Raw genomic sequence first — 55188 nt, 5'->3', positions numbered from 1 at the left:
ACCGCCGCCGCTCGACGGTGATCGCCAGTCAGCTGCTCATGGCTCAGTGGTACGAGGCCATCGGCTCCGCCACACATGCGCGAGCGAGATCGCTGCGCAACCGCAGCCGGACCTGCGCGGGTTGCAACAGCTCTTAGGGCATAGCAGCCTGATGACGACGATGCAGTACTTGGAACCCGATCTGGGCCAGTTGCATCGGTTGGTCGACAGTCTGCCGGACCCGCGCAGTCCGCATCGAGGTCCGGGTCGCGACCGTTCACAGGATGTCGATACTTGACTAGAGTGCCGGGAAGCGCTTAGTCATGTGTTGAGGTAACGCTGAGGGAGCTGCGGTGCATTGGGGTGCGCCGTAGTCGGTACAACGGGGGAGGTGCATCTTACCGAGACCGGGTGAAGCCAGGATGAACGCCGAGGCGTCTTAGCCCCAGGGGTCTACAAGGAAGTGGGAGAAGGGCCGGTGGATCCAGCACCGGCCCCTTCGGAGCCCGCCAACGGGGAAGGAAAGCGGGCTCGCCCCTGGCTCGGACCTACCTTCGCATACCGATGATGGCTGCGGGTAGTTGTCTGGTGGGCCGCGAAGGACTCGAACCTTCAACCTACTGATTAAGAGTCGGCGTCGAAATGTTGACAAAATGACGGCATTGCGCACGAAGTACCGCGTTCTGCTCTGATCGTCTTAGCTCTTTTAGGCTGGTGATGCATTCCCTCCGTTTGGGTCCAAGCGGAGGGGAAGCACCATGGCAATCAAACTCTGCGTCTGCTCCACCAAAGGGGGCGTCGGCAAGACGACCGTCACCGCCAATCTGGGCGCCTATCTGGCCGATCTGGGGCAGCGCGTGCTGCTCGTCGATGCAGACGTTCAACCAACACTTTCCAGCTATTTCCCCATTCACGACCCGCCATCCCCCAGGGGGCTAACGGCACTCATCACCGAAGGCGAGACCGGGAGCACCGTCAGCACCACCAAGATCGATGGCGACGAGGGCGGGCTGCTCGACCTGGTTCTCAGTGATGATCCGGACGGTGCCCTGCAGAATTGGATCCTGCACACCCCGGACGGCCGGGTTCGGCTTCGGCACATCCTGAGCGAGTACGACGACATCTACGACGTCGTGCTGATCGACACGCAGGGTGCCGTCGGCCCACTGCAGGACGCTGCAGTCCTCTCGGCGGACATGCTCCTGTCCCCGATTCCACCCGAGATCCTTTCAGCGCGTGAGTTCGCCCGCGGCACGCTCGGCATGATCGATCGCCTCAAGCCCATGGCGGCACTTGGCGCACCGATTGCCCCGCTGCGGGGACTGCTCTACCGCATGGATCGTACGGCCGACGCCCGGGCCATTGCGCACGAGCTGCGTCGAGAGACTTACGAGCCGAGTAAGGGGCAGATCACGATCCTGGAAACCGCAGTGCCGGCGACCGTGGCCTACCGGGAGGCGGCGACCCGACAGATCCCGGCGCATCGCTGGGAGCCAAGGCGGGAAGGGCCGACCCCTTCAGCGCTCGAGACCATGCGAGCTCTTACGCAAGAGCTGTTCCCGCATCTCGACTCGGCCTAACCAGCAAGAGCGCAGCTCAGAGCGCCGGAGACGCATATGGCAAAACGCGGCCTGACCGAGAAGGTCCGTCAGGGTCTGTGGCAGGGGCACTACGGCAACCGGGAGCAGTCCCTGGACCGACCGGGTGACCCGGTCACGGTGACCCAGATGGTGCTTTCCATCGACCAGGTGGTTGAGTACGAGGACAACCCGCGCCGCCTGGAGAATCCCCGTTACGAGGAGATTAAGCAGTCGATTGCTGCGCAGCGCGGGCTCAACAACAGCCTGGATGTGACCCGCCGGCCAGGGGATGAGCATTACATCACCTGTGCCGGCGGCAATACCCGTTTACGCATTCTGCGTGAGCTCTACGCCGAAACGGGGGATGAGGCTTTCGCGCGGATCTACTGCCTCTACCACCCCTGGCAGGGTGAGACCACCGTTCTAACCAGCCACCTGGTCGAGAACGAGCTTCGAGGCGAGCTCGCGCTGATCGATAAGGCCCTTGCGCTGGAGCACCTCCGGAGGCATCTGGAATCCGAAGTGGGGGAGCGTCTCAGCCGGAATGCCTTCATTACCCGGCTCCATGCCCTTGGTTACACGATCAGTAAGCGTCAACTGCTCCGGTACGAGTTTGCGGCGCAACACCTGCTGGCCGCGATTCCAGAGGCGCTGAACAGTCTCGGGGCCAGAACGCTCGACTACCTGAGGAGGATCCACGACGCGGCCTGCCAGGTCTGGCACCACTATCAGCGGGACGCTGAGGATTTCGACATCCTCTGGGAGCAGGCTCTGGCCAATACGGATGCCGCCGAGTGGGACCCCGAGGAGGGTCGGGAGGAGCTTGCGGCCCGGATGGCGGAAGCGCTCGGCATCGACCGCCGTGCCGTGCGTTACGAAATGGACACAGTCCTGAGTGGCCACCCGCTCCCAAAACGCGCCGACCACATGGCGGATCAGCCCGCTTCAGTACTGGGAATGGAGGGCGCTACCCCGGAGGAGAGCACCTCGGCAGACGCTGGGGGGGGTAGAGAGATCGTCCCCCAAGGATAGCGCCGACGCGCACGCGCCATCCTGGGGCGAGGAGGGGGGCGGGAGCCTGGAAGAGTCCACTCCGTTTGAGCCCGAAGCGGTGCTCAACCGGCCCAAGGCTAAGGCGCCCCCTCCGCAACCCCCGGAAGATGAGGTTGAGTACGACTCCGTCCCGGATCTGCGCGAACACATCTATCGTCTCGCCCACCGGATCGCACAACGCCATGAGCTCGATCGGTACCTGCACTCGTGGGATCACGGGGTCGGGTATCTCATCGAGTTGCCGGCAATGCGTGACGTGGAATCCGGCCGCCCGGCCCGCCAGTGGATCTGGTGGACCTTGCTCGCTGTTTCCGAAGCCCTGGCTCGCGACGCCCACCGGCAACACCTACCGGGCAATTACGAGCTGCCCCATCTGGCGAAGGAAAGCCCCGACACCGTGCGCAGCCGCATGGGGTCGCCCGTCTACCCCCGGATCGCGATGGAGTTCTGGTCGGACCCCTCCGTTCCGGACGCCGACATCCACGATTTCGTGCAGCTGATTCAGCTTTGTCGCCAACTCCGCAAGACCGCCACCGAGCGCAATATGGACCTATGGGAGGGCTAGCCATGAGCACGATGAGCCCCAACAAGCTCGCACACGAGGCCATTCTGCACGCCCTCGAGTGCAAGCAGGAGCCGGGCAGCGTCGAGCAGATCGAGAAGCTCACATTCCGGGAGTACCTGTACCTGCTGTCCCAAGCCCGCTACTTCCTCGATATCCACGTCCACCCCGAACGCCTGGCGGCCGCTATCGAGCGGGCTCGCCGCCGTGCGCAGGAAGACGACCTGGCCGATGAGCTCATCCGCCACCACGCCCATGGGGCGATGATGGAAGCGCTGTTCGGTATGACGCCCGCCGAGGTCGCCCGTCGCCGGCGGACGCTGGGGGTGGCCCGGGATCCCGGCCGGCCGCGGCGCTTGCAGCCGGAGCAGGCCGACGCCGTCTGGAGATCCTGGAAACAACACCATGGTCTGCCCGGCCCTGAGCGCTACTTGCGTGTCGCGCAACGCTGCCGCGTGCCTGCTCAGGCCGTATGGCAGCTCGTCCAGGAGGCCGATTCCATCCAGCGAGAGTACGCCGCGCGACGCCAGGGTGTGCCGGCGGTGGAGGAGGGGCGGTGATGAGTGCCATCAAGCTCAGCCAGGAAGAACTGGAGGCCCTGGCCGGCCTCCCCAGCCTGGCGCTGCGTGTCTATATCCTGGGCATCCGTCCGCACATGGACTACAGCACGGGCCTGGTTGGCGCGCAGCGTCGCATCAGCTGGCAGTCGTTGCGGGAAGCGAGCTATGTCGAGCCGCACCAAGGGCTCACAGACACCGGCACCCCGAGCAAGTCGTCCGTGCGGCGTGCCGTCGACTGGCTCATCCGGTCGGGATTGGCCATCGATTGTACGCAGGGCAAGCGCCTGATCTTCTACTGTCCGCTGGCGCAGACGGATTCTTCTTCCCAGGAAAAACCCGGCACAAACCCGACACAATCCCGGCACGATCATCCCGGCACGCATGCCGACACGACTGAATCCGCTCATGGCGGGATGTGGACGGGGGATCTCGGCACGGAAACCGGCATAAAGCCGGCACGCCCTGACGAGCCTCATCCCGGCACACCTCCGGTCTCCGGTGTCCGGAAGAGAGCCCCATCACACACCGCGGACGGTTCCAGGTTAGAGGGCGCACCGGTGTGTGACGCGGAGTGTGCGGACGCCGGCAAGGCCCCCGTGCAGCAGAGCGGGCAGGGGCCGTCGTCGGCCACGACCGATAGCCGCGCCATCTTCGAGCGCTTCTGGGCGGCCTACCCGAGGAAGGTCAAGCAGAGCGAGGCCTACCAGATTTTCCGCAAGCGGGGACTGTGGTGGCGCATCGACACCATCCTCAGCGATATCGAACGTCGACAGCGTGAGGACCGGCGCTGGCGCGCGGGGTATATCCCCAACCCGGGGAATTACCTGAAAGACGAGCGCTGGCTCGAGTCCATCGAGCGCGGCCGGCAAGTCGGCGGGGCCGGCCCGGCCGCTCCCAACACGCAGTCATTGGAGAAGAGCTACCAAGCCGAGGCCGAGAAGTTCGCAGCCGCCGGTTTCGAAACGGACCCCGACTGGTAGGAGGCAGTATGCAAAGCATCGGGCACGCCCTCAACAGTGGGTATTGCGAGCAGCAGGAGCACTGCCCGGAGCACGGGCACTATTCGGCCATCTACACCCGGTTAGGCGATCGTTGGGTTGGAGGGCAGTGTCCGCACTGCCTCGAGGCCCAGCGCGAGCGTCAGCGACGAGAGGATCTGGAGCGGCGTCGGGAGTGGCGGACCCGGGCCATGCTGAGATTGGCCGGCATCCCGGCGCGGTATCAAACCGCCACGTTCGACACCTTTGAGGCGGTGACAGAGCAGGCGGGTCGGGTTCGTGAATGCTGTCGCCGCTATACCGAGACTTTCCCCGAGCGTCTCCAGGCGGGCACCAACCTCATCCTCTCGGGTGGGGTCGGTACCGGTAAGACGCATCTGGCGTGTGCCATGGCGCGGCGGGTCATTAACGACCACCAGCGCCAGGCGCACTACACCAGCGTCTCGGATGCGGTCCGCCAGGTGCGTCGAACCTACGACCGCGCAAGCGAGCAAAGCGAGCAAAAGGTCTTCGATTGGCTCGCGGGCGTGCCGCTGCTGGTCCTGGACGAGGTGGGTGTGCAGACCGGCTCTGAGCACGAGCGCATGGTGCTTTTCGAGGTCTTCAACCGGCGTTACTCCGACATGCGGCCGACGGTGGTCATCTCCAACCTCGGCTACGAGGAACTCACCGGAACCCTGGGCGAGCGCGTCATGGACCGCCTGCTGGAGGATGGGACCGCCTTGCAATTCACCTGGGACAGCTATCGCAGACAAGCCGGATGACGCGGGCCCTCATGGCCCCCATAGGGTTTCTGGAGCCGGCGTGATCGGCAAAGGCGCCGTGACCCATCCGGTTGGTGGAGACCGTGCCGATGCGGTACCTGAAGATCTTGGCCCTAACCGTGTTGGTGCCCCTTGGCTGCTCCAAGGGGGTCGAGGGCTTTCCGCAAGTATCGGTCCTCATTGACGGAGATCCCGTCGAGGTCCGGCTCGCGGCCACCCCCGAGACCCGGGCCAGGGGGTTTCAGCACGCCAGCCCGGGGCAGATCCGGTCGGAGCGGATCCTGTTTACATGGCCGGAGGAGAGCGAGCCCGTCTTCCACATGGACAATTTGGCGGCTCCGCTGAAGATAGCCTGGATCGCCGACGGTGAGGTTATCGCCCTCGAGCGCATGACGCCCGGGCGCGGTCAGTATCGGCCGCCCGAGCCGGTGGATGCCGCATTGGAGCTGGCGCCTGAGGAAGCAGAGCAGCTCGGTATCGAGTCGGGATCCATGGTCCGCGTTCGGAGGGTGGGGTGTGTTCCGCAAGATTGCCGCTACCGCTGTCCTGTCGCCCTCTGTGCCAATCTGCTGCCAAGCCTGCAGCAGGGGAGCAAAGGAGTGGGGACGCTCTATATCGACCGGCGTGGGACGAGGTTGGAAGTCGCGAATAAAGCGCTTTTCAGCCGCTGGGAGGTACATGCCGGTTTGCACCGGCGCTGGCAGCGCCGTGCTGCTCAAGCCTTGGCAGCCGAGTGCGTCTATCTCGGTACGCCAGCGATTGCGGAGAACGGCGATGTCCACGGCGCTTGAGTTGCTCATCCGCAAGCAGGCCCGCGCCCGTGGGCTCTCGCTCTCCGAAGTGGCCCGCCGGGCAGGGATCAGTCGCCAGAGTCTCTACGACCTTTGTCGCTGTCGGGCCAACCCAACGATCTACACGATCGCGGATCTGGCTAAAGCGCTTGAGTTGCGGCCGCTCCTCCTGATCAGGGTGTATTTCGCCTGCGTCGAGCGAGGCGAGCGCGATGACTGAGCTTCGTGCCCGCGGCCTTGCGCCGTGGGCGAGCAGTTGAGCCGCCATGGGCGTACACCCCTGGCTGACGGCTGCCCATTTGCTTTAGAATCTCAGTGAGGTAGGCAGATCACGATCATTTTACAAATGAGAATAATGTGCGGATGAGAGGCAATCATAACTCGCAGGATTCCGCGATTCTCGCTAACACCCTTTGTAACGCGCTGATAATAAAGGGCGTACAGAGTCGAGGAGTCCGAACCTAGCCCTGTTGGAAAAGGGATTAAGACCTCCCAACGGGGCCACTCTTTCCGGAGTGTCCCTTGTCCGAACCTAGCCCTGTTGGAAAAGGGATTAAGACGGGACTCCTCCTCCTTGATCTCCTTGCCAAGCTCGTCCGAACCTAGCCCTGTTGGAAAAGGGATTAAGACTCGCCGAGGACCTCGATGATGGCCTTAGCCTCTTCTTGTCCGAACCTAGCCCTGTTGGAAAGGGGTTAGGTTCCTAAATTCTCCCGCGGAGTCCTTGGAGGGAGGCTTTTCGATCTGAGTTCCGAAGCCATCCTCTGGTGCATGGGCAAGAACGGAAGGGTGGGGATCCAGTAGCGGTGCCAAGGGATTTAGCTGGATGCGGTCGGAAGGCGGTCTCGGAGTTGCTGCTACGAGCGCCTTCGACGGGGTAAAAAAAAGCCCCGAAAGCACTGGGGTCCCGGGTCCTTTGTGCTGGTCCATGGAGAAATCTTTTTGGTAAATCGGGTGGGGTGCTAGGACAGCGGGACGGGAAAGTGAAAAATCATGCGGACGGGTCATCCAGGGAGGGCCTTCCATGGCCCTGAAAAAATTATTCCTTGCTCTTAGTCATCGAAGGGGCTGGAGGATCCGCCAACGCCCCAGTCGTCGTCCAGGCCGGAAAACCCGCCAGACAGCCGGCTATGATCGATATCATCATTGAATGGAGATGGGGTGCCATCGTCAGCTAGTCCCGTATGCCCATGCTCGGGCCCAGTGCTTGTATCAGTGCCGTAAGGATTGCCTGCGGTATCGAGCGATCCAGTCATGGGAAGCCCAGTGGCCGGGTTGATTCGCGGCGTGTGGGGATCGTCAACCGGACCCGAGTCGCCCATTGACTCCTCAAAGCCCATCTCGCAGGGTGTTCCCCCGCCTGCGTGGCTCGACGGGTACTCGTTCGTAGGTATGTCCTCTTGTCCGCTCGACGGGGGGGCTGTTCCGTAGGGGTTCCCTTCCGTGTCCACGGAGCCAACCATGGGCAAGCCCGTAGCCGGGTTGATCATCCTTTCATTCGTGTCGGTGCCACCGTCCGTGTCTTCCCTGGCGTGGCCCGCGCCCACTTGGAGAAACCATTCACGTAGCCAGTTCCACATTGGATTATCCCCCCTCCCGGCTCGATGGGCGTGAGTTAGAGTTGACCTGCTTCCTTCTCCTGTTGCCGGCGTTGTTGCTGTTGCTGGTAAGCGGCAAACGCATCGCTGAACGCCTCCGTCTTGTAGACGAGTGAGGTGGTTCGGCTCATGTGGGGCTCTTCAACAAGGATATGGACTTCATCAGCCTGGAACCGTGCATTCTGATCCCCGACATGCGCGTCGTTCATCTCGACAAGCCGATACTCATCTCGCAACATGTCGACAAGCCGATTAAAGGTCGCCCCCCCGAAGCGCTTTTGAAAATCGGCAACCACGGCGGCTACGTTCGTTTGCTCATCGCAGATCACCGTCACGGACTGCAGCCCTTCGAAGTCAATCTGGTTGCCGCCGATCTCGTAGACAGGTCCGTCGGTGATAGCAGATACGCCCTGCGACTGCGCGTTGTACTGCGTCGCGGAATCGCAGGAAGCACCGATCTCGAGACCGAACGGGGCCGGCGCCGCATTGGCTGCACCAGAGCTAAGCACGACACCGGTTAGCAGAACACTCGGCAGGTAACGCTTCATGGCTCATTCCCTCCAATCGTGACGTGACGTTGGAGGTATCGTAACGAAGCAGCGCACCGGCAAGCGTTCCTGCAAGCTTGCTAGTCGCCATCGAGTGCACGATCCACTCGACCCTGGCGCTCGGCGAGGCTATCGTGATGCGCGGCGCGGGCCGATGGCGTAGGCGGCTGATGCACAGAGACCGGGAACCCCCGGGCGGAGCAAGCCCCGGGTCACTCCTTTGCAGGAAATGACATGACAGTATGGTTCGTATCCCGTCATCCCGGGGCTACAGAGTGGGCTAAGCGGCAGGGATTCGATGTCGATCGGCAGGTCGAGCACCTGGATGTCGAGCAGGTCGCAGCCGGCGATACAGTGATCGGTACACTCCCCGTGCACCTTGCCGAAGGGGTCTGTTGCCGTGGCGCGTGGTATTGCCACTTGATTCTGGATATCCCTCCGGAGCGCCGGGGCCGAGAGCTCAGTGCCGATGAGATGGACGGCATGGATGCCCGACTCGCGTATTATCACGTGCAGCAGGTCAAGGCTGACAGATGAAAAGGGTACCCGGAGATCTTGGGCGTGAGCTGATTCGCACCTGCCGCCGACTGGGATTTCGAACCGGCAAGGCGCTGGTCGTTGTTCTGCTTGTGCTGCTATCCATCGACACCCTGTCGAGTGGGCTCTTGCGGCTCCTGGAAGATGGGGGGGGCTTTCTCGCCGACCAGTGGGGATACACGGCGGCCCTTATCGCTGCGGTACTGGTATTAATCGGGGTTTGGATCTATCTGATTTACCATGAAATCCCGCCGTCTATGCACGCGACCGACGAGGAGAACCCGCAACCGCGCCGGGTACTGATCCTTCTGTTGAGCGCTCACCCGAACCCTAACAACTTGGTCAACGACCTCGCGAAGGGGGGAGTGCGTCCGTTGAATAGCTCTACGGACCTCGGGCTGGTGAACGATGCGCTGAGCAACTGGAGGATGCCTCTGGAGGCCATCCGCGCCCACTTGCCCAAGCTCGAGCGCGTCGTGGTCATCTACTCCTCCGGGACCCATGGATCGTGCAAGCAGTTTCCGGTATTTCGGCAGCTCGTCGAAAGCCTCCTTGACGGGGCGGATCGGCAGGTGACGGTCGAGGGTCTGGATACGCACTCAACCGAAATGGCACACGGCTGCGATTTTGAGGACGTCAGCGCGGTCTGGCGGGCGATCGAATCGGTCTGGAACGGTCTGATCAAAACACGGGGGCTCCGGCTACGGGAGAGAGATGTTCTTGTGGACATCACCGGGGGGACCAAGAAGGCCTCGGTGGCTGCTGCCTTATTCACGCAGGCTCAAGGGCGGCGCTGCCAGTATGTGCGCGTCGACAAGGCCGTTGGTGCTCGCATCAGCGTGATCGATATCGAATACGATCACGAAGACCGTTAACACTCGTCTCGGCGGGCCTATCGAGCCAACCGGGCGGATGCCAAAGGGCTTTGATGGCCTGTTCTACGGCCATCCGCCGCTTCGTGATCAGGTTCTTGGTGGTGCGGAAACCTCGAGCGTGGCCCTTGGTGACCTGGATCTGACCGTTGGACATGCGCGAGTCGAAGGCGTTGAGGATGCCCTGCCAGTCCGCCTTGAGCGTCAGAGCCAGGCCCTTGAACGGCTCCAGCCGGCAGCCCGGGCCCAGCTGTGCCAGGCCTGGATAATACGGCTGCTCCGCTGACGATAGCCCGGATCGCCGACGGTGAGGTTATCGCCCTCGAGCGCATGACGCCCGGGCGTGGTCAGTATCGTCCGCCCGAGCCGGTGGATGCCGCATTGGAGCTGGCGCCTGAGGAAGCAGAGCAGCTCGGTATCGAGTCGGGATCCATGGTCCGGTTCGGGGTGGCCGTCCAGGAGCGGTCTTAATCCCTTTTCAAGCAGGGCTCGTCTCAGACAGGATGTGGCCACCATGGGTCACATCAAGACCTTGTCTTAATCCCTTTTCAAGCAGGGCTCGTCTCAGACTCCTCGACCCCAAAAGTACTTTGTAATCAGCAGGTTGCAAAGGGGGTTAGCGAGTTTTCCCGCGCCTGAGTAGTTAATATGCAGTTGCATCTGCATCCAAATCCTATTGTGAAAGAGCATATAGGCCCATAGAGGCGATGGTACTGCAGGGTTAGCGGGCTGGCTAGCCCTGAAACCGCCCCCAACTGTGCCCCGGGGGCAGGTGTCCCGGGCAAACGGGGTGCGCAGGACTAGATCCCAAGTACACCGCCTCGCTCCTCACTTTCGACCAAGCGAAACCGCCCAAGGCCCATGACGGCGCTTTTCCCGGCATGAACCCACTGCCCTGTCCAAAGCCACGGCCAGATGGGGGCGAGCGCGCCTTCAAGACGGAAGTGCCCGACCAACCCGCCGAGCGGTACGCGCCGGCCCTGGCGGCTCGAGGATCGATCGGCGTCGTACCAGCGCAACACCGGATCACGCAGGGCCACGGCCTCTTGCGCATGACGGGTTAGCGCACCATGGTCGACCTCGGGCGCCGTTTCATCGAGGCTCGTGATCCGGCGCAATAGCGCGGCGATCAGCGGTTCGGGGGAAAATGCCTCGGCTGTGAGCGGGCGGCCGTTGCGCTGCAACCGAAGGGGGCTGTCGAGGGTGATCTGGACTGAGCCCTCCGGCGGCGGCGCGGGCGGCTCGGGCCGATAGCCCGGCAGCGGCTTGGCTGGCGCCGGGGCCGGCTCGCCCTGGGGCGGGTGGCTGACGGCACGAACCAGCCTCAGCGGGGCAGGCCCGAGCCGCAGCCGCTGAAGGGCTCGATAGAGGGAGGGCCAGTACGCCAGGCCATCGGCCATGAGGGTGAGACCGAGCTCGAGGTGCTCGCCGGGGGCCACCCGCTGCCCGCCGGGGCCAGGGGCGATCACCCAGGGGCGAGGTGGATCGCGAAAGCGCGGGGCGAGGCCGGCATGCCGGCGCGGCGGCTCGAAGAGCTGCGCGTAGGCGCAGCGCTCGGCGACCCGGCACCCGCGGCACTGCGAGGCGCCGGTGATGCAGGCGTCGGCTCGCAGCCGCGCCCCGATGGCGCTACGCCACAAGGTCCCCGGCTGCGCCGGCAGCACCAGCGCATCCTGCGCCTCGAAGGTCAGCTGCAGCGGATGGAGTCGAATCACCCTGTGCCTTCCTCGTCGACGAAGCGCTGAAGTTGCACCTCTTCCTCGTCCAGTTTCGGCAGCTTCTGCTTGGCTTTCTTCGTCTTACGAACCTTTTCACGGTCTTGCGCGAGGTAGTCGAGCGCAACCTGCGCCAGGGCCGCTTGCTCCTCGGCGGCTACTGCACCGGCTTCGAGCTGTTCGAGCAAGAAGCGGTGCGCCGGATAGCTGGGGTCTTGGCGCTGCTCAAGCAGCTCTTCCGCGCGACGCTGCCCGGGCGGCAAGCTCGCAAGCTGTTCCTTGCGTGCCTGTTCGGCCCGGATCTTTTCGCGCGCCTCGGCCTCGTGCCGCCGGGTCTTCTCGTCGATGGACAGCGCGCCGTAGCCGACCGCCGTCTTGGCGCCGAAGCCGAGCCACTCGAAGGCGTGCGCGAAGAGGGTTTCGAGCAGAACCTGCCAGCGTGCTCGATCGCCGTCCTCGCCCGCTGGCTCAAGCAGTGTCGGTCCCGTCTGCCGTAACAGGGCCCGATTGCACTGGATATGAAAGCGGAAACCGCTGCCGGCCGGGATACCGAGGAAGTAGATCGGCACGGGCGCGCCGTTATCGTGCGGTGCGGTTTGGCCGGTAGCGTCCTGGTAGTAGCTGCCCTGATGGGGTGTCATGACCTCCCAGGCCAGGTCTTGCCCTCGCCCTGGTTCGGGGAAGACGTCCCAGAAGTTTAGGGCGCCTCGGCGCCGGCCTGTCACGCCGCCTTCGTCCTCGCCGGGGCTCCCGAAAAGTGCCTCGATCTCGGGCCAGTCCCAATCGCGCCCGGGATCCTCGAACTCACCCCCCTCGGCGAGCTCCCGCGCCGCCTGGCGCAGGACACCCTTGACGCCGCTTCCCGCGAGGTAAGGCAGGCCGTAGGGGGTGAGAAAAGCGAAGCCGTTCTCCAGCGGGTGGGCCATGCCGAGCCCTGTTGTGAAGGGGCTCGTGCTCGTGGCCGGCAGGTTCAGGGTGCTCCCTGGTTGTGCGCTCTCCTCATGCTGGAGTAGCCGGCGTTGGCGCTCGATCAAAGCGCCCAGCCGCTTCCGATCGTCGTCGTTCAGCTTCAGCAGCTCCTCGATCGCACCGCCCCGCTGCTTCTTCCATTGCTGATCCCAGACGCTGAGATAGAGCGCAAAGCGGTGGCCCGGAGCGGCCTCCCGGAAGTCCTCACCGAGGTAGGCGGGAACGGCGGCGCGGCTCATGACGAACGCTCCTCGACGCGAGTGGGCGCGATCTGGCGGACCCAGCGCAGCCAGGCGAGGGCCTCCGCGGTCACGGCCTGGAAGGTGCGCGGCTCGGCGTGGAGCAGCGCCTCCATGATTGCCTCATAGCCCGGGTCCGCGCTATCGCCGCGGGTGCTTAGCAGCTCCGGGTGCTGCCGCACAATCCACCGCCGCAGCTGTCGAGCGAGGGCTCGGTGGTGGTCCTCGCCCTTGTCTTCAAGGAAAGCCAGGGTCTGCATCAGACCGCTGTTCATAATTAGCGCCGGCGCCCCCTTGGCGAGCTTGGCGTAGGGGTCCGTGCAGGCCGCCGCAGCCTGCCAGGCATCGGCGGCGCGCTGCTGCTCGAGGGTCATGGGCGTTGTCATGATACCTTCTCCACGAGTCGGGCCGTGACCAGCCCCCGGCCGGTGGTGGCGTCGCCGCCGATCTGCAGCGTGTTGCCGTCGAGGGCGGTATGGAGCTGCGCCATGACAGCGGCACTGTCGAGCTCCCGCTCACCGCTGCGGTCGCCGCTGGCCATCACCGGCGCGGCGAGCAGGCTCTCCGGCGGCAGGTTCTCGGTATAAAACAGCCCACTGCCATCGGCGGTGCCGGTTTTCGGATCGATGCGCACGTGGGGCTCGACCACCATGGCGTTGCGGCTGAAGTAGTTGAGCTCGGTCTCCGGGAGGATCACTAGGTCCCGCGCGAGCTTGTTCCGGAAGTACTCGCCGTGGTCCTTGCTGAGGGCGTGCTCGGCGAGCCACTGCCCGATGGCGGCTACGCCGGGTTCGGCCTGTGCGGCGAGCTCGAAGACCTCCAAGTGGAGCCGGCCGCCGTCGGCGGTGAGGGCCTCGAGCCCCTCGGGCGTGACGGCCGCCGGCGCGCGAGCCGCCTCGCCCTGGGGCAGCGTGGGCACTGTCCACTCGGGCTGGAGGCCGGCCTGGTGGAGCAGCCGCTGCAGCCGGGCGAGGGCCAATGGCGAGGTGGCGTAGGCGTAGCCTTCCCGGCGGGTGCGCACCGGCAGGGCGACGAGCTGTGCGTCCCCGAGGCTCACGGCGCCGGCGTGGAGATCGCCCTGGCGGGGGCCGAAGAGCTGATCGGCCTGGTCGGGGTTGCCGCCAAGGGCCTTGAAGCCGTGGCGGATGGCGCCCTTGAGCCCGGAGCCGGCGAAGCTCGGGTGTTGCGTGTGCACCTCGCGCTGGATGGGGTTGTCGATCACCCCGGTCGCGGTGCCAGCCCCCATGTGGACGGGGCTGACGCTGTAGAGGAATAGGGCGGCGTTCTTCTCGAACATGGTCTGCGATCCCTTCAGGCGTTGGCGATGGCGAAGCGGTTGAAGCCCTCGGCTCGCCGTGCTGGGTCTTCATTCTCCGGGGTCATGCCCCAGAGACCGGATTCGGCAAGCTTGCGAAGCGGCTTGAGCCCGCCCTCAAGCGCCTCGAGCCAGTAGACGGTCCCGGCTGGGGCCGCACGTTGGGCGGGTTTGGGCCGGTGGTGAGCCAGATCCCAGCCGCTGATGACCTGGCCGCGGGGCACAGCAGCGGCGACCAGCCGCGCCCGGCCGCCGGGATAGTGCCAGAGGCCATTGGCGTCGAGCCCGGGGAGTTGCCACCCCCCCGGGAAGATGCCGGGCGTGGTGAGTACGATCCGTAGGCGGCCCTCTGCCTCGATGGCGGCCGGCTCCGGCGAGGTTTCGACCGGGGCTGCGACGGCGCTCATGAACGCGCCGCGGCCGTCGCCGCCGAGGCGCAGGGTTGCCTGCTTAGGCAGGCTGGTCGGGTCGGAGCCGGCGATGGCGGCGAGAAAGCCGTATCCCTCGCACAGCCGGATGCCCTCGGTGGTGTAGAGCTGGCTCTCGGCCGCCGTGCGCTGCTCGGGCTTCAGGGCAATGCCCAGGCGCGGGTCGCTGCTCCAGATCGCCGAGCGGTGAACGAGGGCCTCAGCCGGTGGGGGCTCGCCCTGGCAGTAGCGCTGCCAGCCGCTATGGGTGAGCCAGTAGCCGGCGGCCGGCTTACCGCGGTCGCTGCGCCGGAGCACCGGCAGGCGCTCCAGGGGTTGGCTGCTGGCGACGCCGGCGGGCAGTGGCTGCGGCGTCAGGCGATGGACCGCGCACTCGCCTGTGGCCTCATCACGCTCGACGCTCAGGTCCGCCGGCAGGGGGTGGAGGGGCTCGGCGGTGCCGGACGACTGCCGGCGAGCCAGCGTCACGCCGGTGAGGGTGAAGGTCCCCGGCTCCTCGGGGGTGCCGAGCACCGTGTCGAGCGGGGCAGGCAGCTCGCCGCTGCGCAGCTGCGCCGGGTCCGCGCCGGCGGCGCTGAGCATGGCGCTGCGCAGGGCCCCGGCGAAGACCGAGGGCCAGGGCGGCATGAGGGCGGCGCCGGCGTTGCCGGGCTCGCCAAAGAGGCGGTTGCCGCGGAAGAAGAGGACGTCCTGGGGCTCGATGTAGCGGTACTCGGCCATGGGCTACCTCCGGGTCTCGCGGGCGAGGAACTCGGCCACGCCGACGAGGTGGCTGAGACGGTCGCGGATCTTGGCGGCGCTGCTCAGCTCGTCGCCGGTTGGCGAGACGCTGGCGAGCGATCCGAGCCGCCGCGCGTGGATGGGCTGCCCCTGCTGCTCGAGGCCCTGGCGGCAGAATTGGTAGTGCAGCACCGCCTCGAGGTAGCCGGCGACGCCGTCCTCCGGGGGGAGGGTGTCGGGCTCGGGGAGATCGGCGAGCCAGCCCGCGACGTTGTAGGCGGCGCGCCGGGAGGCCTCGGGGTTGGCATGGAGCGCCTCGGCGAAGTCGCGCAGGGCGCTCATCTCGTCGATACCCGCTGCTGGTGCCCAGCGGCCGACGTGGCGCAGGGCGCCGCCGCTGCGCTTGAGAACGGACAGGGCGAAGGCGTCGCGCCCGCCCTCGTTCTTGGCCCGCTGCTCGGCCTGGCGCAGTTCAGCGAGGGCCGCGGTCAGAGGGGTCTTATGGTGGGCGATCACCGCCCCCATCGAGGCGGTGGCCTGCGACCCCATGGTCAGGTACAGCCGGTCCTGCCGATAGATGAAGCCGTTGCGGCACCAGGCGTCCTCTTCCTCGGCCTCACCGCTGGTAGCCGTGCCCGAGTAAGCGTCGCGCAGCTCGCGCATGGCGCTGAGCAGATCGCCAGTGGGCAGCATGGCCATGAGGTCGTCGCCGCCGGCATAGAGGACGCGGCCGTGGTGACACTCCTCGACCACCCTGCGGGCGAGGGTGGTGGAGAAGTCGTTCAGCGCCCCGGAGATGGCCAGGTGCCGGGCCGGTGAGACCGCCCGCGGCGTGTCGAGGTACGCCTGCAGGACCGTATGGTCGCCGAAGCGTGTGTCCACTGCGTCCGCCAGGTCGGGGTGGAAGGCCGCCCGGTAGGGGATGGTCGTCCCGTCGCCGCCGGAGAGCCAGGCCCCCATGCGGTCGCCGTCCATGAGCAGCAGGGCGTAGTAGGCCTCGGCCTCGGTGCCGGTGACCTTGCGGATCGCCTGCCGGGCGGCGGTCTCATCGCCGTCGTCGGATTCGCGCTGCTGCTCGACCCAGCCGGGCAACCGGGCGAGGAGCTCACCGTGCTCGAGGTGGTGTAGCCGCTGCGCCAGCCGCCGCGGTAGCGCAACCCGATCGGCGTTGCGGATCGCCTCGGCCTGCTCGGCGCTGAGCCCGCCGGCGGGATTCGGCTCCTCGGCAGCGCGGGCCAGGGAGGTGGCCAGCGCCATGGTGTGCGTGGAGACGACGAAGCGCGGCGTCTGCTCCTGCCCGAGGGTCCCGGCGAGTTCGCGGCAGAAGCGCTGCGGCCAGAGCCGCTTGAGGGCGGCCAGCGCCCCGAGGTGCTCACCCTTGCGCGCCCAGCTCGGGTGGCGCTTGGCAACGAGGCTCCAGAGGGTGTCGTGCCCTTCCCGCTGGCCCGGCGGCAGGTCGAGGTGGCTGCGATCGTGGGTCAGCCACTCCACCTCGCCGGTCAGCGAGCAGCGATAGCCGCCCTCGTGCTGCGCGGCGAAGGGGCGGGTCGCCTTGACGCCGCCCATCACTCGCTCGCTGAGCTCGTAGAGCGCGGGGTAGAGCACGCCGGGATTGGGCCGGTAGAAGGTCGCCGGCGTCCCCGCTTCCGGATCGATGACCTCGATGGGCCGCTGTAGTACGCGCCAGGCCTCGGAGCTGAGGAAGCCGGGGGCCTCGGCCTGCGGCTCATAGAAGGGGCGCAGGGCCTCGGCGAGGCGGTCCGCCTCGGGCTCGCCGTTGGCGTCCGTGGCGATCTCGTCCCAGCCCACGGCCGACCAGTAGACCTCAGGGAATCCGGCCAGCTGCTCCCGTGCCTGCTGATAGGCGGGTGTTGTCGGATCGGTGTGCAGGTTGACGGCCCTGAGCAGATCGCTGACCACGCCCTCGGCGGTCTCGGCGACCCACTCGTGCAGGTGCGCCTCGATGGCGCGGCCGATCGCCTCCGCCTGATCCGCCGGGACCACGGCGAGGAAGCGGTTGGGCAGGGCGGCGCTGAACAGCGGGTTGGCGTCGGTGACGGTGCGCTCGTTCCAGGGCTCCTTCGCGAAGAGCTCCGGCGCCAGCCCCTGCTCGAGGAGCCAGAGGTCGACCTGCGGGACGCCGCGCAGCTGCGGGAAGAGCACGGCGTCGGGGCCGAGGCGCTCGCAGACGACGCGCATCGCCTCCCAGGCGAGCCGGGCGAGCAGGTGCGAGCCGGCCCATAGGTCCGAGGTCGTCCGGGCGGCGGCGATCAGCTCCTGCACCGGGCCGAGGGTGACGTTGAGCAGGGCGCAGCGGCCCTGGCCATCGCCCGCGAAGGCGCCGGTGAGCGCGGAGCTCAGGTCCAGGTGCTGCCAGATGGTGTGGTCCGGGATGCGGGTATCCGCCGGCAGATAGCGCCACAGCTCGCCGAGCCCGGTCGCATCGCCGCTCGTTGCCGGCTCGGGGCCGAAGCGCCACAGCGCGAGCAGGGTCCGCCAGGAATCGACGCTCCCCGCCTCGTCACGATGGATCAGGTGCCGGAAATGCTCGAGGCTGCCGGCCTTGAGCGTGTCGAGCTCGATCTCCCGCAGCTTGCCGTGCTCGCCGAGATCGATCTTCTCGCCGGTGAGCGGATGGCGCAGCACCGGCTGCTCGGCGAAGCGCACCTGGCTCCAGCGCGCGAAGCGATCGCCGTCGCGCTCACGGGGGAATTGCGGCCGGTCCGCCGCCGAGGCCCAGCGGTCGGCCTTGCGCACGGGCGCCCAGGCCGCCTGCGGCACCTCGCCGAGGATCTCCTCGATGAGGGTGCGCACGGTGCCCCCCTCGTGGCCGGCGGGATCGCGCAGCAGGACCAGCGCCTTCTCCGCCGGGTCGTGCAGTCGGGCGAGCAGCTTGTTCCGGGCCAGATCAATGTCCATGAGGGTTGCCTCCGTCATGCGTGCACCCGCTCGAGATCGCTGTGCCGGTCGAGGAAGGCGTGGGCGTTGCGCCAGAGCGCAGGATGGTCGTCGCGCACCTCCTTGGGTAGCGCATCCCAGATCTTCGGCTCGGGTCGGCAGGGGAGGTGCGCGAGTTGTCCCCGCAGCTGCCCCTGCTCGTCCCGGACAACCTTAAGCTGCAGGGTGTTGGGGATCCGGTTCTGGTTGTCGAGACCCTGCTGCTGCTGGCCTGTGACCGGCCAGGAGAGCAGCGGCCGCAGCGCCCCCGCCTCGCCGCACAGGCCCTTGCGCAGGTCGCCGAGCCGTCGCATGGCGGCCTCCCAGCTCTTGCACGGCGGGGTCCACCACAGCAGCAGGCCGTTTCCATCCCTGCCGAGGGCGTGGATCCAGGCCTCTTCCAAGGCCTCTTCCCAGGGACGGCTGTAGGCGTCCAGGCCAATGGCCTCGGCGCCGTGCAGGTGGCAGGCGCCCCAGCCGTTGCGGCTGCGTCCTCCGAGGCTGCCGAGCCGATGGAAGAGCCCGAGGGCCTCGTCGAGGGCCTCGGCGCCCTCGGCTTCCGCCGGCCAGGCCAGGCGCAGCTCGGCCTTCTCCTCGGGTGGCAGGGCGGTCTCGTTAGCACCTTTGGTCTTGACCCGGCCGAAACCGAGGTAGCCATCGGCCGGCAAGCCGTTATTCATCCGTAACGGCTGTTGATTGGCTTGCTGGCGCCACGCGTTGTTGTGCTGCGTGCCCGGCCGTCCCTTATGCGGCTGTAGGCGCAGCCGAACCTGGCTCTTGCGGCCCTGCTGCCCGGCGGCGTCGCCGAAAAGCCGTCCTTCCAGGGCGCGTAGCTCGGGTAGGCGCATCCCCTGCGCGAACGCGGCGACCCGCCACCAGCGGCGCAGCTGCGCCTTGATTGGCGGCGTCCGCCAGGCGGCGGTCTGCTGAGCATCCCCGAGAAAGGTCGGGGTCAGCAGCTCCAGGGTCAGGTGTCGTTGCTCCATGGTGCTCTTCGCTCTCTTGCGTGGCCGCAGTATCGCCCGGCGATCAACGTGGTCAGCATGCCTGCAAGCTTGCCGGCTCACGGCTCCCCCTCGATACGAATCTGCTCCGGCTCGAGCTTCAGGCCGTAGGTGGTCTGGGGCCGGCTGCTGTGGGTGTGGATCTGGTAGCGCGCTGCCGCCCGGGTGGGCAGGCCGCTGCGCTCGGCGATGGCCTTGTTGAGTCGCGAGCGGGTGCGCTCGAAGTAGTTCGAGCGGCCTTCTCGCTCGATCTCCTTGCGCGCCGAGGCCAGGCTCTCATGCAGCTGTGAGAGGCGACCTTCAAGCCAGTCGGCGTAGCCCGTCAGTTCATCAACCGCGGCCTCGTCGAAGGCGATCGCTGGGGCCTCTTGCCGAGCGCGGTCGGCCAGCCAGGTCAGCCAGAGGAAGTGGGTTGCCGAGAGGGTGATCGGCTGCCCCTGGAGCGTGACGGTGCGCTCAGTAAGATCGATGGTCAATTGGGGCGGGATCAGTACCTGCTGGGCGCGCTCGACCGCCTCGCTGAAGGATAGCCCCTGATGCGGCAGCTCCTCGCCGAGCTCCTCGCGCAGCCGGACGAAAGGCAGTTCGGCGAGACGCACCTCGGCCTCGGCGGTGCTGATGATGTCGTTGCGCCCGGGTAGCTGGAGGGTTGCCGGCGTCGGTGGTGGGTAGAAGAAGTCCGGGTGCGACTCGAAGGGCGGATTGACCAGCACGTGGCTGAGCCGGTCGTGCCCCCGGCCGTAGAGCGAGAGCGAGTAACCGGCGTAGAAGCCCATGGTCTTGCGTCCCCCGGCGAGGGAGACGTGCAGCCGCCCGGGCTGCTCGGTCAGGGTGCGGATGCGCTCGTGGATCCGGTCGGCGGCCGCGGCGTTGTCCGCCTCAGTGACGATATCGGCGAGGGGCTCGTCGTCGGCGCCGCCGACAACGTGGATACTGTCCACGTCGAAGGCGAGGGCGCCGCGGTCGATACCGTAGTCGGCGCAAAGTCGGTCCAGGTAGCCGTGGCCGCCGTGCTCGGCGAGCAGGGTCAACGCCAGGCGGCGCCGGCCCTCGGTCGTGGTGATGACCTCGATGCGATCCGGAAGGGCGTGTGCCCCCTCCTGCGCGAGGGCGTAGAGCGTCTCGGTGACCACCTGTGGCGTCAGCCCGGTGACGCAGAGGAGGGTATGAGGCGCGTCGGTGTCGGCGGTCATGAGCAGCACTCCGTGTGCGTTTCGAGCGATCCTCCGCAAGGCTAGCTTAGTGTCATGGTTGACCTTACAAACCGCAAGTTTGCAGGGCCAGAGGAGCTGGTGGTCGTAAGCTTGCAAGCCGCTCTCTGGCGCCGAAAAGGGTCTACCGTGACGGGCACCCTGAGGCGGCTGCCAACGAGGTAAAGAGGCCGGCTGACCCAAAGGAAGGTAAGGAAAAGGAGACAGCACCACCATGACGACTTGGTTCGTGACCCGTCACTCGGGGGCTGTGGAATGGGCCCAGCGCCGGGGCCTGGCGGTTGATCGGCAGGTGGATCATCTAAATCCGGCCGAGCTGGAGGTTGGGGATAGGGTGATCGGAACGCTCCCCGTGCATCTTGCGGCCGCTGTATGCGAGCGTGGTGGGCGGTATCTCCATCTGTCGCTGGATCTCCCACCGCAGTTGCGCGGCCAAGAACTAACCGCCGACGACATGGAGGCCGCTGGCGCCCGTCTCGAGGCCTACCGTGTAGAGAGCCTGGGCGAAGTGGAACCGGGCAACTGATGCCCTATCACTCGAAGGAGACCAATCCCATGACCCGACTCCACATCCAGCTGGTGTCTGCCCAGCTTGCCGGCAATCTGATACCCGCGCTCATGGAGCGCCCGGAGCATGCGGCTCTCATTGTTACGCCGGCCATGGCCGGGCAGGCTCAGTTGCTCCGCAAGCTGGAAGAAGAGGCCGGTATTGCGGTTCAGACCTTCGAGAATGCCCCGGATGCCGACCTGCCCCAGTTGCACGAATTCGCCCTGGGGATCTTGGAAGAGTTGCCGGCGGCGGACGAGGTGGTCCTCAATCTGACGGGCGGCAACAAGCTCATGGCTCTGGGGTTTCTCGAGATGCTGCGGGATAGTGTACACCGCCGGATCTACACCGATACCGCCCATGGCCGGTTGGAGCACTTGCCGGAGGGGAATGAACGGGCCGAGGCGCCGACGCCACAGACCTCGGTGCTTGACGTGCCAATCAGCCTGCGCGCCCAGGGGTTTCGCTACCACCGTGCTGCCTCCGCGGACGAGGACTGGCAGCGTGAGGCTGGCGAGCGCAAGCAGGTGGCCAAGAGGCTAGCGGAGGTCGCCAGGGACCATGGCGATTTCCTGGGTGCGCTGAATGCGGTCGCTTCCCGGTCTCTGGACAGGGAGGGGCGGCTGGTCGCGCGTGACCAGGCCTTCGATGACCCACCGTACGGCCGCTGGGCCAATAATCTGGGCTGGCTCCGCGACCAGGGCTTGCTGGACTGGGAGGGTGGTGCCGAGGTGACCTTCCTCGACGAGGAGCGGACTCGCTTTCTCAACGGCGGCTGGCTGGAGGAGTATGTCTACCACCGGCTCCGGGATGAGGGGCTCGACGATGTGGCCATGGGGGTGGAAGGCACCTGGGAAGGTACCGACAAGGCCCGCAACGAACTAGATGTGGTTGCCATCCATGTCAATCGTCTGTTGGTGGTGGAGTGCAAGACCCTGCGCCACGGCAACGAAGCCGCCGATGACCAGCAACTCTACAAGCTGGACAGCATCGGCGATAACCTGCGCGGCTTCTTCGGTACCAGTTGGATGGTCAGCGCCCGGCAGCCGACGGATATTATGCGAGAGCGCGCCCGGCAGCATCGGATCCGACTCATTGGCCCGGATGAGCTGCCCCGGCTGCGGGATATCGTCCGGGAGTGGAAGGCGCACGTGGAGCCCTGCTGATTGCGCTTGGCGCTGAGCAGAGCCCTTAAGTGCTCCATGAGCCGCTGAGCAGTGTCTTCAACCAATTTCTGCCACCCTCCGCGGAGTAGTGGTCGCCAGGCGGCTGCCTTGGGGGGTCCTGGCGACGTTCGAGAGAGCCATCCCGGCGGCAAGCTTCCCATCTCCCGCCCTGCGCGACGCTGGATGCCAGCCTAGGCACCAGCAATCACGCGGAGGGCGGTCCGATGCGCCGCAAACTCTACCTCGCCGCCTACGATGTTCGCTGCCCACGCCGGCTATCCCGCGCCGTAAGGGTCATCAAGGGATACGCCAGCGGCGGCCAGAAGTCGGCCTATGAGTGCTGGCTGACCCCCGCCGAGCACAAGGCGCTGCACACGGAAATGGCGCAGGTCATCGACCCCACTGAGGACCAGTTCGCGCTCCTGCCGCTGGAGCCGCGCCGCCCCCTGGTCACCCTCGGCGCTGCCGAGGTGCCCGCCGATCCAGACTTCTTCTACTTCGGCTAAGGGAGGCCCGATCATGCCCCGCCTCGAGCCGCGTACCCTCTACCTCAACGCCGAGCGGATCCAGGTCCGGTACGAGGGCTCGGCGCTGCGCCTGTGCCGCCCCGGCAAGGCCGCGGAGTACGTCCCGCTCGCCCGGGTTAGCCGTGCCGTCGTGCGCGGCAGCGCCGGCGAGGGGCTCCTCCAGGCTTGCCTCGCCCTGGTCGAGGCGGGTGCTGTCGTCCACTTTCAGGACGGCCACGGCCAGCCCACGGCCTGCCTGCAGCCGGCCCAGGAGCCGCAGAATCGGCCCGTCCAGGAGCTGACCTCGCTGATTGAGACACAGACCGGGCTCGTCCCCTACCACTGGTGGCGAGACGCCCAGCGCCGCCACGCCTGGAGCCTTGTCTTCCGGCGCGGTCCCCGCGGCGATTTCCAGAGCGCCTGCCGACGGCTTGAGGACTACCTGCGCAAGCTCAGCCCGCTGCGCTGGATCCCGCACGAGATCGCGGCGCTCGGCGGGGGGTTGCAAAGCTGGCTACAGGCGGAGCTGCACCGCAGCGGCTGGCGACCTGCCTGCCGCGCGCTCGCCGCCCAAGGTGAAGACCTAGAAGGCGAGCTGCGCCGTTGCCTCTATATCCCCCTGCTCTTGCGCTTCGTCCGGTGGCGACGCCATCAGCCCCCAGAGCTTACTGAGCGCCGGCGTGTCGAGTTCCTTGAGCTCCAGCTCGCGCGCCCCGTGCCCAGCCAGCTTCATCGGCACCTGCAGGCGCTCACGGAGGAATACTACGTCAGCTGGCAGCGCATGCGCCGGGAGGAGCCCGCCCATGGGTGAGCGCGCCATCGATCACCTGGTCTGTTATGACATCCGCAAGCCGGCCCGCCTGCGCCGTGTCCATCGGCTGATGAAGGAATGGGGCGTGCCGCTGCAGTACAGCGTTTTCTACTGCCGCCTCGTCCCGAGCGCCCGGCATCAGCTCGCCGAGGCTCTGCGCCGCGAGATCGACGAGCGCGTCGACGACGTGCGGATCTACGCCTTGCAGCCTCAAGGGGAGGGCACCTACCAGGGTCCGGCGCCCCTGCCGCCAGGCCTGGTGTTGCCGGGGTTAAGCCTGAGACCGCAATTCCCGGAGGCCGACTAGCGCCGTGGCAGCCGGCGCCCGGCCACGCGCCGCAAGATTGCCGTGCCCGCCACGCTGGCGCCCCTGTGCCAATCTGATGTCCAAGCCTCCAGCCAAAAGGGAGTAAGGAAGTGGGCACCCTCTACATCGACCGGCGCCGGACGCGCCTGGAGCTCGCGCACAAGGCGCTCACCATTCGGGAACCGGAGGCCCAGCCCCGCTCGGTGCCGCTGAGCCTCATCGACCGACTGATCGTCATTGGCCAGGTCGAGCTGAGCAGCGGCGTGCTCACTACTCTCGCCGAGAGCGGCGTCAGCCTGGTCTTCATGCCGAGCCGTGGACAGCGGCGCAGCGCCTTCCTCCGCAGCGAGGGCCATGGCGATGCCGTCCGCCGCCTCGGCCAGTACAGGCTCATCCACCTCGAGGCTGAGCGCCAGGCCTGGGCGCGCCGCCTCGTGCGACTGCGTCTGGCCGGGCAGCAGCGGCTCCTCGCGAGTGCGCTATACCGGCGTCCTGATCAACGCCAGCCGCTCACGGCTGCCCACCGCGAGATCGAGGCGGCCCAGGCGACCGTGCGCCGCGAGGCGCCCGCCGGTGAGCAACTGCGGGGGCAGGAGGGTACGGCCGCGGCGGCCTTCTTCCGCGGCTACGGCGCTCTCTTCGCCGAAGCGCTAGGCTTCTCCGGGCGAAATCGCCGGCCACCCCGGGATCCCGTCAACGCCGTCCTCTCGCTCGGCTACACCCTCGCGCACGGCGATGCACTGCGGGCCGTCACCGCTGCCGGCCTCGATCCGGCCATCGGCGTACTGCACGAGCCTGCCTGGGGGCGAGACTCCTTGGCCTGCGATCTCACGGAGATCGCCCGGGCCCGGGTGGAGCGGCTGACCTGGGAGCTATTCGCGAGCGAGACGCTCCAGCGCACGGACTTCACCAACAGCACCGAGGGCGTACGACTAGGCAAGGCTGCACGGCAGACCTTCTTCGGCTGCTGGGAACGCCATGCCGGGCTCCATCGACGCTGGCAGCGCCGCGCCGCTCAGGCCCTAGCCGCCGAGTGCGCCCACCACGGCGCCCAAACTATTCCCGAGGCGTAGCATGTGCACGGAGTTTGAGCTGCTGATCCGCAAGCAGGCCCGCGCCCAGGGGCGCTCCCTGTCCGAGGTCGCTCGCCGGGCTGGAGTTAGTCGCCAGTGGCTCTATGACCTCTGCCGCTGCCGAGCGAATCCTACGGTCTATACGATCGCGGAATTAGCCAAGGCGCTGAGGTTGCCCCCAATCCGCTTAATCGAGGCGTATTTCGCCTGCTTTGAGGAAGGCGAACACCATCGCTGACTTTGCCCAGACCCCGATGCTGGAAGCCGGGCACAGCAAGCTTGCCGCCCCTGGCGTATGCTTTAGCTGCTGTTATATGATCAGATGTTGCGCCAATGGAGCGGGCTCTTTGTCAAATAGGAATAAGGTGCGGATGAGAGGTGCTCATAACTCCGCGGGTCCCGCGATTTGCGGTAACCCCCTTCGTAACCCCATGATCAGAAAGGCTTTATGGGGCCGAGGAGTCCGAACCTAGCCCTGTTGGAAAAGGGATTAAGACTAGGTCTCCGGGTCGTAGGGTAGGCGAACAAACTCTGTCCGAACCTAGCCCTGTTGGAAAAGGGATTAAGACACCTGACGGATGACCAACATGCTCACCGTGTTTTGGTCCGAACCTAGCCCTGTTGGAAAAGGGATTAAGACGAAGTGGCCATCGACACCGACCTCCATGCTCCCACCAAGTCCGAACCTAGCCCTGTTGGAAAAGGGATTAAGACAAAGTGGGATCGCTCGGCCGCCCGAGGTCCACGAGTCCGAACCTAGCCCTGTTGGAAAAGGGATTAAGACGGCTTCGGTAAGGCTGGGTTGACTGACAAGCATGGGTCCGAACCTAGCCCTGTTGGAAAAGGGATTAAGACGGCGGTACTTTGGGTTCCCTTGCCGTTCATGCCGGGTCCGAACCTAGCCCTGTTGGAAAAGGGATTAAGACACCGAGCAGCGTTCGAGCACTGAGCCACTGGTACGTCCGAACCTAGCCCTGTTGGAAAAGGGATTAAGACGGCTTCGGTAAGGCTGGGTTGACTGACAAGCATGGGTCCGAACCTAGCCCTGTTGGAAAAGGGATTAAGACGGCGGTACTTTGGGTTCCCTTGCCGTTCATGCCGGGTCCGAACCTAGCCCTGTTGGAAAAGGGATTAAGACACCGAGCAGCGTTCGAGCACTGAGCCACTGGTACGTCCGAACCTAGCCCTGTTGGAAAAGGGATTGTGGAGTTGATCCGCTTCCGTGGAGACCTTGATGCTTTGGTAAAAGGAGGTTTCCACGATGCCCAGAACCCGACCGCCTTACACGCAGGCGTTTCGCCAGCAGATGATTGATCTTGTCCGCTCAGGGCGCACGCCTTCGGAACTAGCTCAGGAGTTTGAGCCGACCGCTCAGACCATCACCAACGGGGTCGCCCAGGCAGACCGCGACGCTGGCAAGCGCACGGACGGTCCGACCAGCGAGCAAAACGAGGAGCTCAAGCGGCTGCGAGCCGAGAATAAGCGGCTGCGCGAAGAGCGGGAGATTCTGTCAAAAGCCGCGGCCTGGTTCGCTCGGGAGACCGACGCGAAGTCCAGCGGATCTTCGAGTTCGTCGAAGTGAATCGGGCCTATTACAGCACTGCCACGCTTTGCGGGGTACTGGGCGTCTCCCCCAGCGGTTTCTACGCGTGGCGCAATCGCGGCCGCTCAGTCCGTGCGGCGACAGACGCCGCTCTGACGGAGCGGATCGAGGCGATCCACGACAATTCTCGCGGCACATACGGTGCACCGCGGATTCATGCCGAGCTCCGGGATGAAGGCTGGCGCTTCTCCGCAAAGCGAGTCGCCCGCCTGATGCGGGCCGCTGGCCTGCAAGGCGTCAGCCGCCGCAAGGGAACGATTGCGACGATTCCGGACCGGGACAGCGAAGACAAGCCGGATCTCGTCGAGCGGGACTTCACCGCAAATGGGCCAGACCAGCTCTATGTCGCGGATATCACGTACGTTCCAACGTGGGCGGGATTCCTGTACCTCGCTGTCGTCATCGACGTGTTCTCACGGCGTGTCGTGGGCTGGTCAATGGCTGGCCACATGCGCACGGAGATCGTCCTCGACGCCCTCGAGATGGCGATCTGGCAGCGCCGTCCAGAGGCCGTCATACACCACTCGGACCGTGGGTCGCAGTACACATCCATTGCCTTCGGCAACCGCTGCCGGGAGGCCGGGGTGCGCCCTTCGATGAGTTCGGTGGGCGACTGTTACGACAACTCGATGGCCGAGAGTGGTCTTGCCCACCAACCGTGGACACCTCAATAGCTACCATTCGACGAGGTGATCCATGACGAGGCAAGCTATTCAGATGAGCAAGACCAAGACGAAATCCAAGCGCACACGCTACAGCCCGGCCTATCGAGACGAGGCGCTGGCGTTGGCCGAGCGCGTCGGCGTCAGCGAGGCGGCCCAGCAGCTGGGGCTCCAACCGCCGCAGATCTACCAGTGGCGCACCAAGGCCCGGAACGAAGCGGACCGCTCGCAGCGAGAGCGGGAGTTGGCCGAGGAGAATGCCCGGCTCAAGCGTCAGCTCTCGGAAGCGAATGAGGAGCTGTCGATCACAAAAAAGGCCGCGGCGTACTTCGCGAAAAACCAGAAGTGAAGTACGCGTTCATCGATCAGCAGCGTCACGAGCACCGGATCCAGGCGATGTGCCGCGTCCTTGGCGTCGCTCGCAGCGGCTTCTACGCATGGTGCCGGAACAAGGCGGCCCGCGCCGCACGGGAAGAACGCCAGCAGGCCTTTGATGGGCAGGTGCAAGAGGCCTTCGAAGACTCCAGGCAACGCTCTGGAGCGCCTCGACTGACGCGAGAGCTGGACGGGCAAGGCGTGTCGGCCAATCGCAAAACCGTGGCCCGGAGCATGCGCCGTCAGGGCCTCCGGGCACGCACGTCACGCCGGTTTAAGGTGACGACGAACTCGGCTCACAGCCTGCCGGTCGCGCCAAACCACTTGGCCCAGCACTTTGAAGCCGAGCAGCGGAACCAGAAATGGACTGGCGACATCACGTATTTGGCGACCGGCGAAGGATGGCTCTATCTCGCGGTCGTCCTGGATCTTTGTGGCCGCAAAGTGATCGGTTGGGCCATGCGTGGGGATTCCAGTCAAGTGGGTGGCCTGTTCCACGTGATGAGGGGTGCCCGTTCCACCGCATGTGGGGGGCCCGTTCCACGGGAAGTGGTGGGGCCATTCCACTGAATTGGGGTGCCTTCCCGGGCAGTAGGTCCACATCAGGCCACCGGCTCATGGGTTCGACTCCGAGGTGGTTGTCTCGAGGGCATCCTGGGAGCGACGCATGGATTCGCCCTGCATCTCGAGGCGATAGCTGTTGTGCACCACCCGATCGAGGATGGCGTCCGCCAGTGTGGCATCGCCGATGACCTCGTACCATTGGGCGATGGGCAGCTGACTGGCAATCACCGTGGAACGGCGCCGATAGCGATCCTCGAGGACCTCCAGCAGTTCCCGTCGGTCGGTGTCATCCAGCGCCCCGAGACCGAAGTCGTCGAGTACCAGGACCTGGGCCTTGGCCAGCTCGGCAAAGCGACGAGCATAGGTGCCGTCTGCGCGGGCGAGGGTCAGCTCGCCAAGCAGCCGGGGCAGGCGTGCGTAGTAGGCCCGGTAGCCGTCGCGGCAGGCCTTCTGCGCCAGGGCGCAGGCCAGGTACGACTTGCCGACGCCGGTCGGACCACTAATCAGCACGTTGCGCTGATCGGCCACCCACCGACTGGTGAAAAGCGGCTCGAGCACAGCGCCCGAGAGCTTGCGGCGGGCGCGGCGGTCGATCCCCTCGACGCAGGCCTCCGGGTAGCGCAGCTTGGCGGCACGTAGCCGAGCTGTCAGTTGTCGATCGGCACGCACGGCTGCTTCGCGCTCGACCAGCAGGGCGAGGCGATCGAGAAAGGGCATCGCCTCCAGGTCCGTGCGTCCCAATTGCTCCTCGACGGCGGCGCGCATGCCGTTGAGCTTCAGCGCCGAGAGCTTCTCCAGGGTTGGATGCGGTAGCATGATCAGGATCTCTCCGTGGTGGGGGCGATCAGTGGTAGTAGCCGGGGCCGCGCACATTGGTATGCTCGATGGGCGTGGCCTCGGTTCGCCGCTCCCCGTCCAGCGGCTGACGATCCAGACCGCGACGCAGGATCGACTCCAGGTTCGTGTAGCTACCTACCCCCAGGCTCAATGCCCGCTCCGAGGCCGCTTCCAGGCGCTGTGGGCCGTAATGACGAGCCAGGCGCTGGAGTCCTTCGGCCAGACGCCTTGCGCGGCGTAGCGGGCCGTTTTCGAGCTCCTGGCGCAGTAGCGTGGCGGTCGCCACGCCGACGCCCTCGGCCCAGCGCAGCATCTGCCCGCCGTCGAGCGCCGCGTAAGCCCGGTGGTGCGGCGGCATGTGCTCGCTCAGGGTGCTTTGCCCCCCCCGGGCCGTCGTGACGCGGATGGGCGGCAACGCGCTGGCTGGCGTGGAAGATCTCGAGCGCGGCGGCGGTGATCCGCAGCTCCACCTCCTGGCCGATGAGCCCGTGCGGGACGCTGTAGCTATGCCCGGCGTGCTCGACATGATAGGTCGACCCGAGCTGCAAACGGCGCCACAGGGCCGGCTCAAAGGGGTGCGTCGGCAATGGCCGCAGTGCCGCGCGCTCGAGTTCCTCAAAACGCTGCCGCCGACTGCCAGCACGGCGCGAGAACGGCCGCTCATTCAGCGCATCGAGCCGCTCGCGGATCGCCGCATTCGCCTCCGCCAGGCTGAAGAAGCGCCGATCGCGCATCGGCGCAAGGATCTCTCGCTCGACAATCAGCACGGCGTTCTCGGCCAGCGCCTTATCTTTGGGGGCACGCACCCGGGCCGGCACGACGGCAAACCCGTAGACCTCGGCCAGCTCAGCGTAGGCCCGGTTGAGCTGTGGGTCGTAGCGATGGGGGCGCTGTACGGCGCTTTTGAGGTTATCAGGGACGATGCACTCGGGTACGCCACCGATGTAGGTCAGCGCCCGGATGTGGGCGTTGAGCCAGTCGCTGCTGCACTGGCTCGCCGCGGCCTCGGTGTAGATCAGCTGCGAGCAGCCGAGCACCGCGACAAAGACCTGCGCCGGCGCCTGCTCCCCGGTCTCGCCATCCTGGATCGGGACGGTCATGCCGGCGTAATCGACATAGAGCGCCTCGCCGGCGGTATGGAGCTGCGCCATGCTCGGCTGCTCTCGGCCCACATGACGGCGCAGGTGCACGCAAAACGCCGAGTAGCCGTACCCCTTCGGCTCCTGCTCGCGGTACTCGAGCCAGAGCTGGTGCCGGGTGACACCCTTGCGAGTGAGCTCGCGGGCAACCTGCTCCCAGTCCGGTTCCGGCGGGAGGTCAGTCCGAGCGCCCGAGCGATGCGGAAAGAGCAGCCGCTCCAGGGCATGATCATCCAGCTCCTCGGGCAGCGGCCACCCGAGGCCGGCGGCCCGGGCGCGCCGAAGGTATCGGTACACGGTGTTCACCCCCAGCTGGCAGGCGGAGGCGATGCGGGGCTGGCTCAGGCCCAGCTCGTAGCGAAGGCGAAGCACCTCACGGATTTTGCGCATGGACGACCTCGGGGTGGGCATGGACTCTCTCCGGAGCAGGTGGTGGGGAGAGTCCAAGTATCCCCGATCGCCGCGCCTATCCACCCCATTGCCGTGGAACGGCCCCACCACATCCCGTGGAATCGGCCCCCCACATCCGGTGGAACAGCACACCCGCTTCGCGTGGAATCGGCACCCCACTTCCCGTGGAACATGCCCCCCACTTGAGGACTATTCCATACCATGCGCGAGCAGATGAGCGCTGAACTGGCCTGTGAGGCGCTTCAGATGGCCCTGGAACGGCGAGGCTACCCTACGGGTGTCATCGTCCATACGGATCGTGGCAGCCAGTACTGCTCCCGTGCGTACCGCAGGCTCATCAGCGACTACGGGCTGATCAGCAGCATGAGCGCGAAGGGCAGCTGCTACGACAATGCCTGCAACGAGAGCTTTTTCCGTTCCCTGAAGGTCGAGGCCCTGCATGGCGAGAAATTCCCCACGCGGGCCTCGATGCGTGAGGCCGTCTTCGAATACATTGAGGGCTACTACAATCGCCGGCGTCTTCATAGCACGCTCGGGTACCTATCCCCGGACGACTACGAGGCCCGGCTTAATAGCTAACACCGTGTCCACGTTCGCTGGGTAAGACCACATCGGCTCCGCCACACATGCGCGAGCGAGATCGCTGCGCAACCGCAGCCGGACCTGCGCGGGTTGCAACAGCTCTTAGGGCATAGCAGCCTGATGACGACGATGCAGTACTTGGAACCCGATCTGGGCCAGTTGCATCGGTTGGTCGACAGTCTGCCGGACCCGCGCAGTCCGCATCGAGGTCCGGGTCGCGACCGTTCACAGGATGTCGATACTTGACTAGAGTGCCGGGAAGCGCTTAGTCATGTGTTGAGGTAACGCTGAGGGAGCTGCGGTGCATTGGGGTGCGCCGTAGTCGGTACAACGGGGGAGGTGCATCTTACCGAGACCGGATGAAGCCAGGATGAACGCTGAGGCGTCTTAGCCCCAGGGGTCTACAAGGAAGTGGGAGAAGGGCCGGTGGACGCAGCACCGGCCCCTTCGGAGCCCGCCAACGGGGAAGGAAAGCGGGCTCGCCCCTGGCTCGGACCTACCTTCGCATACCGGTGATGGCTGCGGGTCGTTGTCTGGTGGGCCGCGAAGGACTCGAACCTTCAACCTACTGATTAAGAGTCAGCTGCTCTACCAGTTGAGCTAGCGGCCCAGTGTTCGTTGCTTATTCTGCCAAGTCGTCCCTCGGCGGACAAGGTGCCCCGTGGACGGCGACGAAAACGGCCCGGCGGACCGGGCCTGCGCATCGAAAGATGGGGTGAGCGATGGGACTCGAACCCACGACCACCGGAGCCACAATCCGGGGCTCTACCAGCTGAGCTACGCCCACCACCGTTAACCTGTACCCTGCCTGCGCTGCGCTAGTGGCGCGCCCGGCAGGGTTCGAACCTGCAACCCTCGGCTTAGAAGGCCGATGCTCTATCCGATTGAGCTACGGGCGCAGTACTCGGCAGACCTTGCCACGACCTCCTGTTTGACCAGGTGGTCGGGGTGGAGGGATTTGAACCCCCGACTCCCTGCTCCCAAAGCAGGTGCGCTACCAGACTGCGCTACACCCCGTAGGGTCATCGCATGTCCGCGCTGACCGCTGCGGTCTAGATGCGGGATCATAGCGATCCCGCATCCCGGCGTCAATTCCCCCCGCCCGTGCCGCCGTTGCCGGCGCCCCTGCGGCGTGCGAAAATCCGCGTCTATTCGCGGTTTCTCGGGGGATTCATGCCTGCTCAGATCTTGGATGGGAAGGCCATCGCTGCCAAGCGTCGCGCGCTGGTGGGCGAGGCTGTCGGTCAGCGTATCGAACGCGGACTGCGTCGTCCCGGCCTCGCTGTCATCCTCGTCGGCCAGAACCCGGCCTCGGCGGTGTACGTCCGGAACAAGCGGCGCGCGTGTGAGGAGGCCGGTATCCTCTCCCGGGCCTACGATCTGGACGCCGATGTCAGCGAGGGCGAGCTGCTCGAGCGCATCGATCGGCTCAATGCCGACCCGGAGATCGATGGCATCCTCGTGCAGCTGCCGCTGCCCGGTCATATCGACGAGCAGACGGTCATCGAGCGCATCGATCCGGTCAAGGATGTCGATGGGTTTCACCCCGAGAATATGGGCCGTCTGGCGTTGCGGTTGCCGGGGCTGCGCCCGTGCACGCCGCGGGGTGTCATGACCCTGCTGCACCACACCGGCATCGAGCTGGAGGGGCGGGATGCGGTGGTTCTCGGTCAGTCGAACATCGTCGGTCGCCCCATGACCCTGGAGCTGCTCAATGCCCGGTGCACGGTCACGGTGTGCCACAGCCGCACCCGCAACGTGGCGGAGCGGGTCCGTCAGGCGGATCTGGTGGTGGCTTCGGTGGGCAAGCCGGGGCTGATCCAGGGCGACTGGATTGGAGAGGGGGCGGTGGTGATCGATGTGGGCATCAATCGCCTGGACAGCGGCAAGCTCACCGGTGATGTCGATTTCGAAGCGGCCAGTCAGCGCGCCTCGTGGATCACGCCGGTGCCTGGCGGGGTCGGTCCGATGACGGTGGCGACGCTCCTCGAGAACACCCTCGACGCGGCCCGCAACCGCGACGAACTCACGGCGGCGGCGTGCTAAGCTCACCACGGATGGTTTGACAGGGACAGGGAGTCGGATGGGCACGCAAGAAAAGCGCCGATTCAGCCGGGTGACCTTCCACGCGCCGGCTCGCCTGGTGGACGCCGACGGCCACGCGCGCGAGGTGGAGGTCCTGGATCTGTCCATGCGCGGTGCACTGGTGCGCCTCAGCGACGGGACCTCGCCAGAGGGCCTGCTCCGCGATCCCGAGAGCTTCTGGACGCTGGAGCTGTGGCTCAGCGACGTGGACCAGATCCGCATGGAGGTGCAGCCGGCGCACTGGCACGAGCGGGAAGTCGGTCTGCGCTGCGAGCGGATCGATCTGGACAGCATGGTCCACCTGCGCAGTCTGCTGGAGGCCAACCTCGGCGACGTCGATCTGGTCAACCGTGAGCTGATGCAGCTCGTCTCCTGACCTGCCCGAAGCCGCCTTCGGCGGTGCCTGCCACTAGCCAGTGTTCTGCAAGCCCGCGCTCAGGCCGGCGATGGTCATCTTGACGAGGGGGCCACGACCCGGGCGTCGCGGAGGGCGGCGATGTCGGAGAAGCGGGCGGCAAGCGGTTGCATGGCAAGGGCTCTCGGCGCTGGCGGTGATACACCGCAAGACACTCGGCGCCATCTTGCGCATTGTCAACGGATTCGCGATGCTCCCCGGGGGGCGATCAACCTCGTCACTGGGTTACCTAGCTACGGTCAGGGAGGTTCCATGAGCAAGGTCCTGGTTCTCTATTACTCCATGTACGGCCATGTCGAGACCCTCGCCCAGGCGGTCGCCGAGGGGGCCCGAGGGGCCGGTTCGGAGGTGGTGATCAAGCGTGTTCCCGAAACCATGCCCGAAGACGTGGCCCGGCAGGCGGGCGCCAAGCTCGATCAGGAGGCCCCCGTGGCCAGCCTGGAGGAGTTGGCGGATTACGACGCGATCCTTTTCGGTACGCCCACCCGCTTCGGCAACATGGCCGGACAGATGCGCAACTTCCTCGACCAGACCGGGTCGTTGTGGTTCAACGGCCAACTGATCGGCAAGGTCGGCAGTGTCTTCACCTCGACGGGCACAGGGGGCGGCAACGAGACGACGATCACCTCCTTCTGGCACACCCTGGCCCACCACGGCATGGTGATCGTCGGCCTGTCCTACGCTGCGCCGGAGTTGGCCGACTTATCGGTAGTCAAGGGCGGCAGTCCCTACGGCGCCGGTACCATCGCCGGCGGCGACGGCAGCCGTCAGCCGAACGAGCAGGAACTCGCCCTGGCGCGTTATCAGGGACGGCATGTGGCGGAGATCGCGCAACGTTTGCACGGCTGACGGGGGCGTCTGTCTTTATCCACCAGCGCGGCGGATAGGCCGCGTGACCAGCGGGAGGGCGAGCCATGGAGGCGGTGACCGCGTTTCTCGAGGCGGTTAGCGGTGTTGTCTGGGGGCCGGCGATGCTGGTGCTGCTGCTCGGCACCGGTCTTTATCTTTCCATCGGCCTCCGGGCCATGCCGATTCGACGGATTGGCTACGGGTTCCGCCGCATGTGGGGAGGGCGCGCCGAACGCCCCGATGAGCCCGGCGAGATCACGCCGTTTCAGGCACTGACCACCGCGCTCTCGGCGACCATCGGCACGGGCAACATTGCTGGTGTAGCCACGGCGATCACCCTGGGTGGCCCCGGCGCGGTGTTCTGGATGTGGATCACCGCGCTGGTGGGCATGGCCACCAAGTATGCCGAGGCCGTGCTGGCGGTGAAGTACCGTGAGACCGACGAGCACGGTCGCTACGTCGGTGGCCCGATGTACTACATCAAGAACGGCCTGGGCCCGCGCTGGGCATGGCTGGGGACGCTGTTCGCGGTCTTCGCCATGGTCGCCGCGTTCGGCATCGGCAACACGGTGCAGGCCAACTCGGTGGCCGATGTGGTCGAGTCCAACCTCATGGTGCCGCCCTGGCTCACCGGGCTGATCCTGGCCGGGCTGGTCTTCCTGGTGATCATCGGTGGCATCCGGCGCATCGCCCGGGTGGCCGAGCGCCTGGTCCCGACCATGGCGGCCATCTACGTCATCGGCGGTCTGCTGATCATCGGCTGGAACTTCACCGATGTCCCGGCGGCGCTCGGCCAGATCGTGACCGACGCCTTTACCGGTACGGCGGCCACCGGCGGGTTCGCCGGCGCCGCGGTGTGGGCAGCGATCCGCTTCGGTGTCGCCCGCGGCATCTTCTCCAACGAGGCCGGTCTCGGCTCGGCACCGATCGCCCACGCCGCGGCGCGGACCAAGAACCCGGTCCGTCAGGGCACGGTGGCGATGCTCGGCACCTTCATCGACACCATCATCGTCTGCACCATCACTGCGCTAGCCATCGTCCTGACCGGGGTGTGGACCAGCGGCGAGACCGGCGCGTCGCTGACCTCCATGGCCTTCGGCGAGGGCATCCCCGGCGGCAACTGGATCGTCACGGTGGGCATGATCCTGTTCGCGTTCACCACCATCGTCGCTTGGAGCTACTACGGCGAGCGCTGCGCTGCGTTCCTCTTCGGGGCGCGGGTGATCCTGCCCTACCGCTACCTGTGGGTGGCGCTCCTGCTGGTCGGTGCCGTGGCCGAACTCGGCGTGGTGTGGATCGTGGCCGATATCCTCAACGCGCTGATGGCGATCCCCAACCTGATCGCGCTGCTGGCGCTGTCGGGGACGGTCTTTGCCATTACCCGGTCGTATTTCGCCCCGGGTGGCGGCTCTGAGGAACCGCAGCGGTCGGAGTGATCGCCGCCGGAGCGGGTGGGGGCGCCGTCGGCTACGCCGGGGTGCCCCCACTCGGTTCGGCCGTCGCGCTCCGCTCTACTGCATGACCAGCCGTGTGAAGTAGAGGCCGGTCGCCGGCTCCTCGACCCCGTGTTCGTTGAGGATGGTGTTGACCCGCTCGAGGGCCTCCTCGCGCAGGTCGTCGCGCTGCTCGGCGCTGTTCAGCGTGGCAAAGGACTGGTCGGCGAGGAATAGCATCAGTTCGTCGCGGATTGCGGCCTGGTGGGTTTCGATCGCCTCGGTGACGGCGTGGGAGGCGGCGGCGATCTCCACCTCGGCCTCGAGGTATTGCGCCGGCCCGTCGCCGTCGAGGTTGACGGTCAGGGGCTGTTCTAGCTCGACGTAGCGGGCCTGCTCCAGGTCCGGTTCGCCCGGCTCCTGTTGGGATTCGGCAGGCTGCTCCGGGGTCATGCCCGGCGGGGTGAAGACGCCGGTGGCCATGGCCAGAACCAGGCCCAGGGTGGCGAGCATCAGGACGGCCAGGCCGCCCAGCAGAGCGATCAGACCTTTCGGCATGACGGCCTCCTTTGTAGGTCAGGCCACCCCGTGGGGTGGTGGCATCCGGTGGTTCAGCGGGCGCGGCTGTGGCGCTGGCGCTGGGCCTCTTCCTCCTCGTTAGCGCGTTCAGCGCTGGCCGCCGCGTAGTCCTTCAGCCGGGCCTGTCGCTCGCGGCGGCGGCGCAGCGCTGTCTCGTTGCGTTCGATGAGGTCGAAAATCCGGGTCATCGAGCCGTAGATCACATAGACGGGGTGATCGCGGCTGCGCTGCGGTTCCTCCGGGCCGTCGCCGGGCACCCACAGCACGCCGCGGGCGTTCAGGACGCCGGCAACCCGCGCACAGCGCTGCAGGGCCGGGGTGAACCCCAGGCTGGCGTGCTCCGGTGGGAGGACGTAGAGCGCGTACCGGGCCTCCTCGGTCTCGACGACGATGTTGGCGATGCCGGCGGAGGTCTCCACGTCGAACCGGTATCGGTGCGCCGGGGCGTTCTGGTCAATCCACTGGCGCAGCTCGTCGGAGATCCGCGACGGGTTCAGGCCCTTGGCGGCATCGCTGTTGCGCCGCGCCACCGCAGCGCGGCGCTCGCGCTCGCGGTGGAGTTCCGGCAGGGCGGTGCGCGCGGCCACGGCAGCGGCTACAGCGGCGGCGCCGAGGATGAGCGGCCAGGCGTAGCTGAGCAGGGTATGGGCCTCGGCGATCACGGGCAGCTGCGGCTGATCGATGAAGGTGGGCAGCAGGGCGAGGGCGGAGATCACCAGGGCCAGGTTCAGCCAGCGGCGGGCCGCCCGCCAGCGTCGCACCGCCGTGGGGTTGTCACGGGTGCGGTGGATGCGGTTTGTGGTGACCTCGCGCAGGGCGAGGAGCAGCACCAGGACCGTGATGGCGAGCAGTATCATCTTCCCTCTGTGCGCGCGCGGCGCCGACGATAGGCAGGAGGCCATGGTAGCGGACCGCGGCCGGCCCGCCGAGCCATCGGATGCGCATTGCGGGGAACGCGTCAACCGTTGTTATACTGATGCGGCGAAAGGCGTCAGGGCGACCCCGCACGACGCCAGTCTGCGAAAGTGGCGGAATCGGTAGACGCGCCGGGTTTAGGTCCCGGTGGGGTTGATAGCCCCGTGAGAGTTCGAGTCTCTCCTTTCGCACCAAGCAATTCGTGGCCGCGACGGCATGGGCCGCGCGGTAGCGCGAAACCGCAACCACCAAACGTTTGGATCCCAAGGACTTCCCGATGCAAGTTTCCGTGGAGACGACCGAAGGCCTGGGCCGCCGCATGACGGTCCAGGTCCCCGCCGAGCGCGTGGAGAACGAGGTAGAACGCCGGCTGAAGGACCTCAGTGGCCGCGTTAAGATGGACGGCTTCCGCCCTGGCAAGGTGCCGGTCAAGGTCGTTCGCAAGCAGTACGGCGCACAGGTGCGTAGCGAGGTGCTCAGCGAGGTGGTCCAGCAGACCTACTCCGAGGCCCTGGAGCAGGAGTCCCTGCGCCCGGCCGGTAACCCGCATATCGAGCCCAAGCGCACCGGCGAAGGGGAAGACCTGGAGTACGAGGCCTCCTTCGATGTGCTGCCCGAGATTGAGGTCGCGGGGCTGGACCAGATCCAGGTCGAGCGGCCCCAGGTCGAGATCACCGACGCCGACCTGGACAACGTCCTCGAGCGCCTGCGCAAGCAGCACGCCGATTACCAGGAGGTGGATCGGGCGGCCCAGGACGAGGACCGCGTGGTGATCGACTTCCACGGCACCATCGACGGCGAGGCGTTCACCGGCAACTCCGCCGAGGATGCGCCGCTGATCCTCGGTGCCGGGCAGTTGCCCGAGGCCTTCGAGCAGGGGCTGCAGGGGGCGAAGGCCGGCCAGGAGCTGACGGTCGAGCACAAGTTCCCGGACGAGCTCGCCGAGCCGAGCATCGCCGGCAAGACCGCCGTCTTCCAGGTGACGGTCAAGCGAGTGGAAGAGCCGCAGCTGCCGGAGCTGGATGACGACTTTGCGGCTCGCCTGGGTATCCAGGAAGGGGGCGTCGAGGCGCTGCGCGAGGCCGTGCGTGGCAACCTCGAGCGCGAGCGGCATCAGGCCGTGCGTCAGCGTCTCAAGCGACAGGTGCTCGATCAGCTGGCCGATCAGAATGAGCTGGAGCTGCCCAAGAGCCTGATCGACGGCGAGATCCAGGCCCTGCGGCAACAGTCGGGCGCCAGCGCCGAGGGCGAGCTGCCCGAGTCGGAGCGCTCGGCTTATGAAGACGTGGCGAGTCGCCGGGTCAAGCTGGGGCTGCTGGTCAACGAGCTGGTGCGCAGCCAGGGCATCCAGCTCGATCGCGAGCGCATGATGACCCAGCTGCGTGAGATGGCTGCCAACTCCGGCCAGGATCCGAGCGAAGCGCTGCAGCAGATTGCCCAGGACCGGCAGATGATGCAGAGCCTGGAGGCCTCGGTCATCGAGGAGCAGGTGGTCGACTGGCTGCTCGAGCAGGTGCAGACCGAAGACAAGACGCTGAGCTTCGACGAGCTCATGAACAGCGAGGACGGCGACCAGGCTTCGGCCTGAGTCGCGGCCCCGGGAGGCCAACGGCATGAGCGATACCCAGCAATCCGCCCCCGACATTTTCAACACCGGCCTGGTGCCGATGGTGGTCGAGCAGTCGGCGCGTGGCGAGCGGGCCTACGACATCTTCTCGCGTCTGCTCAAGGAGCGCGTGATCTTTCTGGTCGGCCCGGTGGAGGACTACCAGGCCAACCTGCTGGTGGCGCAGCTGCTGTTCCTCGAGTCCGAGAATCCGGATAAGGACGTGCACCTGTATATCAACTCGCCGGGCGGCTCGGTCACTGCCGGGCTGGCGATCTACGACACCATGCAGTTCATCAAGCCCGATGTGGCCACGCTCTGCGTGGGTCAGGCGGCGAGCATGGGCGCCCTGCTGCTGGCGGCTGGCGCGGAGGGCAAGCGCCACGCCCTGCCCAATTCGCGGATGATGATCCATCAGCCCCTCGGTGGTTTCCAGGGGCAGGCGACGGATATCGACATCCACGCCCGCGAGATCCTGAGCATGCGGGATCGGCTCAACACCATCCTGGCGCACCACACCGGGCAGGATATCGAGACCATCCGGCAGGACACCGATCGGGACAACTTCATGGCCGCCGAGGCGGCCGCGCAGTACGGCCTGATCGACCGGGTTCTGACCAGTCGCGGCGCCTCCGAGTGAGGCGCCGTGGGCTGGTTGCGTACCCGCTGAAAAGGGTGCATCGTTGATAAAGAATGATTCCAGTGCGCAAACCGAGGCCGTGGCATGACTGATCGAACTCAGAACAAGGGCGATGACAGCGGCAAGCTGCTGTACTGCTCCTTCTGCGGGAAGAGCCAGCACGAGGTCCGCAAGCTCATCGCCGGGCCATCGGTGTTCATCTGTGACGAGTGCGTCGAGCTCTGCAACGACATCATCCGCGAGGAGCTCCAGGAAGGTGCGGCGACGGAAGGCGGCGGGCTGCCCCGGCCCCACGAGATCAACCGCGAGCTCGACCAGTACGTCATTGGCCAGGAGCACGCCAAGAAGGTGCTCTCGGTGGCGGTGTACAACCACTACAAGCGCCTCGAGAGCCGGACCAGCCAGGACGATGTGGAGCTGACCAAGAGCAACATCCTGCTCATCGGCCCCACCGGCTCGGGCAAGACGTTGCTCGCCGAGACCCTGGCGCGGCTGCTCAACGTGCCGTTCACCATCGCCGACGCCACGACTCTGACCGAGGCCGGGTATGTCGGTGAGGATGTCGAGAACATCATCCAGAAGTTGCTGCAGAAGTGCGATTACGACGTCGAGAAGGCGCAGCACGGCATCGTCTACATCGACGAGATCGACAAGGTCTCGCGCAAGGCGGACAACCCGTCGATCACCCGGGACGTCTCCGGCGAGGGGGTGCAGCAGGCGCTGCTCAAGCTGATCGAGGGGACCACGGCCTCGGTGCCCCCGCAGGGTGGGCGCAAGCACCCTCAGCAGGAGTTCGTGCAGGTCGATACCAGCAACATGTTGTTCATCTGCGGCGGCGCTTTCGCCGGGCTCGACAAGGTCATCCAGGAGCGCTCCGAGCGGGGCGGGATCGGCTTCTCGGCCGAGATCAAGGGCGAGGGCGAGCGAGCTAGCGTCGGCGAGACGCTGCAGACCGTTGAACCCAGCGATCTGGTCCGCTACGGCCTGATCCCGGAGTTTGTCGGCCGGCTGCCGGTCATCGCGACCCTCAACGAGCTCGATCAGGAGGCCCTGGTGCAGATCCTCCGCGAGCCGAAGAACGCGCTGGTTAAGCAGTACCAGAAGCTCTTTGAGATGGAGGGTGTGGAGCTCGACCTGCGCGATGACGCCCTGCGGGCGGTGGCCGACAAGGCGATGGAGCGCAAGACCGGTGCCCGCGGGCTGCGCACCATCATCGAGCAGGTGCTGCTCGAGACCATGTACGAGCTCCCGTCCATGGAGAATGTCAGCAAAGTGGTGGTCGACGAGTCGGTCATCGCCGGCGACAGCGACCCGTACATCGTCTACGCGGGCCCCGAGCATTCCAAGGCGGCGTCCGACGAGTAGGGCGCCGCCGACTCGGCGCACCTTGAAACCCGCCCGTATCACCCCCATTCCGAACCCAGAGGAGGGGCGCGCGGCCACCGCCGCGCGCGTCCCGCCGTTCGCACGCCAATGAGGTTCGCATCCAATGGCTGAGCCAACCGCTCACAATCCCGAATCCCCGCAGACCGTCACCCAGGCGCCGGTTTTGCCGCTGCGCGACGTGGTGGTCTATCCGCACATGGTCATCCCGCTGTTCGTTGGGCGGGAACGCTCCATCCACGCCCTCGAGGCGGCCATGGAGCAGGACAAGCGGATCTTCCTGATCGCCCAGCGCAGCGCCGAGGTCGATGACCCGGGTGTCGAAGAACTCTATGGCTACGGCACCGTGGCCTCGATCCTGCAGATGCTCAAGCTCCCCGACGGTACGGTGAAGGTGCTGGTCGAGGGCGGGGAGCGGGCGCGCCTGGTCGAGCTGCTCGATAGCGGCGAATACCTCTCGGCCCATCTGGTTACGGTGCCCGAGCCGCAGCCCAGCGACGAGGACCGCGAGCTGGAGGTGGTGGCGCGGTCCGCGACCAACGTGTTTGAGCAGTACGTCAAGCTCAACAAGAAGATCCCGCCGGAGATTCTCTCTTCGCTTTCCGGGATCGAGGAGCCCGGCCGACTGGCTGACACCATTGCTGCGCACATGGCGCTGAAGGTCGAGGAGAAGCAGAAGGTCCTCGAGATGGAGGGCCCGCGCGAGCGCCTCGAGCACCTGATGGGCCTGATCGAGGGGGAGATCGACATCCTCCAGATCGAGAAGCGCATCCGCGGGCGCGTCAAGCAGCAGATGGAGAAATCCCAGCGGGAGTACTACCTCAATGAGCAGATGAAGGCCATCCAGAAGGAGCTGGGTGAGCTGGAGGACGTGCCCAACGAGGTCGAGGACCTCGAGAACAAGATCGACCAGGCCGGGATGCCGCAGCAGGCCCTGGACAAGGCGAAGCAGGAGCTGAACAAGCTCAAGATGATGTCGCCGATGTCCGCCGAGGCCACCGTGGTGCGCAATTACCTCGACTGGCTGGTGAGCCTGCCCTGGAAGGACAAGACGCGCGTGCGGCACGATCTCAAGCACGCCGCCAAGGTCCTCGATCAAGACCACTACGGCTTGGACAAGGTCAAGGAGCGCATCCTCGAGTACCTGGCCGTGCAGCGACGGGTGCGCAAGCTCAAGGGGCCGATCCTCTGTTTGGTTGGGCCGCCGGGTGTCGGCAAGACGTCGCTGGGGCAGTCCATCGCCCGGGCCACCAACCGCAAGTTCACCCGCATGTCCCTCGGTGGTGTGCGCGACGAGGCAGAGATCCGTGGCCACCGCCGCACCTACATCGGCTCGCTGCCGGGCAAGATTGTGCAGAACCTGAGCAAGGCGGGTAAGCGCAACCCGCTGTTCCTGCTCGATGAGGTGGACAAGATGGCCATGGACTTCCGGGGCGACCCGTCCTCGGCCCTGTTGGAGGTCCTGGATCCGGAGCAGAACAGCAGCTTCAGCGACCACTACCTTGAGGTCGACTTCGATCTCTCCGACGTGATGTTCGTCTGCACGGCGAACACCATGAACATCCCGGCGCCGCTGCTCGACCGCATGGAGGTCATCCGCCTGCCGGGCTACACCGAGGAGGAGAAGCTCGCCATCGCGCAGAGCTATCTGCTGCCCAAGCAGATGAAGGCCAACGGCATCCGCAAGGGCGAGCTGGACGTCAAGGAGAGTGCCATCCGCGACGTCATCCGCTACTACACCCGTGAGGCCGGCGTGCGAAATCTGGAGCGGGAGCTGGCGACGGTCTGCCGCAAGGTGGTCAAGGGGCTGGTCGAGGGCGAGTCCAAGGGCCGCAAGCGCAGCGCCGGCGTGCAGGTGACCCGCCGCAATATCGACAAGTACCTCGGGGTGCGCCGCTACCGCTTCGGGGTCGCCGAGACCGAGGATCGCATCGGCCAGTCCACCGGTCTGGCCTGGACCGAGGTCGGTGGCGAGTTGCTGACCATCGAGGTGGCTGTGGTGCCCGGCAAGGGGCGGGCGACGCAGACCGGACAGCTCGGCGACGTCATGAAGGAGTCCATCGACGCTGCCACCACCGTGGTGCGCAGCCGGGCCCGCACCCTGGGACTGGATCCGGAGTTCTACACCAAGAACGACTACCACATCCACGTCCCCGAGGGGGCCATCCCCAAGGACGGTCCGTCGGCTGGCACTGGCATGTGTGTCGCCCTGGTCTCGGCCTTGACCGGCATCCCGGTGCGGGCGGGCGTGGGCATGACCGGTGAGATCACCCTGCGCGGCGAGGTGTTGCCCATCGGTGGGCTCAAGGAGAAGCTTCTGGCCGCCCTGCGGGGCGGCATCGACACGGTGCTGATCCCGTCGGAGAACGAAAAGGATCTGGCGGATGTGCCCAAGGACGTGAAGTCGAAGCTCGACATCCGGCCGGTGCGCTGGATCGACGAGGTCCTCGAGGTGGCCCTGACCCGTCAGCCTGAACCGCTCCCGGCCCCGGAGGGTGAAGGCGATGCCGACGCGGCCACGCGCGTGGCAGTCGGCGAGGGGGAGGGTGACCCCAAGCGGCCACACTGAGGCGGTGCCGCCCATTTGACAGTCTGGAAAAGCCGCTGCTATAACGCCGGCAACTGGGCGCCCGGGCCCCGAAGCCCGGGGCGGCGACGTCGGCGCTGCCTAGGGATGTGATACACCGGGTAACGCTGTGGAAGCGCGCTGCGCCGTGGTAGGGTTGGGATCGCAGGGGGTCGTCAGGGTGTGTCCGGCGCCCTCGGCCTGAACGGGCCAGCCACGCCAGCATCGAGTCAAAAAAACCGAAAAGGGGACACGGGGATGAACAAGAGTGAGCTCATCGAGGCGGTAGCCGACTCCGCGGATCTTTCCAAAGCCGCTGCCGCGCGCGCCGTCGACGCGATGGTCGAGTCCGTCACTGACGCCCTGCGCGAGGGCGACCAGGTCACGCTGGTCGGGTTCGGCACCTTCACCGTCCGCGAGCGGGCCGCCCGCACCGGTCGGAACCCGCGCACCGGCGAGAGCATCGACATCCCGGCGTCAAAAGTACCGGGCTTCAAGCCTGGCAAGGCGCTCAAGGATGCGATAAACTAAAGAGCTTATTCGGTTCGGGTGGTTAGCTCAGTTGGGAGAGCGTCGCCCTTACAAGGCGAATGTCGGGGGTTCGAATCCCTCACCACCCACCAGGGGTAGACAAGCGGCAAAAAGTTGTTACAATAATCGACGTAATCACGGAGCGGTAGTTCAGTTGGTTAGAATGCCGGCCTGTCACGCCGGAGGTCGCGGGTTCGAGTCCCGTCCGCTCCGCCAAAAAGTACGCGGCCCAATCGGCCGCAACAAAGAAGGCGCCCACAGTGGCGCCTTTTTTGTATCCTGATCCCCCACATCAGCACTCGGCGGAAGACAAGGCATGCTTCAGGCGATTCGTGACGGCATCAAGGGCTGGATTGCGTGGGTCATCATCGGGTTCATCGCCCTGCCGTTCATCTTCATGGGTGGCTACGAGTACTTCGGTGGTGGCCAGGACGATGCAGTGGTCGCCCGCGTTGATGGCGAAGAAATCCCGCGCTCCCAGATCGATCAGGCCGTCGAGCGCCAACGCGCGCAGTTGCGCGAGATGTTTGGCGGCGACCTGCCGGATGGCGCCTTCGACGGCGCCGCGCTACGCCGCGAGGCCCTGGAGCAGCTGATTGACGAGCAGCTGTTGCACGCCTACGTGGGCAAGCAGGGGCTGCGGGTCACGGATCAGGAGGTGGCGCAGACCATCCGCGGCCAGGAGATCTTCCACGAGGGCGGGCAGTTTTCCCGGGCCCGATATCAGACCCTGCTCGAGCGCAACCGCCTCACGCCCGAGGACTACGAGGGGCTCGTCCGGCGGGATCTGAAGGCTGACCAGTTTCAGCAGGCGGTCTTCGCCAGCAGCATCAGCACCCCCTCGCAGCTCGAGCGGCTGGTACGTCTGCAGGATGAGTCGCGCAGCTTTAGCTATGTGGAGATCGACGCCGACCGGTACACCGACGAGGTCAGCGTCGACGACGCCGAGGTCGAGGCCCATTACGAGGCCCACACCGATGACTACATGGCCCCGGAGGCGGTGCGTCTCGAGTATGTCGAGCTCGGGCCGCTGGCCCTGCGGGATCAGGTCGACGTCGACGACGAGACGCTGCAGGAGCGCTACGACGAGCGCTACGGCGACGACGATGACCCGCCAACGTTCGATGACGTCCGCGAGGAGCTGTTGGCCGACTCTATCCGTGAGCAGTACCGCACGGAGCTGATCGAGGCCGGCGACGAGCTCGGCAACATCGCCTTCGAGCAACCCGACAGCCTGGAGCCGCTTGTCGACACCTTCGGGCTGGAGGTCCGCACCAGTGACTGGATCGACCGCGACGGCGGCGAAGGGATTGGCGATCTCTCCGAGGTGGTGGAGGAGGCCTTCAGCGAGGACGTGCTCGAGCACGGTTACAACAGCGACCTGATCCGCGTCGACGAGGATCGTTACCTGGTGGTCCGGCTGCTTGAGCACCGCGAGGCGGAGCCGAAGCCGCTGGAAGAGGTGGCGGATACCATCCGCGAGCAGCTTCGGCAGGAGCGCGCTGCCGACCTCGCCCGGGAACGGGCCGAGGAGCTGGTCGCTCGGCTGCGCGACGGCGACTCTCTGGATGAGCTGGCCGAGGAGCTGGAGGTCGAGCGCTTCACTGTGGAAGACGCCTACCGGGACGATCGCAGCCACCCGGAGGCCGTGGTGCGTGAGGCCTTTGCCCTGGAGGTGGACGGCTACGCCCGGGTGGAGCTGGATGACGGCTCCGCGGCGCTGCTCCGCCTGGATGGGATCAGCCGCGGCGATCCGGAAGGGCTTTCGGCCCAGGAGCGGCAGCAGTTGCAGCAGCAGCTCCAGCGCATGGCGGGCGACTCGGAGGTGCGGGCGCTGATCCGCGCGTTGCGCGCCGAGGCGGAGATCGAGATCGCCCGCGAGCGCCTCTAGCGCGGGGCGGCGGCTGCGTCGGGACCCCTGTCAGGCGCCGGGCGACGGTGGAGGGCGGCGGACGGGCATGTCACGGTGGCGTGGGGCGCGGTGAGGCCCCCCGTCACCGGGGGCATTGAGCGCGCCGAGCAGCGTAGCCCGAGCGGGGAAAAGCGCCGACGCTGGGCGTCGGCGCTTTTAGCGAGGTGTTGTCCGAGCGAAGCGTCAGCGGAGCGAGTTAAGCGAGCGACCCGCGCGGGCGAGCCGCGCAGGGGACCGCAAAGCGGCGCGCTCGTCCGCCCCCGGTGACGGGGGGCTCACCGCTCCCTGGATGGCGCGACGATCCCGTCAGGCGCCGCTCTTCACCGTCATCCAGCGTCCGCGGCGCGACACGGCCCAACGTAAAAGGCCCCGCAGCTCACGCCGCGGGGCCTTTCTGGTTCAGCGCCGGATTGCCGTGCGGCCCGGCGCCTTAGAGCTCCGCGCCCGACAGGGCGACGCAGTGGAAGCCGCCGTCGACGTGCACCACCTCGCCGGTAACCCCCGAAGCCAGGTCCGAGCAGAGGAACGCGCCCACGTGCCCCACCTCCTCGGTGGAGACGTTCTTGCGCAACGGCGCCGCCTGCTCGTTGAAGTTCATCATCTGTTTGAAGCTGCCGATCCCCGAAGCCGCCAGCGTCCGGATCGGCCCGGCCGAGATGGCGTTGACCCGGATGCCCTCCGGACCCAGATCTGCGGCCATGTAGCGGGTGGTCGACTCCAGGCTGGCCTTCGCCGCACCCATGACGTTGTAGTTGGGCAGGGCCCGCTCGCCGCCGAGGTAGGTCAGGGTGAGCAACGACCCCTGACGCTGGCGCAGCATCTCCCGCCCGCAGCGCGCCAGGGCCACGAAGCTGTACGCCGAGATCTCGTGGGAGGTTCGGAAGCCCTCGCGCGTGGTGTTGTCCACGAACGAGCCGGCGAGCTCCTCGCGCGGTGCGAAGGCCACGGCGTGGACGATGCCGTCGATGCCATCGGTCCAGTGCTTGCTAAGCTCAGAGAAGACCGACTCGATCTGCTCGTCGGAGCTGACATCGCAAGGGAAGACCAGCTCGCTGTCCACCGACGCGGCCAGCTTGGTCACCCGGTCCTGGAGCTTTTCGTTCTGATAGGTGAAGGCGAGTTCGGCGCCTTGCTGGTGCATCGCCTCGGCGATGCCCCAGGCGATGGAGCGGTCACTGGCGACACCGACGACGAGGATGCGCTTGTTCTGCAGGAATCCCATATCTGCTCTCCGGCAACTGTTGCTTGCTTGCGCGTGCCAAGGGCGAAACGCCGGGGATGATAACATGTCGAGCATGCTCCCATTCCCCCGCAGGCGCTGCGCTCCCCGGCATTCTCCGCCCTGTTGGGCGGCCGTGATGGCGGCGGTGTTCCTGACGGTTCTGCTCCCGCTCTCCGCCGCGACCGGCAACGAGGAGGACGCCCCGGGCGTCCACGGCCTGGCGTTGCACGGCGAGCCCAAATACCCGCCGGACTTCTCCCACTTCGACTACGTCAACCCGAAGGCCCCCAAGGGGGGTACGGTCATCCGCGAGGCGCGGGGGAGTTACGATAGCCTCAACGGCTACATCCTGCGCGGGACCAAACCGCCGGGTCTGGGGATGGTGATCGATACCCTGATGGTCCACGCCGATGATGAACCGTTTTCTGTCTACGGGCTGATCGCCGAACGCGTGGAGGTGGCCGAGGACAACGCCTGGGTCGAGTTCAAGCTGCGTGAGGAGGCCCGTTTCCACGACGGTGAACCGATCACCGCCGATGACGTGGTCTTCAGTTTCGAAGTGCTCCGTGAGCACGGGCACCCCAGGTTGCGCTCCTACTACCGCCACGTCGAGTCCGCCGAGGCCGAGGGTCGTCATCGGGTGCGTTTCGAGTTCGCCCACGCCGGCAATCCCGAATTGCCGCTGATCATGGGCGAGCTGCCGGTGCTGCCTCAGCATTACTGGGAGGAACGCGATTTCAGCCGGACCACCATGCAGCCGCCGTTGGGCAGTGGGCCCTACCGGATCGCCGAGGCCCGTCCCGGGCGCAGCATCACCTACGAGCGGGTGGAGGACTACTGGGCGGAAGACCTGCCCGTGCGTCGCGGGCGGTTCAATTTCGACCGCCTGCGCTACGACTTTTACCGAGACGCCACCGTTGCGCTGGAGGCCTTCCGCGCCGGGGAGTTCGATCTGCGCGAGGAGTATACTGCCCGCCACTGGGCCACCGGTTACGAGACCTCGGCGCAGCGCGAAGGACGCATGGTTCTCGAGGAGATCGAGCACAGCCGCCCGGCGGGGATGCAGGGGTTCGTCTTCAACACCCGTCGCCCGGTCTTCGAGGACCGCGAGGTGCGTCGGGCACTGAGCTACGCCTTCGACTTCGAGTGGACCAACCGCCAGCTGTTCCACTCGGCGTATACGCGTACGGCGAGCTACTTCGAAAACTCGGAGTTGGCAGCTCGCGGTGCACCGGGCGAGGCCGAGCAGGCGATCCTCGCCCCCTTCCGGGAGGAGCTCCCCGAGGCGGTCTTCGAGCCGTACCGGCCGCCGGTCACCGACGGCTCGGGCTGGAACCGCGAGAATCTGCTCAAGGCGCTCCGCATCCTCAAGGAGGCCGGCTGGTCGGTGGGGGACGACGGCATCCTGCGTCACCGGGACAGCGGTCGGCCGCTGGTCTTCGAGCTGCTCCTGGTCAACCCGAGCTTCGAGCGCGTGGCCCTGCCGTTCGTCCAGAACCTTCGGCGCATCGGAGTCCTGGCGCGGGTGCGCACGGTGGATACCACCCAGTACCAGTACCGGCTGGATCACTTCGAGTTCGATATGGCTGTGGTGGTGCTGCCGCAATCGCCCTCGCCGGGTCACGAGCAGGCCATGTACTGGAGTTCCGAGGCCGCTGACGAACCGGGCAGCCGGAACTACGCCGGGGTGCGGGACCCGGTGGTCGACGAACTGGTCGAACGCCTGGTCTCCGCTGAGGATCGCGATGAGCTGGTCCACCTGACCCGCGCCCTGGACCGCGTCCTACTCGCCGGCCACTACGTGATCCCCAACTGGCATACCCCGGTCCATCGGGTCGCCTACTGGGACAAGTTCGGGCGGCCGGAGACGGCCCCGAAGTACGGACTGGGGTTCGATACCTGGTGGGTCGACCCGGACAAGGAGCAACGGCTGCGCGAGGCCAACGGCCCGCGGTCGGTCCGATAGCGGATGGGGAATATGCCGGCCTATATCCTGCGTCGCCTGCTGCTGATGATCCCGACCCTGCTCGGGATCATGGTCATCAACTTTTTGATTGTGCAGGCCGCCCCGGGCGGGCCCATCGAGCGGATCACCGCTGAGCTGGCCGGCACCGGGGTCGAGGCGACCGCCCGCGTGGCCGGCTCCGGCGGCGAGGTGGGGGCGGCCTTCGGCGAGGCCGAGGGTGGCTATCGCGGTGGTCACGGCATGGACCCAGAGCTGCTCGCCGAGCTGGAACGGCAGTTCGGTTTCGATCTGCCTGCCCACGAGCGGTTCCTGACCATGATGGGCAATTACCTGACCCTGGACTTCGGCGACAGCTTCTACCGGGATCAGTCGGTCCTCGAACTCATCGCCGAGGCGCTGCCGGTATCCATCTCCCTGGGGCTGTGGACCCTGTTGCTGGTCTATCTTATCTCCATCCCGCTGGGCATCCGCAAAGCGGTGCGCGACGGATCGCCCTTCGATGTCTGGACCTCGGCGCTGGTGATTATCGGTTATGCCGTGCCGGGGTTCCTGTTCGCCATCCTGTTGATCATCCTCTTTGCGGGGGGCACCTATCTCGACCTCTTCCCGCTGCGCGGACTGGTCTCCGAGGGGTGGGCGGAGCTCTCCTGGCCCATGCGCATCCTCGACTACCTGCACCACATCGCCTTGCCCGTGTTGGCCATGGTCATCGGCGGCTTTGCCGGGCTGACCATGCTCACCAAGAACTCCTTCCTTGAAGAGATCCACAAGCAGTACGTGGTGACCGCCCGTGCCAAGGGGGTCACCGAGCGCCGGGTGCTGTACGGCCACGTCTTCCGCAACGCCATGCTCATCGTTATCGCCGGCTTCCCGGCGGCCTTCGTCTCGACCCTGTTCACCGGTGCGCTGCTCATCGAGGTGATCTTCTCGCTGGAGGGGCTGGGGCTGCTCGGGTTCGAGGCGGCGGTGGACCGGGATTACCCGGTGATGTTCGGGACCCTGTTCATCTTCACCCTGCTCGGGCTGGTGCTGAACCTCGTCGGCGATCTGATGTACGTCGCCGTCGACCCGCGCATCGATTTCGAGACCCGGGAGGTCTGAGCCGGTGGGTCCGTCCCTGTCGCCGATCAATCAGCGTCGCCTGGCCCGGTTCCGTGCCAACCGTCGCGGTTGGTGGGCACTGTGGATCTTTGTCGGGCTGTTTGTGGTCAGCCTGTTCGCCGAGCTCATCGCCAACGACCGGCCACTGGTGGTCTGGTTCGAGGGCAGCCTGTACTTCCCGGTGGTCGAGTCGATCCCGGAGACGGAGTTCGGCGGCGAGCTGCCCACGGAGGCGGTCTACCGGGACCCGCACGTGCAGGGGCTGATCGATGCCGGGGGCTGGGCGCTGTGGCCCCCCATCCGCTACAGCTACGATACCGTGCACTACGGCCTGCCGGAGCCAGCCCCGGCGCCGCCCTCGGCGGAGAACTGGCTGGGGACCGACGATATGGGTCGGGATGTGTCGGCGCGCATCCTCTACGGGTTCCGGATCTCGGTGGTCTTCGCACTGCTGCTGACCGTGGCCAGCTCGGTGATCGGCGTGGTGGTGGCCGCGCTGCAGGGGTATTTCGGCGGTAAGACGGATCTCTTTGGTCAGCGGATCGTCGAGATCTGGTCGGGCCTGCCGGCGCTCTACATCATCATCATCGCCTCGGCGCTGATCGAGCCCAGCTTCTGGTGGCTGCTGTTCATCCTGCTGCTGTTCCAGTGGGTCAGCCTGGTGGGGGTGGTGCGCGCCGAGGTGCTGCGTGCGCGGAATCTGGAGTACGTCAAGGCGGCCCGGGCGCTGGGGGCAGGGCACCTGCGGGTGCTGTTCCGCCATGTGCTGCCCAACGCCATGGTGGCCACGCTGACCTTCCTGCCGTTCATCATGAACGGCTCGATCACCACGCTGACCTCGCTGGACTTCCTCGGCTTCGGCCTCCCCCCGGGGTCGCCGTCGCTGGGGGAGCTGCTGCAGCAGGGCAAGGACAATCTGCACGCGCCCTGGCTGGGCATCTCGGCCTTTCTCAGCCTGGCGCTGTTGCTGTCGCTGCTGATCTTCGTCGGCGAGGCGGCCCGCGACGCCTTCGATCCGCGCAAGGCGCAGGGGGGCGACCGTGGTTGAGCCGTTGCTGAGCATCCGTGACCTGCAGGTGGCCTTCGGCGATGCTGCACCGGCGGTGCGCGGGGTGGATCTGGAGATCGCCGCTGGTGAGACCGTCGGCCTGGTCGGGGAGAGCGGCTCGGGTAAGTCGGTGACCGCGCACTCGGTACTGCAGCTGCTGCCGTACCCGTGGGCGCGGCATCCGGCCGGCTCGATCCGCTTCCGCGGCCGCGAGCTGCTCGGCGCTCCTGAGCCGGTACTCCGCGAGCATCGCGGGGGGCGCATCGGCATGATCTTCCAGGAGCCGATGAGTTCGCTCAATCCGCTGCACACGGTGGAGAAGCAGATCCGCGAGACCCTGCTGGTCCATCGCGGTCTGGACCGGACGGCAGCCCGGCGTCGGGTGCTGACCCTGCTCGAGCAGGTCCAGCTTCCCGACCCGCAGCGGATGCTCACCGCCTACCCCCACCAGCTCTCCGGTGGACAGCGTCAGCGGGTGATGATCGCCATGGCCCTGGCCAACGAGCCCGATCTGCTCATTGCTGACGAACCCACCACGGCCCTGGATGTGACCGTTCAGTCGCAGATCCTGCGCCTGCTCGCCGACCTCCAGGCGCGGCTGGGCATGGCCCTGCTGTTCATCACCCACGACCTGGACGTGATCCGGCTGGTGGCCGATCGGGTCTGCGTCATGCGCCAGGGCGAGATCGTCGAGCGCGCCGAGGCAAAGCGCCTGTTCAGTCGTCCCGAGCACCCCTACACCCGGCAGTTGCTGGCTGCCCGGCCCGCCGGGGAGCCGGTGGCGGCCGACCCGCAGGCGCCCGCGCTCCTGCACGGCGAGGGCATCCGGGTGCACTTCCCGGTGCGCGGCGGCCTGCTGCGCCGACCGGTGGACTGGGTCCGTGCCGTGGATGGCATCGACATCACCCTGCGCGCCGGGCAGACGGTGGCGGTGGTGGGCGAGAGCGGTTCCGGCAAGTCGACCCTGGGGCTGGCGCTGCTTCGTCTGGAGCGCAGCCACGGCTCCATCCGTTTCCGCGGCGAGGAGCTACAAGGGCGCACGGCGCGGCAGCTGCGCCCCTACCGCAGCGCCCTGCAGATCGTCTTCCAGGACCCCTACGGCAGCCTCTCGCCGCGCATGTCGGTGGGCGACATCGTCGGCGAGGGGCTCGACCTCCACCATCCGCGCCTCGGTCGCGATGAGCGTAGGGCACGCATCGTGCGGGTGCTCGAAGAGGTCGGGCTCGACCCCGAGACCCGCCATCGCTACCCCCACGAGTTCTCCGGCGGGCAGCGTCAACGGATTGCCATTGCCCGGGCGCTCGTCCTCGAGCCGCAGGTGGTTGTTCTCGACGAGCCGACCTCAGCGCTGGATGTCTCGGTGCAGGCGCAGATCGTCGATCTGCTCCGCGATCTGCAGCGCCGCCATGGCCTGGCCTACCTCTTCATCAGCCACGACCTACAGGTGGTCCGCGCCCTGGCCCACGAGGTCATCGTCATGCGGGCCGGCCGGGTGGTCGAGCGCGGGCCGGCCGCATCGGTGTTCGGCGCGCCGCAAACGGCGTACACCCAGGCCCTCCTGGCTGCCGCCTTCCTCTCCAGCTGATTCCCCTCGCGGGGTGCGCGGTCACCCCTTTGACCTAATTTCGAATATACGCATACAATCGTATTCAAGAACGTTGATGCGGTCGCAAGCCACCCGAATCGGCAACCTGACAACGCAAGGGAGGAACCATGTTCCATCGACTGCCCAAGGACCTGGGGGAGAATTACTCCCCGCTCTACTGGCTCGCGGCGCTCGGCGCCGGCGGGCTGACCGTGTCGTTCTTCATGTGGCTGATGTTCTGGGTGCCGTCCGAGGGGATGGTGCCGTTCTTCGAGGATATCGCCGCCGCCCTGCAGAGTGGCCACACCGGCCTGCAGACGGCTATCGTGCTGGCCTGGGCGGGCATCCTGGCGATGGCGTTCATCCACTTCCGGCTGCTGTTCTGGAATATCCGCGAGCATCGGCGGTTCCTCAGGACGGATGCCTACCTCAAGAACATGCGCGGCAACCGGACGGAGGTGCAGCTGCTCGCCGCGCCGCTGACCGTGGCCATGACCATCAACGTGGGCTTCGTCCTCGGCATGGTCTTCGTCCCGGGACTGTCGGCCATCGTCGAGTGGCTCTTCCCCGCGGCCATGGTCGCCTTCCTGGTCGTCGGCGGCTGGGCCCTGCGCCAGCTCGGCGATTTCTGGGGCCGGGTGCTTACCGAGAGCGACTGTGATTGCGCCGCCGACAACAGCCTGGCTCAGGCGCTGCCGGCCTTTGCCCTGTCGATGGTGGGCGTCGGCCTGGCGGCACCGGCGGGGATGAGCAGCGTCCCGGCCACGGCGGCGTTCAGTCTGGCGCTGTCCAGCTTCTTCCTCATCGCTGCGGTGATCACCGGCGCGGTCATGCTGGTCCTCGGGATCCGCGCGATGATGGAGCAGAACGCCAATCCGATCAGTGCCCCCAGCCTGTGGATCGGCGTGCCTGTGCTGACCATCATCGGCATCACTCTGGTGCGCCAGACGGCGGGCATCGAGGCCCACTTCGGGGCTGAGGCCGGCGGGGTCCAGACCCTGGGGCTGCTGACCTACTTCCTGGCTGCGCAGGTGGCACTGCTGCTGCTGGGCTGGGTGGTCCTGCGCCGGTTCAACTACTTCGGCCGCTTCGTGGTGGGCCCTGAGCGCTCGGCCGGCTCCTACACGCTGGTCTGCCCGGGGGTGGCGCTGGCGGTGATGATCCACTTCTTCACCAACGTCGGTCTGGCGCACCACGGCGTCATCGAGACCTACGGGGCCGCCTACTGGGCGCTGACGGCCATCGCCCTGACGGTGCAGGCGGCGACGATCGGGCTGGTCCTCCAGCTCAATCGCAAGCACTTCCGGGTGGACGCCGGGTCCCGGCAGCAGTTCGGCGCCTCCGCCGCCGGTTCGTCCTCCTGAGGCCCTCAAGTCGGCGGGCTATCCGACGACAACGGGGGTAAGGCAAAGATAGGACCTGGAACCCGGCACGCGGGTTGCAGGTCCTACTCGTAACCGGCAACGCCCTGCGCCTCGGCGCGCAGCCTGCCGTGGAAGGGGTAGGGCGGAGACCGGAACCGAACAGCCGCAACCGGCAATGGAGTGCCGGATCGGCGTGCGGAGAGCCCGGCTACATCGAGTTGAAGCGCAGGAGGTAGTGATGTCTGCAGTTGGAGGAGTTGGCGGAGGTGCGCCGAGCATGCCGCCGCCGTCCCAGGGCGCGGGCGGTGACGACCCCTTCGAGGGGGAGGAGATGGAGAGCGCAGGCGGTTCCGAGTTCGGCGGTGATGCCGCAGGCGGGGCCGACACGGTAGACATCTCCTCGATCGCCGGCGGCGAGGACGTCGGCACCAGCACCGAGTCCCTTGAGGACGACGGTGGCGCTGCCAGCTACGACGCCTCGGGTGGCGTCGAAGATCTGGACGCTGGCGGTGAAATCGACGCCATGGTCTGACCTTCCCCGGGGGGCAGCGGCTCACGGGCCGTTGCCCCGTCCGTTATAATCCCCGCCCTCAGCCGCCGTTCAGCGCGGCACACTTGTCCCAGCCAATGCGGGGAATGCCCAATGTCTGCGGTAATCGCCCTGGTCGGGCGGCCGAATGTCGGCAAATCGACCCTGTTCAACCGGCTCACCGGCAGCCGCGACGCCCTCGTGGCGGATCACCCGGGCCTGACTCGGGACCGTCAGTATGGGATCGTGCGCCACCAGGGGGGCCACGCCGTGGTGGTGGATACCGGAGGCATGGGGGAAGAACTCGAGGGGGTCGGCGGCTGCATGCACGAGCAGGCCCGGGCCGCCATCGCCGGTGCCGATGCGGTCGTCTTCCTGGTCGACGGGCAGGCCGGGGCCACCGTCGGTGACGAGGAGATCGCCGCTGAGCTGCGGCGAGCCCAGGTGCCGGTGTTCCTGGCGGTCAACAAGACCGACGGGCTCGACGCCGGGGTGG

The 55188-nt window shown here is 66.6% G+C and carries 52 protein-coding genes, 7 tRNA genes, 4 pseudogenes and 1 CRISPR repeat array (2 of these 64 cut by a window edge); of the genes and pseudogenes, 44 read left to right on the top strand and 19 right to left on the bottom strand.

Annotation, left to right across the window (positions count from 1 at the left end):
• The 9 genes from HHAL_RS12885 to HHAL_RS13415 form a co-directional block, all read left to right on the top strand.
• A protein-coding gene (locus HHAL_RS12885; protein WP_081432151.1) for a tyrosine-type recombinase/integrase crosses the window boundary here: on the top strand, positions 1 to 277 show its 3' portion. It extends 86 nt beyond the left edge of the window; the window shows 277 of its 363 coding nt (coding positions 87-363); its start codon lies beyond the left edge, outside the window; the stop codon is at positions 275 to 277.
• 460 nt (positions 278 to 737) lie between these two features.
• Positions 738 to 1559, top strand: a complete 822-nt coding sequence (locus HHAL_RS03305; protein ID WP_011813450.1) for a ParA family protein — start codon at positions 738 to 740, stop codon at positions 1557 to 1559.
• Between the two features lie 36 nt (positions 1560 to 1595).
• A complete protein-coding gene (locus HHAL_RS03300; protein ID WP_011813449.1) occupies positions 1596 to 2591 on the top strand; it encodes a ParB family protein in 996 nt (331 codons plus the stop codon).
• Between the two features lie 268 nt (positions 2592 to 2859).
• A complete protein-coding gene (locus tag HHAL_RS13220) occupies positions 2860 to 3177 on the top strand; it encodes a hypothetical protein (RefSeq protein ID WP_144446076.1) in 318 nt (105 codons plus the stop codon).
• Between the two features lie 2 nt (positions 3178 to 3179).
• Positions 3180 to 3734 carry an STY4526/YPO1902 family pathogenicity island replication protein gene (locus HHAL_RS03290; RefSeq protein WP_011813447.1) on the top strand — a complete coding sequence of 185 codons (555 nt, stop codon included), beginning with the start codon at positions 3180 to 3182 and terminating at the stop codon, positions 3732 to 3734.
• Positions 3734 to 4714, top strand: a complete 981-nt coding sequence (locus HHAL_RS12500) for a hypothetical protein (RefSeq protein ID WP_011813446.1) — start codon at positions 3734 to 3736, stop codon at positions 4712 to 4714. The genes HHAL_RS03290 and HHAL_RS12500 overlap by 1 nt, the downstream gene beginning before the upstream one ends.
• A gap of 8 nt (positions 4715 to 4722) precedes the next feature.
• The gene (locus HHAL_RS03280; RefSeq protein WP_011813445.1) at positions 4723 to 5496 is read left to right on the top strand and encodes an ATP-binding protein; all 774 of its coding nucleotides are present in this window, start codon (positions 4723 to 4725) and stop codon (positions 5494 to 5496) included.
• Positions 5497 to 5585: 89 nt separating this feature from the next.
• Positions 5586 to 6287, top strand: coding sequence for a DUF192 domain-containing protein (locus HHAL_RS03275; protein ID WP_011813444.1), 702 nt, complete (start codon positions 5586 to 5588; stop codon positions 6285 to 6287).
• Complete coding sequence (locus HHAL_RS13415; protein ID WP_041595030.1) at positions 6271 to 6507, top strand: helix-turn-helix domain-containing transcriptional regulator; 237 nt, start codon at positions 6271 to 6273, stop codon at positions 6505 to 6507. Before HHAL_RS03275 ends, HHAL_RS13415 begins: the two co-directional genes overlap by 17 nt.
• A gap of 1395 nt (positions 6508 to 7902) precedes the next feature.
• On the opposite strand, the gene HHAL_RS03265 is transcribed toward HHAL_RS13415, so the two are convergent.
• Positions 7903 to 8433, bottom strand: a complete 531-nt coding sequence (locus HHAL_RS03265; RefSeq protein WP_011813443.1) for a hypothetical protein — start codon at positions 8431 to 8433, stop codon at positions 7903 to 7905.
• Between the two features lie 234 nt (positions 8434 to 8667).
• Here HHAL_RS03265 and csx16 (HHAL_RS03260) point away from each other — a divergent pair, with 234 nt between their 5' ends.
• A complete protein-coding gene (csx16, locus tag HHAL_RS03260) occupies positions 8668 to 8970 on the top strand; it encodes a CRISPR-associated protein Csx16 (protein WP_011813442.1) in 303 nt (100 codons plus the stop codon).
• Positions 8967 to 9845 carry a hypothetical protein gene (locus tag HHAL_RS03255; protein ID WP_011813441.1) on the top strand — a complete coding sequence of 293 codons (879 nt, stop codon included), beginning with the start codon at positions 8967 to 8969 and terminating at the stop codon, positions 9843 to 9845. The genes csx16 (HHAL_RS03260) and HHAL_RS03255 overlap by 4 nt, the downstream gene beginning before the upstream one ends.
• Here HHAL_RS03255 and HHAL_RS13685 read toward each other — a convergent pair.
• On the bottom strand, positions 9805 to 10074 hold the full coding sequence (locus HHAL_RS13685) for a transposase (RefSeq protein WP_420842055.1): 270 nt from the start codon (positions 10072 to 10074) through the stop codon (positions 9805 to 9807). The genes HHAL_RS03255 and HHAL_RS13685 overlap by 41 nt on opposite strands.
• A 20-nt stretch (positions 10075 to 10094) precedes the next feature.
• Here HHAL_RS13685 and HHAL_RS03250 point away from each other — a divergent pair, with 20 nt between their 5' ends.
• The gene (locus tag HHAL_RS03250; RefSeq protein ID WP_041595029.1) at positions 10095 to 10313 is read left to right on the top strand and encodes a DUF192 domain-containing protein; all 219 of its coding nucleotides are present in this window, start codon (positions 10095 to 10097) and stop codon (positions 10311 to 10313) included.
• A 329-nt stretch (positions 10314 to 10642) separates the two neighbouring features.
• On the opposite strand, the gene cas6 is transcribed toward HHAL_RS03250, so the two are convergent.
• From cas6 to csm6, 8 genes are all read right to left on the bottom strand, one after another.
• Positions 10643 to 11557: a CRISPR system precrRNA processing endoribonuclease RAMP protein Cas6 gene (gene cas6, locus HHAL_RS03245; protein ID WP_011813440.1), complete on the bottom strand. Its 915-nt coding sequence runs from the start codon at positions 11555 to 11557 to the stop codon at positions 10643 to 10645.
• Positions 11554 to 12765, bottom strand: coding sequence for a type III-B CRISPR module RAMP protein Cmr6 (gene cmr6 / locus HHAL_RS03240; RefSeq protein ID WP_011813439.1), 1212 nt, complete (start codon positions 12763 to 12765; stop codon positions 11554 to 11556). Before cmr6 ends, cas6 begins: the two co-directional genes overlap by 4 nt.
• Positions 12762 to 13151 carry a type III-B CRISPR module-associated protein Cmr5 gene (gene cmr5 / locus HHAL_RS03235; protein ID WP_011813438.1) on the bottom strand — a complete coding sequence of 130 codons (390 nt, stop codon included), beginning with the start codon at positions 13149 to 13151 and terminating at the stop codon, positions 12762 to 12764. The genes cmr6 and cmr5 overlap by 4 nt, the downstream gene beginning before the upstream one ends.
• Entirely contained in the window at positions 13148 to 14062 is a 915-nt protein-coding gene (gene cmr4, locus HHAL_RS03230; RefSeq protein ID WP_011813437.1) for a type III-B CRISPR module RAMP protein Cmr4, read from the bottom strand. The genes cmr5 and cmr4 overlap by 4 nt, the downstream gene beginning before the upstream one ends.
• A gap of 14 nt (positions 14063 to 14076) precedes the next feature.
• Positions 14077 to 15228, bottom strand: coding sequence for a type III-B CRISPR module-associated protein Cmr3 (gene cmr3, locus HHAL_RS03225; protein WP_011813436.1), 1152 nt, complete (start codon positions 15226 to 15228; stop codon positions 14077 to 14079).
• Between the two features lie 3 nt (positions 15229 to 15231).
• Positions 15232 to 18165, bottom strand: a complete 2934-nt coding sequence (gene cas10, locus HHAL_RS03220) for a type III-B CRISPR-associated protein Cas10/Cmr2 (RefSeq protein ID WP_011813435.1) — start codon at positions 18163 to 18165, stop codon at positions 15232 to 15234.
• The gene (locus tag HHAL_RS03215) at positions 18162 to 19151 is read right to left on the bottom strand and encodes an RAMP superfamily CRISPR-associated protein (RefSeq protein WP_041595028.1); all 990 of its coding nucleotides are present in this window, start codon (positions 19149 to 19151) and stop codon (positions 18162 to 18164) included. The genes cas10 and HHAL_RS03215 overlap by 4 nt, the downstream gene beginning before the upstream one ends.
• Before the next feature lie 77 nt (positions 19152 to 19228).
• Positions 19229 to 20362, bottom strand: a complete 1134-nt coding sequence (gene csm6 / locus HHAL_RS03210; protein WP_011813433.1) for a CRISPR-associated ring nuclease Csm6 — start codon at positions 20360 to 20362, stop codon at positions 19229 to 19231.
• 232 nt (positions 20363 to 20594) lie between these two features.
• On the opposite strand from csm6, the gene csx16 (HHAL_RS03205) reads away from it, so the two are divergent.
• The 10 genes and pseudogenes from csx16 (HHAL_RS03205) to HHAL_RS13215 all read left to right on the top strand — a co-directional run.
• Positions 20595 to 20906, top strand: coding sequence for a CRISPR-associated protein Csx16 (gene csx16 / locus HHAL_RS03205; RefSeq protein WP_011813432.1), 312 nt, complete (start codon positions 20595 to 20597; stop codon positions 20904 to 20906).
• 29 nt (positions 20907 to 20935) lie between these two features.
• Positions 20936 to 22093 (top strand): DUF1887 family protein, encoded by a 1158-nt coding sequence (locus tag HHAL_RS03200; protein ID WP_011813431.1) that lies wholly within the window; start codon positions 20936 to 20938, stop codon positions 22091 to 22093.
• A gap of 224 nt (positions 22094 to 22317) precedes the next feature.
• Complete coding sequence (cas2, locus tag HHAL_RS03195; protein ID WP_011813430.1) at positions 22318 to 22599, top strand: CRISPR-associated endonuclease Cas2; 282 nt, start codon at positions 22318 to 22320, stop codon at positions 22597 to 22599.
• A gap of 13 nt (positions 22600 to 22612) precedes the next feature.
• Positions 22613 to 23410 (top strand): CRISPR-associated endonuclease Cas1, encoded by a 798-nt coding sequence (locus tag HHAL_RS03190; protein WP_011813429.1) that lies wholly within the window; start codon positions 22613 to 22615, stop codon positions 23408 to 23410.
• Entirely contained in the window at positions 23403 to 23717 is a 315-nt protein-coding gene (gene cas2, locus HHAL_RS03185) for a CRISPR-associated endonuclease Cas2 (protein WP_011813428.1), read from the top strand. The genes HHAL_RS03190 and cas2 (HHAL_RS03185) overlap by 8 nt, the downstream gene beginning before the upstream one ends.
• Positions 23718 to 23827: 110 nt before the next feature.
• A complete protein-coding gene (cas1, locus tag HHAL_RS03180; protein WP_011813427.1) occupies positions 23828 to 24790 on the top strand; it encodes a CRISPR-associated endonuclease Cas1 in 963 nt (320 codons plus the stop codon).
• A 1-nt stretch (position 24791) separates the two neighbouring features.
• Complete coding sequence (locus tag HHAL_RS03175) at positions 24792 to 25028, top strand: helix-turn-helix domain-containing protein (protein ID WP_011813426.1); 237 nt, start codon at positions 24792 to 24794, stop codon at positions 25026 to 25028.
• Positions 25029 to 25251: 223 nt separating this feature from the next.
• Positions 25252 to 25998: direct repeats of the CRISPR family, unit length 36 nt; unit sequence GTCCGAACCTAGCCCTGTTGGAAAAGGGATTAAGAC.
• Positions 25999 to 26051: 53 nt separating this feature from the next.
• Positions 26052 to 26372: an IS3 family transposase gene (locus tag HHAL_RS03170; protein WP_011813425.1), complete on the top strand. Its 321-nt coding sequence runs from the start codon at positions 26052 to 26054 to the stop codon at positions 26370 to 26372.
• Positions 26369 to 27067, top strand: coding sequence for an IS3 family transposase (locus HHAL_RS03165; protein ID WP_011813424.1), 699 nt, complete (start codon positions 26369 to 26371; stop codon positions 27065 to 27067). Before HHAL_RS03170 ends, HHAL_RS03165 begins: the two co-directional genes overlap by 4 nt.
• A gap of 43 nt (positions 27068 to 27110) precedes the next feature.
• Positions 27111 to 27907 (top strand): annotated as a pseudogene (locus HHAL_RS13215) (IS3 family transposase); the annotation flags it as partial.
• Positions 27908 to 28045: 138 nt separating this feature from the next.
• Here the strand turns inward: HHAL_RS13215 and istB are convergent.
• Both istB and istA read right to left on the bottom strand, forming a co-directional pair.
• Positions 28046 to 28810, bottom strand: coding sequence for an IS21-like element helper ATPase IstB (istB, locus tag HHAL_RS03150; protein ID WP_011813421.1), 765 nt, complete (start codon positions 28808 to 28810; stop codon positions 28046 to 28048).
• 28 nt (positions 28811 to 28838) lie between these two features.
• Positions 28839 to 30360, bottom strand: a pseudogene (gene istA, locus HHAL_RS03145) (IS21 family transposase).
• A 222-nt stretch (positions 30361 to 30582) separates the two neighbouring features.
• On the opposite strand from istA, the pseudogene HHAL_RS03140 reads away from it, so the two are divergent.
• Together HHAL_RS03140 and HHAL_RS12870 are read left to right on the top strand one after the other, a co-directional pair.
• Positions 30583 to 30960, top strand: a pseudogene (locus HHAL_RS03140) (IS3 family transposase); the annotation flags it as partial.
• Between the two features lie 33 nt (positions 30961 to 30993).
• Positions 30994 to 31209, top strand: a pseudogene (locus tag HHAL_RS12870) (tyrosine-type recombinase/integrase); the annotation flags it as partial.
• A gap of 288 nt (positions 31210 to 31497) precedes the next feature.
• Here HHAL_RS12870 and HHAL_RS03135 read toward each other — a convergent pair.
• From HHAL_RS03135 to HHAL_RS03120, 4 genes are all read right to left on the bottom strand, one after another.
• Positions 31498 to 31573, bottom strand: a tRNA-Lys gene (locus HHAL_RS03135).
• Between the two features lie 101 nt (positions 31574 to 31674).
• Positions 31675 to 31750 (bottom strand) — tRNA-His (locus tag HHAL_RS03130).
• Positions 31751 to 31785: 35 nt separating this feature from the next.
• A tRNA-Arg gene (locus HHAL_RS03125) sits at positions 31786 to 31862 on the bottom strand.
• 41 nt (positions 31863 to 31903) lie between these two features.
• Positions 31904 to 31980 (bottom strand) — tRNA-Pro (locus HHAL_RS03120).
• Between the two features lie 156 nt (positions 31981 to 32136).
• Here HHAL_RS03120 and folD point away from each other — a divergent pair.
• From folD to HHAL_RS03100, 4 genes are all read left to right on the top strand, one after another.
• Positions 32137 to 33009 (top strand): bifunctional methylenetetrahydrofolate dehydrogenase/methenyltetrahydrofolate cyclohydrolase FolD, encoded by an 873-nt coding sequence (gene folD / locus HHAL_RS03115; protein WP_011813419.1) that lies wholly within the window; start codon positions 32137 to 32139, stop codon positions 33007 to 33009.
• A 37-nt stretch (positions 33010 to 33046) separates the two neighbouring features.
• Positions 33047 to 33424 (top strand): PilZ domain-containing protein, encoded by a 378-nt coding sequence (locus HHAL_RS03110; protein ID WP_011813418.1) that lies wholly within the window; start codon positions 33047 to 33049, stop codon positions 33422 to 33424.
• Positions 33425 to 33715: 291 nt separating this feature from the next.
• Positions 33716 to 34312, top strand: a complete 597-nt coding sequence (wrbA, locus tag HHAL_RS03105; RefSeq protein ID WP_011813417.1) for an NAD(P)H:quinone oxidoreductase — start codon at positions 33716 to 33718, stop codon at positions 34310 to 34312.
• A gap of 65 nt (positions 34313 to 34377) precedes the next feature.
• The gene (locus HHAL_RS03100) at positions 34378 to 35748 is read left to right on the top strand and encodes an alanine/glycine:cation symporter family protein (protein ID WP_011813416.1); all 1371 of its coding nucleotides are present in this window, start codon (positions 34378 to 34380) and stop codon (positions 35746 to 35748) included.
• Positions 35749 to 35823: 75 nt separating this feature from the next.
• On the opposite strand, the gene HHAL_RS12495 is transcribed toward HHAL_RS03100, so the two are convergent.
• A complete protein-coding gene (locus HHAL_RS12495; RefSeq protein WP_011813415.1) occupies positions 35824 to 36303 on the bottom strand; it encodes a flagellar basal body-associated FliL family protein in 480 nt (159 codons plus the stop codon).
• A gap of 53 nt (positions 36304 to 36356) precedes the next feature.
• The gene (locus tag HHAL_RS03090) at positions 36357 to 37181 is read right to left on the bottom strand and encodes a hypothetical protein (protein WP_011813414.1); all 825 of its coding nucleotides are present in this window, start codon (positions 37179 to 37181) and stop codon (positions 36357 to 36359) included.
• Positions 37182 to 37343: 162 nt separating this feature from the next.
• Here HHAL_RS03090 and HHAL_RS03085 point away from each other — a divergent pair.
• The 9 genes from HHAL_RS03085 (at position 37344) to HHAL_RS03045 (ending at position 45856) form a co-directional block, all read left to right on the top strand.
• Positions 37344 to 37433 (top strand) — tRNA-Leu (locus HHAL_RS03085).
• Between the two features lie 83 nt (positions 37434 to 37516).
• The gene (tig, locus tag HHAL_RS03080) at positions 37517 to 38827 is read left to right on the top strand and encodes a trigger factor (protein WP_011813413.1); all 1311 of its coding nucleotides are present in this window, start codon (positions 37517 to 37519) and stop codon (positions 38825 to 38827) included.
• A gap of 25 nt (positions 38828 to 38852) precedes the next feature.
• On the top strand, positions 38853 to 39485 hold the full coding sequence (gene clpP, locus HHAL_RS03075) for an ATP-dependent Clp endopeptidase proteolytic subunit ClpP (protein ID WP_011813412.1): 633 nt from the start codon (positions 38853 to 38855) through the stop codon (positions 39483 to 39485).
• 84 nt (positions 39486 to 39569) lie between these two features.
• Positions 39570 to 40850, top strand: coding sequence for an ATP-dependent Clp protease ATP-binding subunit ClpX (clpX, locus tag HHAL_RS03070; RefSeq protein ID WP_011813411.1), 1281 nt, complete (start codon positions 39570 to 39572; stop codon positions 40848 to 40850).
• A gap of 124 nt (positions 40851 to 40974) precedes the next feature.
• A complete protein-coding gene (gene lon / locus HHAL_RS03065; RefSeq protein ID WP_011813410.1) occupies positions 40975 to 43437 on the top strand; it encodes an endopeptidase La in 2463 nt (820 codons plus the stop codon).
• 255 nt (positions 43438 to 43692) lie between these two features.
• Positions 43693 to 43965 (top strand): HU family DNA-binding protein, encoded by a 273-nt coding sequence (locus HHAL_RS03060; RefSeq protein ID WP_011813409.1) that lies wholly within the window; start codon positions 43693 to 43695, stop codon positions 43963 to 43965.
• A gap of 16 nt (positions 43966 to 43981) precedes the next feature.
• Positions 43982 to 44057, top strand: a tRNA-Val gene (locus HHAL_RS03055).
• 47 nt (positions 44058 to 44104) lie between these two features.
• Positions 44105 to 44181: transfer RNA gene (locus tag HHAL_RS03050), tRNA-Asp, on the top strand.
• Positions 44182 to 44281: 100 nt separating this feature from the next.
• Positions 44282 to 45856, top strand: a complete 1575-nt coding sequence (locus HHAL_RS03045; RefSeq protein ID WP_011813408.1) for a peptidylprolyl isomerase — start codon at positions 44282 to 44284, stop codon at positions 45854 to 45856.
• A 451-nt stretch (positions 45857 to 46307) separates the two neighbouring features.
• On the opposite strand, the gene HHAL_RS03040 is transcribed toward HHAL_RS03045, so the two are convergent.
• Positions 46308 to 47099, bottom strand: a complete 792-nt coding sequence (locus HHAL_RS03040; RefSeq protein ID WP_011813407.1) for an enoyl-ACP reductase FabI — start codon at positions 47097 to 47099, stop codon at positions 46308 to 46310.
• A 136-nt stretch (positions 47100 to 47235) separates the two neighbouring features.
• On the opposite strand from HHAL_RS03040, the gene HHAL_RS03035 reads away from it, so the two are divergent.
• From HHAL_RS03035 to der, 7 genes are all read left to right on the top strand, one after another.
• Positions 47236 to 49065 (top strand): extracellular solute-binding protein, encoded by a 1830-nt coding sequence (locus HHAL_RS03035; protein ID WP_200342970.1) that lies wholly within the window; start codon positions 47236 to 47238, stop codon positions 49063 to 49065.
• A gap of 12 nt (positions 49066 to 49077) precedes the next feature.
• Positions 49078 to 50166 carry a microcin C ABC transporter permease YejB gene (locus HHAL_RS03030; protein WP_041595024.1) on the top strand — a complete coding sequence of 363 codons (1089 nt, stop codon included), beginning with the start codon at positions 49078 to 49080 and terminating at the stop codon, positions 50164 to 50166.
• 4 nt (positions 50167 to 50170) lie between these two features.
• The gene (locus tag HHAL_RS03025) at positions 50171 to 51214 is read left to right on the top strand and encodes an ABC transporter permease (RefSeq protein ID WP_011813404.1); all 1044 of its coding nucleotides are present in this window, start codon (positions 50171 to 50173) and stop codon (positions 51212 to 51214) included.
• Positions 51207 to 52799, top strand: a complete 1593-nt coding sequence (locus HHAL_RS03020) for an ABC transporter ATP-binding protein (protein WP_011813403.1) — start codon at positions 51207 to 51209, stop codon at positions 52797 to 52799. The genes HHAL_RS03025 and HHAL_RS03020 overlap by 8 nt, the downstream gene beginning before the upstream one ends.
• Positions 52800 to 52927: 128 nt before the next feature.
• Positions 52928 to 54163, top strand: a complete 1236-nt coding sequence (locus HHAL_RS03015; protein ID WP_011813402.1) for a TsoY family (seleno)protein — start codon at positions 52928 to 52930, stop codon at positions 54161 to 54163.
• Positions 54164 to 54401: 238 nt separating this feature from the next.
• The gene (locus HHAL_RS03010; protein WP_144446074.1) at positions 54402 to 54695 is read left to right on the top strand and encodes a hypothetical protein; all 294 of its coding nucleotides are present in this window, start codon (positions 54402 to 54404) and stop codon (positions 54693 to 54695) included.
• Between the two features lie 111 nt (positions 54696 to 54806).
• Positions 54807 to 55188 carry the beginning of a ribosome biogenesis GTPase Der gene (der, locus tag HHAL_RS03005; protein WP_011813400.1) on the top strand. 1037 nt of this gene lie beyond the right edge of the window, so the window shows 382 of its 1419 coding nt (coding positions 1-382); it begins with the start codon at positions 54807 to 54809; its stop codon lies beyond the right edge, outside the window.

Source organism: Halorhodospira halophila SL1, from assembly GCF_000015585.1.
In the GTDB taxonomy this organism is placed as follows: domain Bacteria; phylum Pseudomonadota; class Gammaproteobacteria; order Nitrococcales; family Halorhodospiraceae; genus Halorhodospira; species Halorhodospira halophila.
The sequence above is the reverse complement of the archived record's forward strand: the minus strand, read 5'-3'. Positions and strand labels throughout refer to the sequence as shown.

Excerpts from the sequence above, each read along its gene's own strand:
- HHAL_RS03110 (WP_011813418.1), top strand. The coding sequence starts at position 33,047 with ATGGGCACGCAAGAAAAGCGCCGATTCAGCCGGGTGACCTTCCACGCG.
- wrbA (WP_011813417.1), top strand. The coding sequence starts at position 33,716 with ATGAGCAAGGTCCTGGTTCTCTATTACTCCATGTACGGCCATGTCGAG.
- folD (WP_011813419.1), top strand. The coding sequence starts at position 32,137 with ATGCCTGCTCAGATCTTGGATGGGAAGGCCATCGCTGCCAAGCGTCGC.
- cas2 (WP_011813428.1), top strand. The coding sequence starts at position 23,403 with ATGGGTGAGCGCGCCATCGATCACCTGGTCTGTTATGACATCCGCAAG.
- clpP (WP_011813412.1), top strand. The coding sequence starts at position 38,853 with ATGAGCGATACCCAGCAATCCGCCCCCGACATTTTCAACACCGGCCTG.
- HHAL_RS12500 (WP_011813446.1), top strand. The coding sequence starts at position 3,734 with ATGAGTGCCATCAAGCTCAGCCAGGAAGAACTGGAGGCCCTGGCCGGC.
- HHAL_RS03090 (WP_011813414.1), bottom strand. The coding sequence starts at position 37,181 with ATGATACTGCTCGCCATCACGGTCCTGGTGCTGCTCCTCGCCCTGCGC.
- HHAL_RS03010 (WP_144446074.1), top strand. The coding sequence starts at position 54,402 with ATGTCTGCAGTTGGAGGAGTTGGCGGAGGTGCGCCGAGCATGCCGCCG.
- lon (WP_011813410.1), top strand. The coding sequence starts at position 40,975 with ATGGCTGAGCCAACCGCTCACAATCCCGAATCCCCGCAGACCGTCACC.
- HHAL_RS03170 (WP_011813425.1), top strand. The coding sequence starts at position 26,052 with ATGCCCAGAACCCGACCGCCTTACACGCAGGCGTTTCGCCAGCAGATG.
- istB (WP_011813421.1), bottom strand. The coding sequence starts at position 28,810 with ATGCTACCGCATCCAACCCTGGAGAAGCTCTCGGCGCTGAAGCTCAAC.
- cmr6 (WP_011813439.1), bottom strand. The coding sequence starts at position 12,765 with ATGAGCCGCGCCGCCGTTCCCGCCTACCTCGGTGAGGACTTCCGGGAG.
- HHAL_RS03255 (WP_011813441.1), top strand. The coding sequence starts at position 8,967 with ATGAAAAGGGTACCCGGAGATCTTGGGCGTGAGCTGATTCGCACCTGC.
- HHAL_RS12495 (WP_011813415.1), bottom strand. The coding sequence starts at position 36,303 with ATGCCGAAAGGTCTGATCGCTCTGCTGGGCGGCCTGGCCGTCCTGATG.
- HHAL_RS03200 (WP_011813431.1), top strand. The coding sequence starts at position 20,936 with ATGACCCGACTCCACATCCAGCTGGTGTCTGCCCAGCTTGCCGGCAAT.
- HHAL_RS03040 (WP_011813407.1), bottom strand. The coding sequence starts at position 47,099 with ATGGGATTCCTGCAGAACAAGCGCATCCTCGTCGTCGGTGTCGCCAGT.
- csx16 (WP_011813432.1), top strand. The coding sequence starts at position 20,595 with ATGACGACTTGGTTCGTGACCCGTCACTCGGGGGCTGTGGAATGGGCC.
- HHAL_RS03175 (WP_011813426.1), top strand. The coding sequence starts at position 24,792 with ATGTGCACGGAGTTTGAGCTGCTGATCCGCAAGCAGGCCCGCGCCCAG.
- HHAL_RS03045 (WP_011813408.1), top strand. The coding sequence starts at position 44,282 with ATGCTTCAGGCGATTCGTGACGGCATCAAGGGCTGGATTGCGTGGGTC.
- tig (WP_011813413.1), top strand. The coding sequence starts at position 37,517 with ATGCAAGTTTCCGTGGAGACGACCGAAGGCCTGGGCCGCCGCATGACG.
- clpX (WP_011813411.1), top strand. The coding sequence starts at position 39,570 with ATGACTGATCGAACTCAGAACAAGGGCGATGACAGCGGCAAGCTGCTG.
- HHAL_RS03100 (WP_011813416.1), top strand. The coding sequence starts at position 34,378 with ATGGAGGCGGTGACCGCGTTTCTCGAGGCGGTTAGCGGTGTTGTCTGG.
- HHAL_RS13415 (WP_041595030.1), top strand. The coding sequence starts at position 6,271 with ATGTCCACGGCGCTTGAGTTGCTCATCCGCAAGCAGGCCCGCGCCCGT.
- HHAL_RS03275 (WP_011813444.1), top strand. The coding sequence starts at position 5,586 with ATGCGGTACCTGAAGATCTTGGCCCTAACCGTGTTGGTGCCCCTTGGC.
- HHAL_RS03290 (WP_011813447.1), top strand. The coding sequence starts at position 3,180 with ATGAGCACGATGAGCCCCAACAAGCTCGCACACGAGGCCATTCTGCAC.
- HHAL_RS03280 (WP_011813445.1), top strand. The coding sequence starts at position 4,723 with ATGCAAAGCATCGGGCACGCCCTCAACAGTGGGTATTGCGAGCAGCAG.
- cmr3 (WP_011813436.1), bottom strand. The coding sequence starts at position 15,228 with ATGGCCGAGTACCGCTACATCGAGCCCCAGGACGTCCTCTTCTTCCGC.
- HHAL_RS03060 (WP_011813409.1), top strand. The coding sequence starts at position 43,693 with ATGAACAAGAGTGAGCTCATCGAGGCGGTAGCCGACTCCGCGGATCTT.
- HHAL_RS13220 (WP_144446076.1), top strand. The coding sequence starts at position 2,860 with ATGCGTGACGTGGAATCCGGCCGCCCGGCCCGCCAGTGGATCTGGTGG.
- HHAL_RS03015 (WP_011813402.1), top strand. The coding sequence starts at position 52,928 with ATGTTCCATCGACTGCCCAAGGACCTGGGGGAGAATTACTCCCCGCTC.
- HHAL_RS03300 (WP_011813449.1), top strand. The coding sequence starts at position 1,596 with ATGGCAAAACGCGGCCTGACCGAGAAGGTCCGTCAGGGTCTGTGGCAG.
- csx16 (WP_011813442.1), top strand. The coding sequence starts at position 8,668 with ATGACAGTATGGTTCGTATCCCGTCATCCCGGGGCTACAGAGTGGGCT.
- HHAL_RS03265 (WP_011813443.1), bottom strand. The coding sequence starts at position 8,433 with ATGAAGCGTTACCTGCCGAGTGTTCTGCTAACCGGTGTCGTGCTTAGC.
- HHAL_RS03030 (WP_041595024.1), top strand. The coding sequence starts at position 49,078 with ATGCCGGCCTATATCCTGCGTCGCCTGCTGCTGATGATCCCGACCCTG.
- cas10 (WP_011813435.1), bottom strand. The coding sequence starts at position 18,165 with ATGACGGAGGCAACCCTCATGGACATTGATCTGGCCCGGAACAAGCTG.
- cmr5 (WP_011813438.1), bottom strand. The coding sequence starts at position 13,151 with ATGACAACGCCCATGACCCTCGAGCAGCAGCGCGCCGCCGATGCCTGG.
- HHAL_RS03305 (WP_011813450.1), top strand. The coding sequence starts at position 738 with ATGGCAATCAAACTCTGCGTCTGCTCCACCAAAGGGGGCGTCGGCAAG.
- HHAL_RS03035 (WP_200342970.1), top strand. The coding sequence starts at position 47,236 with ATGGCGGCGGTGTTCCTGACGGTTCTGCTCCCGCTCTCCGCCGCGACC.
- HHAL_RS03190 (WP_011813429.1), top strand. The coding sequence starts at position 22,613 with ATGCCCCGCCTCGAGCCGCGTACCCTCTACCTCAACGCCGAGCGGATC.
- cmr4 (WP_011813437.1), bottom strand. The coding sequence starts at position 14,062 with ATGTTCGAGAAGAACGCCGCCCTATTCCTCTACAGCGTCAGCCCCGTC.
- csm6 (WP_011813433.1), bottom strand. The coding sequence starts at position 20,362 with ATGACCGCCGACACCGACGCGCCTCATACCCTCCTCTGCGTCACCGGG.
- HHAL_RS03215 (WP_041595028.1), bottom strand. The coding sequence starts at position 19,151 with ATGGAGCAACGACACCTGACCCTGGAGCTGCTGACCCCGACCTTTCTC.
- cas2 (WP_011813430.1), top strand. The coding sequence starts at position 22,318 with ATGCGCCGCAAACTCTACCTCGCCGCCTACGATGTTCGCTGCCCACGC.